The organism is Streptomyces sp. NPDC037271 (genome assembly GCF_055603605.1).
Genome location: NZ_JBVJVN010000026.1, coordinates 34080 through 91750 on the forward strand (window position 1 = coordinate 34080; position 57671 = coordinate 91750).

The 57671-nt window shown below is 70.0% G+C and carries 41 protein-coding genes and 5 pseudogenes (1 of these 46 only partly in view); 33 read left to right on the forward strand and 13 right to left on the reverse strand.

Going from position 1 to position 57671, the window contains the following annotated elements; genetic code table 11:
• The first annotated feature begins 311 nt into the window (after window positions 1-311).
• From ACZ7G3_RS30360 to ACZ7G3_RS30370, 3 genes and pseudogenes are all read left to right on the forward strand, one after another.
• Window positions 312-1292, forward strand: a complete 981-nt coding sequence (locus tag ACZ7G3_RS30360; RefSeq protein WP_470929451.1) for a ferric reductase-like transmembrane domain-containing protein — start codon at window positions 312-314, stop codon at window positions 1290-1292.
• Between the two features lie 477 nt (window positions 1293-1769).
• Window positions 1770-1970 (forward strand): annotated as a pseudogene (locus tag ACZ7G3_RS30365) (ATP-binding cassette domain-containing protein); the annotation flags it as partial.
• 147 nt (window positions 1971-2117) lie between these two features.
• The gene (locus ACZ7G3_RS30370; RefSeq protein WP_470929453.1) at window positions 2118-2960 is read left to right on the forward strand and encodes an aminoglycoside phosphotransferase family protein; all 843 of its coding nucleotides are present in this window, start codon (window positions 2118-2120) and stop codon (window positions 2958-2960) included.
• Between the two features lie 596 nt (window positions 2961-3556).
• Here the strand turns inward: ACZ7G3_RS30370 and ACZ7G3_RS30375 are convergent.
• Window positions 3557-4282: a dienelactone hydrolase family protein gene (locus ACZ7G3_RS30375; RefSeq protein WP_470929356.1), complete on the reverse strand. Its 726-nt coding sequence runs from the start codon at window positions 4280-4282 to the stop codon at window positions 3557-3559.
• Window positions 4283-4947: 665 nt separating this feature from the next.
• Between ACZ7G3_RS30375 and ACZ7G3_RS30380 the strand changes: the two genes are divergently transcribed.
• The 12 genes from ACZ7G3_RS30380 to ACZ7G3_RS30435 all read left to right on the forward strand — a co-directional run bounded on the left by ACZ7G3_RS30380 (window position 4948) and on the right by ACZ7G3_RS30435 (window position 26761).
• Window positions 4948-5547 (forward strand): ATP-dependent Clp protease proteolytic subunit, encoded by a 600-nt coding sequence (locus ACZ7G3_RS30380; RefSeq protein ID WP_470929455.1) that lies wholly within the window; start codon window positions 4948-4950, stop codon window positions 5545-5547.
• Between the two features lie 62 nt (window positions 5548-5609).
• The gene (locus ACZ7G3_RS30385; RefSeq protein WP_470929358.1) at window positions 5610-6266 is read left to right on the forward strand and encodes an ATP-dependent Clp protease proteolytic subunit; all 657 of its coding nucleotides are present in this window, start codon (window positions 5610-5612) and stop codon (window positions 6264-6266) included.
• A 705-nt stretch (window positions 6267-6971) separates the two neighbouring features.
• Window positions 6972-8165: a cytochrome P450 family protein gene (locus tag ACZ7G3_RS30390; protein ID WP_470929457.1), complete on the forward strand. Its 1194-nt coding sequence runs from the start codon at window positions 6972-6974 to the stop codon at window positions 8163-8165.
• Between the two features lie 164 nt (window positions 8166-8329).
• Window positions 8330-9382, forward strand: a complete 1053-nt coding sequence (locus ACZ7G3_RS30395; RefSeq protein ID WP_470929360.1) for a methyltransferase — start codon at window positions 8330-8332, stop codon at window positions 9380-9382.
• A gap of 459 nt (window positions 9383-9841) precedes the next feature.
• Window positions 9842-10588 carry an SDR family NAD(P)-dependent oxidoreductase gene (locus tag ACZ7G3_RS30400; RefSeq protein WP_426600059.1) on the forward strand — a complete coding sequence of 249 codons (747 nt, stop codon included), beginning with the start codon at window positions 9842-9844 and terminating at the stop codon, window positions 10586-10588.
• Between the two features lie 83 nt (window positions 10589-10671).
• Entirely contained in the window at window positions 10672-11772 is a 1101-nt protein-coding gene (locus tag ACZ7G3_RS30405; protein WP_470929362.1) for an SIS domain-containing protein, read from the forward strand.
• A gap of 100 nt (window positions 11773-11872) precedes the next feature.
• Window positions 11873-19084, forward strand: a complete 7212-nt coding sequence (locus ACZ7G3_RS30410; RefSeq protein WP_470929364.1) for an amino acid adenylation domain-containing protein — start codon at window positions 11873-11875, stop codon at window positions 19082-19084.
• On the forward strand, window positions 19081-20256 hold the full coding sequence (locus ACZ7G3_RS30415) for an FAD-dependent monooxygenase (RefSeq protein ID WP_470929366.1): 1176 nt from the start codon (window positions 19081-19083) through the stop codon (window positions 20254-20256). The genes ACZ7G3_RS30410 and ACZ7G3_RS30415 overlap by 4 nt, the downstream gene beginning before the upstream one ends.
• Before the next feature lie 428 nt (window positions 20257-20684).
• A complete protein-coding gene (locus ACZ7G3_RS30420; RefSeq protein WP_470929368.1) occupies window positions 20685-21845 on the forward strand; it encodes an acyl-CoA dehydrogenase family protein in 1161 nt (386 codons plus the stop codon).
• Between the two features lie 635 nt (window positions 21846-22480).
• Window positions 22481-24694 (forward strand): MMPL family transporter, encoded by a 2214-nt coding sequence (locus tag ACZ7G3_RS30425; RefSeq protein ID WP_470929370.1) that lies wholly within the window; start codon window positions 22481-22483, stop codon window positions 24692-24694.
• A 94-nt stretch (window positions 24695-24788) separates the two neighbouring features.
• Window positions 24789-26039 carry a sensor histidine kinase gene (locus ACZ7G3_RS30430; RefSeq protein WP_470929372.1) on the forward strand — a complete coding sequence of 417 codons (1251 nt, stop codon included), beginning with the start codon at window positions 24789-24791 and terminating at the stop codon, window positions 26037-26039.
• Window positions 26036-26761, forward strand: a complete 726-nt coding sequence (locus ACZ7G3_RS30435; RefSeq protein ID WP_470929374.1) for a response regulator transcription factor — start codon at window positions 26036-26038, stop codon at window positions 26759-26761. The genes ACZ7G3_RS30430 and ACZ7G3_RS30435 overlap by 4 nt, the downstream gene beginning before the upstream one ends.
• Window positions 26762-26800: 39 nt before the next feature.
• On the opposite strand, the pseudogene ACZ7G3_RS30440 reads toward ACZ7G3_RS30435, so the two are convergent.
• Together ACZ7G3_RS30440 and ACZ7G3_RS30445 are read right to left on the reverse strand one after the other, a co-directional pair.
• Window positions 26801-27424 (reverse strand): annotated as a pseudogene (locus ACZ7G3_RS30440) (IS5 family transposase); the annotation flags it as partial.
• Window positions 27425-27530: 106 nt separating this feature from the next.
• The gene (locus ACZ7G3_RS30445) at window positions 27531-27974 is read right to left on the reverse strand and encodes an Rrf2 family transcriptional regulator (RefSeq protein WP_470929376.1); all 444 of its coding nucleotides are present in this window, start codon (window positions 27972-27974) and stop codon (window positions 27531-27533) included.
• A gap of 160 nt (window positions 27975-28134) precedes the next feature.
• On the opposite strand from ACZ7G3_RS30445, the gene ACZ7G3_RS30450 reads away from it, so the two are divergent.
• The 9 genes and pseudogenes from ACZ7G3_RS30450 (at window position 28135) to ACZ7G3_RS30490 (ending at window position 38720) form a co-directional block, all read left to right on the forward strand.
• Window positions 28135-28605 (forward strand): nuclear transport factor 2 family protein, encoded by a 471-nt coding sequence (locus tag ACZ7G3_RS30450; RefSeq protein ID WP_470929378.1) that lies wholly within the window; start codon window positions 28135-28137, stop codon window positions 28603-28605.
• A gap of 271 nt (window positions 28606-28876) precedes the next feature.
• Window positions 28877-29203, forward strand: coding sequence for an integration host factor, actinobacterial type (gene mihF, locus ACZ7G3_RS30455; RefSeq protein ID WP_470929380.1), 327 nt, complete (start codon window positions 28877-28879; stop codon window positions 29201-29203).
• Between the two features lie 433 nt (window positions 29204-29636).
• The gene (locus tag ACZ7G3_RS30460; RefSeq protein WP_469650253.1) at window positions 29637-31094 is read left to right on the forward strand and encodes an aldehyde dehydrogenase family protein; all 1458 of its coding nucleotides are present in this window, start codon (window positions 29637-29639) and stop codon (window positions 31092-31094) included.
• A gap of 525 nt (window positions 31095-31619) precedes the next feature.
• The gene (locus tag ACZ7G3_RS30465; RefSeq protein WP_470929382.1) at window positions 31620-31979 is read left to right on the forward strand and encodes a putative antibiotic biosynthesis monooxygenase; all 360 of its coding nucleotides are present in this window, start codon (window positions 31620-31622) and stop codon (window positions 31977-31979) included.
• A pseudogene (locus ACZ7G3_RS30470) lies at window positions 31976-33213 on the forward strand (low temperature requirement protein A). The gene ACZ7G3_RS30465 and the pseudogene ACZ7G3_RS30470 overlap by 4 nt, the downstream one beginning before the upstream one ends.
• Window positions 33214-33772: 559 nt before the next feature.
• Entirely contained in the window at window positions 33773-36532 is a 2760-nt protein-coding gene (locus ACZ7G3_RS30475) for an ATP-binding protein (protein WP_470929384.1), read from the forward strand.
• Window positions 36533-36693: 161 nt separating this feature from the next.
• Window positions 36694-37518, forward strand: coding sequence for an alpha/beta fold hydrolase (locus ACZ7G3_RS30480; protein WP_470929386.1), 825 nt, complete (start codon window positions 36694-36696; stop codon window positions 37516-37518).
• Between the two features lie 55 nt (window positions 37519-37573).
• Entirely contained in the window at window positions 37574-37897 is a 324-nt protein-coding gene (locus ACZ7G3_RS30485; RefSeq protein ID WP_470929388.1) for a putative quinol monooxygenase, read from the forward strand.
• 130 nt (window positions 37898-38027) lie between these two features.
• Complete coding sequence (locus tag ACZ7G3_RS30490) at window positions 38028-38720, forward strand: SDR family NAD(P)-dependent oxidoreductase (RefSeq protein ID WP_470929390.1); 693 nt, start codon at window positions 38028-38030, stop codon at window positions 38718-38720.
• Window positions 38721-38831: 111 nt separating this feature from the next.
• On the opposite strand, the pseudogene ACZ7G3_RS30495 reads toward ACZ7G3_RS30490, so the two are convergent.
• A pseudogene (locus ACZ7G3_RS30495) lies at window positions 38832-38936 on the reverse strand (DUF6328 family protein); the annotation flags it as partial.
• A gap of 70 nt (window positions 38937-39006) precedes the next feature.
• Window positions 39007-39297, reverse strand: a pseudogene (locus ACZ7G3_RS30500) (DUF1330 domain-containing protein); the annotation flags it as partial.
• Window positions 39298-39607: 310 nt separating this feature from the next.
• Here ACZ7G3_RS30500 and ACZ7G3_RS30505 point away from each other — a divergent pair.
• Genes ACZ7G3_RS30505 through ACZ7G3_RS30520 form a run of 4 tightly spaced genes read left to right on the forward strand, consistent with a single transcriptional unit; the run spans window position 39608 to window position 43979 of the window.
• Window positions 39608-39751 (forward strand): hypothetical protein, encoded by a 144-nt coding sequence (locus tag ACZ7G3_RS30505; RefSeq protein ID WP_470929392.1) that lies wholly within the window; start codon window positions 39608-39610, stop codon window positions 39749-39751.
• A 36-nt stretch (window positions 39752-39787) separates the two neighbouring features.
• Window positions 39788-42916, forward strand: coding sequence for an FAD-binding and (Fe-S)-binding domain-containing protein (locus ACZ7G3_RS30510; protein WP_470929394.1), 3129 nt, complete (start codon window positions 39788-39790; stop codon window positions 42914-42916).
• Window positions 42844-43146: a cation:proton antiporter domain-containing protein gene (locus tag ACZ7G3_RS30515; protein ID WP_470929396.1), complete on the forward strand. Its 303-nt coding sequence runs from the start codon at window positions 42844-42846 to the stop codon at window positions 43144-43146. Before ACZ7G3_RS30510 ends, ACZ7G3_RS30515 begins: the two co-directional genes overlap by 73 nt.
• Complete coding sequence (locus tag ACZ7G3_RS30520) at window positions 43134-43979, forward strand: cation:proton antiporter domain-containing protein (RefSeq protein WP_470929398.1); 846 nt, start codon at window positions 43134-43136, stop codon at window positions 43977-43979. Before ACZ7G3_RS30515 ends, ACZ7G3_RS30520 begins: the two co-directional genes overlap by 13 nt.
• On the opposite strand, the gene ACZ7G3_RS30525 is transcribed toward ACZ7G3_RS30520, so the two are convergent.
• From ACZ7G3_RS30525 to ACZ7G3_RS30550, 6 genes are all read right to left on the reverse strand, one after another.
• On the reverse strand, window positions 43928-45016 hold the full coding sequence (locus ACZ7G3_RS30525) for an enolase C-terminal domain-like protein (protein ID WP_470929400.1): 1089 nt from the start codon (window positions 45014-45016) through the stop codon (window positions 43928-43930). The two genes, ACZ7G3_RS30520 and ACZ7G3_RS30525, sit on opposite strands and share 52 nt — an antisense overlap.
• Before the next feature lie 44 nt (window positions 45017-45060).
• A complete protein-coding gene (locus tag ACZ7G3_RS30530) occupies window positions 45061-46905 on the reverse strand; it encodes a thiamine pyrophosphate-requiring protein (protein ID WP_426525848.1) in 1845 nt (614 codons plus the stop codon).
• 139 nt (window positions 46906-47044) lie between these two features.
• Entirely contained in the window at window positions 47045-47455 is a 411-nt protein-coding gene (locus tag ACZ7G3_RS30535) for a four-helix bundle copper-binding protein (protein ID WP_470929402.1), read from the reverse strand.
• Window positions 47452-48321, reverse strand: a complete 870-nt coding sequence (locus ACZ7G3_RS30540; protein ID WP_470929404.1) for a Ppx/GppA phosphatase family protein — start codon at window positions 48319-48321, stop codon at window positions 47452-47454. The genes ACZ7G3_RS30535 and ACZ7G3_RS30540 overlap by 4 nt, the downstream gene beginning before the upstream one ends.
• A gap of 177 nt (window positions 48322-48498) precedes the next feature.
• A complete protein-coding gene (locus ACZ7G3_RS30545) occupies window positions 48499-48726 on the reverse strand; it encodes a DUF5133 domain-containing protein (protein ID WP_470929406.1) in 228 nt (75 codons plus the stop codon).
• A gap of 122 nt (window positions 48727-48848) precedes the next feature.
• Window positions 48849-49265, reverse strand: a complete 417-nt coding sequence (locus ACZ7G3_RS30550) for a CBS domain-containing protein (protein ID WP_189232012.1) — start codon at window positions 49263-49265, stop codon at window positions 48849-48851.
• Window positions 49266-49472: 207 nt separating this feature from the next.
• Between ACZ7G3_RS30550 and ACZ7G3_RS30555 the strand changes: the two genes are divergently transcribed.
• Window positions 49473-50279: an SDR family NAD(P)-dependent oxidoreductase gene (locus ACZ7G3_RS30555; protein ID WP_470929408.1), complete on the forward strand. Its 807-nt coding sequence runs from the start codon at window positions 49473-49475 to the stop codon at window positions 50277-50279.
• 225 nt (window positions 50280-50504) lie between these two features.
• Here the strand turns inward: ACZ7G3_RS30555 and ACZ7G3_RS30560 are convergent, their stop codons facing one another.
• Entirely contained in the window at window positions 50505-51776 is a 1272-nt protein-coding gene (locus tag ACZ7G3_RS30560; protein ID WP_470929410.1) for a cytochrome P450, read from the reverse strand.
• Between the two features lie 298 nt (window positions 51777-52074).
• Here ACZ7G3_RS30560 and ACZ7G3_RS30565 point away from each other — a divergent pair, with 298 nt between their 5' ends.
• The gene (locus ACZ7G3_RS30565; RefSeq protein ID WP_470929412.1) at window positions 52075-52467 is read left to right on the forward strand and encodes a hypothetical protein; all 393 of its coding nucleotides are present in this window, start codon (window positions 52075-52077) and stop codon (window positions 52465-52467) included.
• 384 nt (window positions 52468-52851) lie between these two features.
• Here ACZ7G3_RS30565 and ACZ7G3_RS30570 read toward each other — a convergent pair whose 3' ends face one another.
• Window positions 52852-53571 carry a FadR/GntR family transcriptional regulator gene (locus ACZ7G3_RS30570; protein WP_470929414.1) on the reverse strand — a complete coding sequence of 240 codons (720 nt, stop codon included), beginning with the start codon at window positions 53569-53571 and terminating at the stop codon, window positions 52852-52854.
• A 263-nt stretch (window positions 53572-53834) separates the two neighbouring features.
• On the opposite strand from ACZ7G3_RS30570, the gene ACZ7G3_RS30575 reads away from it, so the two are divergent.
• The 3 genes in view from ACZ7G3_RS30575 to ACZ7G3_RS30585 are tightly spaced (each overlapping or abutting the next) and all read left to right on the forward strand, a layout consistent with a single transcriptional unit that may run on beyond the window.
• Entirely contained in the window at window positions 53835-56126 is a 2292-nt protein-coding gene (locus tag ACZ7G3_RS30575; protein WP_470929416.1) for a beta-galactosidase, read from the forward strand.
• Complete coding sequence (locus ACZ7G3_RS30580) at window positions 56119-57447, forward strand: ABC transporter substrate-binding protein (RefSeq protein WP_470929418.1); 1329 nt, start codon at window positions 56119-56121, stop codon at window positions 57445-57447. Before ACZ7G3_RS30575 ends, ACZ7G3_RS30580 begins: the two co-directional genes overlap by 8 nt.
• Window positions 57444-57671: the start of a carbohydrate ABC transporter permease gene (locus tag ACZ7G3_RS30585; RefSeq protein WP_470929420.1), read on the forward strand. The gene runs 738 nt beyond the window's last position; 228 of the gene's 966 nt are visible here — the first part of the coding sequence; its start codon is at window positions 57444-57446; the stop codon falls past the right edge of the window. Before ACZ7G3_RS30580 ends, ACZ7G3_RS30585 begins: the two co-directional genes overlap by 4 nt.

The window sequence follows — 57671 nt, forward strand, 5'->3', positions numbered from 1 at the left end:
CCCCTCCCTCCTTGGGAGAGCCCCCCCACCCCGTCCCAAGTCCGCCCCCCCCCCCCCCCCCCCCCCGGGCCCAGCGGCAGATGCGGCTGTCGGCGGAGCACCCCGCGGCCTGCAGGCCGGTGGCGGTGGTCCGGGACCGGCGAGGACTTCTGGTGGTTCGACAACGGCGCCACCGTCGTCGCGGACGCTGCACGTCCCGTGGCGACTCTGGCCGGATACTGCCTCGGGGGGACACCGCCCCCTCGGTCAGACTTGTTGGCTCACGCCACATGCGCACCGTCCCTGCGGTGCCCCGTGCCGGGGAGGCCCTGATGCTGTCGGACGCCAGGTCGGAAGAGGACGGGGCGCCGATACCGCCCGGACGGCAACGGCGCCCCGGCGACCGTGTCGCGCTGCGCGGCGACATGCGGTCTGCCCTGCCCGACGCCTCCGCGGCGGTGGTGGTGACGGGGCTTGTCTTCGCGTTCCTGTACGCGCGCATCGAGTCGGGTGACTCGGACACCGTCGCGGTCATGCCGTTCATGGATGATGCCGGCACCTACTGGATGTACCTGCTCAGTCAGGCGTTCGGGTGGTCGGGGCTGCTGTGGGCCTGGGGCACGGTCATGCTGGGTCTGCTGCTGTCGGGACCGCGGTCCGCCCGGCTGCCGGTCTCCCGGCCGGTACTGGAGCGCTGGCACCGCACCACGAGTCTGACGACGACGGCCCTGATGGCCGCGCACGCGCTCATGTTCGCGGCGGAACTCGTGCGCTACGAGACGAAGCTGGACTGGGCCGAGCGGCTGTGGGTGGGCTTCGCCGACAGCTTCGTGCCCGGCTGGTACGACTCCGGCACCGGCCGGATCGCCATCCCGCTCGGCCAGGGCGCCCTGTACCTGGCGATACCGCTGGGGCTGCTGTTCTACGTCCGGCACCGCATCGGAGCGAACACGTGGCGACGGCTGCACCGGTTCGTGATCGTCGTGTACGTGCTGAGCGTGTGGCACACCCTGCTGTACGGGACCAACGTCTGGTACGGAGAGTGGCCACGCACCGTTCTGTGGCTGCTGCAACTACCGGTTGCCGTCCTGCTGTTGCTCCGCCTGCTGAGACCCGCCCGGCGGGCCGAACGGCTGGGCTCCGCCGGCGGGGGCGCGGCCCGGCCGGGGTGGTGGCTGCGGGCGGCCGGACGGGTCGCCGCCGGAGCCGTCGTCGTCGGGCTCGTCATCGTGGTGGTGTCCGGCCGGGACGGAGGCCGGGACCGTCCGACCCATCCGCCCGCGACGGCCCCGCACTCCCAGGAAACGGACTGACGGCTCGAACGGGGCGGACGGGGCGGAGTCGCGGCGGAGACGGACACGGCCGAGGCGTTCCGGCTGCAGCGCCGTCTGTCCAACCTCGCCACCGAGGCGTCCGGCGGCAAGGAGATCCGGTTCTCCGGCGCGGGCCATGCGGTCACCGAGGCGCGGACCCGCGCCTGGGACGAAGCGGTACGGGACGGCTGCGGGCGCGTCTGCGGGCGGCGGGCCACAAGGTCGTCGGCTGGGTGCTGTTCACCGCGGGCTTCGTCGGCGGGCCCGGTCCTGCTGCTCGACCGGGCCGCGCGCGGTCAGGGCGGCGTCGGCGACGTGGTGCTGGCCATCACGGTCGCCGTGACCCTGCGGGACTCGATCCAGCTGACCGTGGCCCGGGTGAGCCGCACGACGGGCAGCGCGGGCGTGGTCGACGCCTACCTGTGGCTGCGGGCGTACGCCGCCCGCCAGCGGGAGGCGTACGCCGGCACCCTGCCCGTGCCCGCCGCGCTGCGCCGGGGCATCACCCTGGAGGAGTGCGTTTTCCCGTACCCCGGCACCGGCCGCCCCACGCCGGACGGCCTGGACTGCCGTCTGCCCGCCGGCAGCGTGGTCGCCGTCGTCGGGGAGTACGGCTCCGGCAAGACCTCCCCGGTCAGGCTGTTGTGCAAGCTGTACCAGCCGGACGCCGGCACGGTCCGGGTCGACGGGATCGTCGCGGGAGGCCTCGGTCGGCCGAAAGCGGATCTTCCCGGGGTCCGGGTGCCGGATGATGTCCCCGACGACGTACGGGGTGCTGTCGCCGTCCCCGGAGGTGTGTGCGTAGCCGACGATGAGGAGAACGACATGGAGCCCGCGGAACTGCGTCGCGCGGTCGAGGCGGCCCGGGCGACCGCCACGGAGCTGGGCCTGGGGGTGGACGACGTGGTCGTCGTCCACGACTCGGACCGGGTCGCGCTGCGCCTGCTCCCGTGCGACGTGCTGGCCCGGGTCGCGCCGCCGGACCAACTGGCCGACTCGGCGTTCGAGGTCGAGGTGGCCCGCCGGCTCGGTGCCGTCGACGCCCCGGTGGCCGAGCTGGACCCCCGGGGCGAGCCCCGCGTGTACGTACGGGACGGCTTCGCCGTCTCTCTGTGGACCTACTACGCACCGGTGGCTGCGGACATCACGCCGTCCGCGTACGCGGACGTGCTCAGGCGGCAGCACGCCGCCCTGCGCCGGGTCGAGCTGGAGGCGCCCCACTTCACGGACCGGGCCGCCCGCGCGCTGCGGGAGGTGACCGACCGGGAGCGGTCCCCGGACCTGTCCGACGCCGACCGGGAACTCCTCGCCCGCACCCTGGGCGAGGTGAGCGCCGCCATCGGCGCGGACCGGTCCAACGACCAGTTGCTGCACGGCGAGCCGCACGAGGGCAACCTCCTCGCCACGGAGCGGGGGCCGCTCTTCGTGGACCTCGCCACGTGCTGTCGCGGGCCGGTCGAGTTCGACCTCGCCCACGCTCCCGACGGTGTGGCCGAGCACTACGCGGGGGCCGACCAGGATCTCCTGCACCGGTGCCGCGCCGTGGACTGGGCCATGTTCTCGGCCTGGCGCTGGCGCTGCGCGGACCAGATGCCCGACCGGGACCATTGGAGGGCGGAGGGACTCGCCCTGGTCCACGCCTCGCTCGACCGCTGCGGACTGGGCTGAACGCCCGCGGTAGCCACGACCCACGAAGGGGCTCGCCCCGGGGGTGAGACGGCAGGAACGAACAGGCCGTTCGGGCCGTTCGGGCGCGAGCCGGTGTCTGGTCCGCCGGGACCCCGGCCTCCTCCGGGCCGTCGGCGGCGGTGCGTACCGGGGGATGGGCAGGGCGACGGCTGCCGACACCACGGCCACGGCACAGCCGATGGGCAGACCGGTGCGGAAGCCGTCCCCGAAGCGGTCGTCCACGCGCGCCCGGCCGAGTTCCGCGCCGGCCGCCGCCAACGAGCACCGGGTCACCATGCCGGAGGAGGCAGAGCCGACGTGGTGGGTGCATCCGGTCCTGCTCTACTTCGAGCGCCGGCACCTCAACGACCGGCACCTCACCGGCCGGCACCTCAACGGCCCGTCCCCACAGCTCTGCCGTCGGCGACCGGCGTGCACGAGGACCGTCGGTCGCGCGCACCCGCCACGGACTGTCTGCTACCGCCTGCCGTACCGGATATCGATGTGCCGATCGGCATCCCGACACCCATTTCGGTCGCGCCGTCCGGTCGACCGAGCCCACAGGGGCTTCCCGTTGTGGGAAGGCCCCCTGTGCGTCACTCCGCCAAGGGCAAGCACTCGGTGAGCAGGTCCACGACGTCGCGCCAAGCGCGCTCTGCGTGCCGCGGGTGGTGGGCGACGCCGGGGACCACCGGCTGGTCGACGGGAGGGTGGTGGAAGGCGTGCACGGCGCCGCCGTAGAGCACGAGACGCCAGTCGACACCAGCATCCTGTATTTCGGCGGCGAACGCCTCGCGCTGTGCCGGAGGCATGATCGGGTCCTCCGATCCGACCCCGGCCCACACCGGGCACCGGATGCGTGCCGCCTCGCCCGGCCGGCCGGTGGTGAGTGCGTTGACTGTGCCGATCGCCCGCAGGTCGACGCCGTCGCGGCCGAGTTCCAGCGCGATCGCGCCCCCGGTGCCGTAACCGATGGCGGCGATCAGGTCGGGGTCGGTTCGCGGTTCGGCGCGCAGGATGACGAGGGCCGCGTGGCCGATGTCCCGCATCCTCTGTGGGGCGCAGAGCAGAGGGGTGATGCGCGCGAGCATCTCCTCGGGGTCGGTGAACCAGCATCCGCCGTTGATGTCGAAGGCCAGTGCCACGTAGCCGAGTTCGGCCAGGGCGTCGGCGCGGCGCCGCTGGAAGTCGTTCAGCCCCGGTCCCTCGGGGCCGATCAGGACCGCGGGCCGACGGCCGCTGCCGGCCGGGAGCGCGAGGTGGCTGACCATGGTCAGGCCGTCGGCCGGATAAGTGACCGTGCGCGTCGTAACCGTCGTCATGCGAACAGACCGTAATGACCATGGAGCTGTTCCGGACGGCTGCTGCCACCGAGGGTGAGGGCTCGATACACGTCTGACGTGCAGTCTTCCTTCGCGGATTGCCGCCTGTGGGTCGACCGGACGACTGACGTCGCTCACGTACCGGGGTTGACGCAGAGTCAGAAAGGGCGCGATGAAAAACCGGGGGTCGGCATTCCTCTTGCGTGGTTCCCGTGATCACGAAGTCGCCGTCGGGGAACGGGCAGTGCGTTGTTCGTGGGCGGGCGGTCACGTCCGGACCGTCCGGCCTTTCCGGGCCGGCATTTCGTTCTGGCTTGATCCAGGCGCCGATTATTCCCCTGTATGCCCGTGAATGAGTGGACGGGCTCGCGGACCGGGCCTTCTTTTGTCCGGGAGAGGAGAGGTGTACTCCCCCTGATTTCAGGCCACTTGAGCGCGATGCGCGTTCTCTGCTCTCAGCGAACCGCTCGTCTTGCCCCAACGGTGCAGGCTGAATTACGTGTTAGCTTCACAACGTATGAGGTGGGGGCGAACGCACCTGCCGCTACGCCTGGTGGGCACCGGATTGACGGACGGGAGTCCTGGCCCCGCCAAAGGTGCCGCGCGCGAACAAAGGAGTGGAACAGATGAGCAATCGGCAGTTGCCTCTCGCAGCACAGCAGGCGATGCCCTATGCCCGCGCCAACGGTGACGCCATGAGCGCGGATGCGGTCTACAATCGTCTTCTCGATGACCGGATCATCTTTCTGGGCAAGGAAGTCGACGACGAAATCGCCAACCGCATCACCGCGCAGATGCTGATGCTCGCCTCGGATCCGACCCGTGACATCTACCTGTACATCCACTCGCCGGGCGGCTCGGTCACCGCAGGTATGGCCGTATACGACACGATGCAGTACATCAAGAACGATGTCGTGACCATTGCGATGGGATTCTGTGCCTCCATGGGGCAGTTCCTGCTCACCGCCGGCGCGAAGGGCAAGCGTTTCGCGCTGCCGCACACCAAGATCCTGATGCACCAGCCCTCGGCAGGCCTCGGAGGCTCGGCCTCCGACATCAAGGTCTACATGGACCAACTGATCCGCACCAAGCAGGAGATGGCCGAGCTCATCGGCCACCACTCCGGCCAGGACGCCGAGACGATCACGCGTGACTCCGACCGGGACCGCTGGTTCACCGCCCAAGAGGCCAAGGAGTACGGCCTGATCGACGAGGTCCTGTCGTCGGGCGACAATCACCCCACCACCCTCGGATCGATCGCCTAGTCGCCTTCCCGACCAGCGCGTCCGGCCATCCCCCAGAAGGGGCAAGTCCAGTGAGCACGTCCATGTCCACCCCAGCGGCGGGTCCGTCCGGATCCGGCCGTCTGCGCCCCGAAAGCCGCTACGTGACGCCGCACTTCGTCGAGCGCACCGCGCAGGGCACCAGGGAGTACGATCCTTACGGCAAGCTCTTCGAGGAGCGTGTGATCTTCCTCGGTCACGAGCTCGACGACGTTGTGGCGAACGACATCATGGCCCAGTTGCTGTGCCTTGAGTCCCTGGATCCGCAGCGGGACATCTCCATGTACATCAACTCACCCGGTGGCGACCTCACGTCGCTCACCGCGGTGTACGACACGATGCAGTTCGTGCAGCCCGACATCCAGACGGTCTGCCTGGGGCAGGCCAACTCGGTGGCCGCCGTGGTCCTGGCCGCGGGCACACCCGGCAAGCGCCTGGCGCTACCGGGGGCCCGGGTCGTCCTCAGTCAGCCGCAGAGCCCCGGCAGCCAGGGCCAGGTATCCGACCTGGTGATCCATGGCCGCGAGGTGCAGCGCCAGCGGGAGCTTGTCGAGGGGTTCCTCGCCCGCCACACCGGCCGTGATGTCGCCAAGGTCCACGAGGACATCGAGCGCGACCGCGTGCTCACGGCGGAGCAGGCCCTGGAGTTCGGGATCGTCGACAAGGTGGTGACCCCGCGTTCGGTCGCAGGGGTCCGCTGACTCCGCCCGTTCCTTCTGCGCTGCCGCCGCCGTCCCGGTGTGCGGCCGCGCAGGCGTCCTGAGGCGTAGCTGCGCAGCCGCGGTCCGGCCCCATGGACCGGGACCGGGCGCTTGAACGCTGTGCACCATTCCGAACACCGTGAGCCCGGCGCGAGCGAAGAAGTATCACGCCGGGCTCATTGGCATGTCCGAAATTCGTGAGTGCTCCGGAAACTGGCGTCGGCTTTCCCGTGGGCCGGCGACGCATTTGTATGCGTCTTTGCAATCCGCCGGCCATTCCGTCGCGATGTCCGAGTTGAGCAGGGGTGCCAGAGGTCAGAGTTCCCATCGGACGACTTCAAGCCACTGGGCGGACCCGTGTCCGGCCGGGTCCTGACCATTACGCCACGTTGGCCGGGGGTTAAACCGTTGCGCACCGCATGATTCACGCCACTGGTGCGGATGCGAGAACCTTGAACACCTTGTGCGACCACCGGGGTTGGTGTTGTATCTGCGGCTAGAAAAACTATGTATGTGAACGGCCGTGGCGAGGTGAAGCCTCACGCCCGCTTCGGTGTTGTCAAGTGAGCGGCCGTGTTCGGAGTGGTCGGCGGGGGCCGGCAATCCGGGCCTGAGGGAAGGAATTCCGTCGTGACCGAGGCCGAGAAAGCCGCCGCCGATCCCGCGATACCCGACTTGACCGACCGGCCCGACAGCCCCGGCGGGATCGAGGTGCTCGCCTCGCTCAGCCCCGACTTCACCGCCGACCCGTACGTCGCCTACGCACGGCTGCGCGAGCGCGGTCCGGTGCACCAGGTAGTCACACCCGACAGGGGCCGGGTGTGGCTCGTGGTCGGGTACGAGGCCGCGCGCGAGGCCTTCACCGCCCCGCAGCTCAGCCGGGACTGGCAGCGCGAGTGGCGGCAGGCCGGCTGGAGCCCGCCGTACGCCCTGAACATGCTCGGCAACGCCAACATGCTGATGAGCGACCCGCCCCACCACACCCGGCTGCGGAAGCTGGTGGCCCGGGAGTTCACGGCCCGGCGGGTCGAGGGGATGCGGGACCGCATCCAGGAGATCACCGACGAGCTGCTGGACCGCATGACGGCGGACGGAGCGCGCCGCGCCGACCTCATCGACGCGTTCGCCTCCCCCCTCCCCATGATCGTCATCTCCGAACTGCTCGGCGTCCCCGGCCTGGACCGCGCCGCCTTCCACGCCTGGTCCAACGAGACCCTCGCGCCCACCAGCCCCGAGGCGGAGAAGGAGGCGTACGAGCAGGTCATGCCGTATCTCAAGGGGCTCATCGCCGCCAAGCGCGAGAACCCCGGGGAGGACCTGCTCAGCGCCCTCGTCCACACGGTCGACGAGGGCGGCGACCGGCTCACCGAGGACGAGCTGGTCTCGTTGGCCTTCCTGCTGCTCGTCGCCGGGCACGAGACGACGGTCAACACGATCGGCAACGCGGTGCGTGCGCTCTTCGCGCACCCCGAGCAGCTGGCGGCCGTACGGGCCGATCCGGCGGGGCTGGCGGCGGGGGTGGTGGAGGAGACGCTGCGCTACGACGGGCCGGTGGAGACCACCACGCCGCGCATCGCCCTGGAGGAGACCGAGATCGGCGGTGTACGGGTGCCGCGCGGTGCCATCGTGCTGATCGCCATGGCCGGCGCGGACCGCGATCCGGCGCGCTTCCCCGATCCGGAACGCTTCGACGTACGACGGCGCGAGGCCCGGGGCCATCTCTCCTTCGGACACGGGATCCACTTCTGCCTGGGCGCTCCCCTCGCCCGCCTCGAGGGCGAGGTGGCGCTGCGCACGCTGCTGGAGCGCTGCCCGGACCTGACGGCGGACGGGGAGCCGGGGGAGTGGCTCCCGGGGATGCTGATCCGGGGGGTGCGGGAGCTGCCGGTGCGGTGGTGACACGCCCGCCGCGGGCGGGCTGACGGGCGGGTGAGCGGTTGCGGTACGCCGTATGTCTATTCCGCATTGAGCACCAACCGGAGAAAACAGGACGTTGCGGGACTTGACTACTCCATGGCCGAAAGCGCTTGCTCGCGATCTGAAAGAGACGTGGAGGACACACTGTGAAGGAATCTTCGGAGACGGCCCTGGACGAGCTGTGGGAGCTGGTGTACACCAGCTTCAGGTTTCCGTTCATGCACGCCGCCATGCGTCTTGAACTCTTCACCCTGCTCAAGAACCGGCCGGGCCGCAGTCTTGACGAGATCACCGCCGAGCTCGGACTGCAGGAACGTGCCGGGCACGTGCTGCTCCTCGGGTGCTGTGCGTTCGGCCTCGTACGCAAGGAGGGCGACGGCTACCACAACACCGCGGCCACCGACCTGCTGGCCGGCGATCAGGACGCGTTCATGCCGGTGATCGTCCGTTACACCCACGAGATGCTGTACCAGCCGATGGGCTGGCTCCACGAGTCGCTGGTGAACAACGAGAACGAGGGGCTGCATCGCGAACTGCTCGCCGATTCCCCGGCGACCACGCTCTACGAGCTCCTCGGAGAGGACAAGAACCTGGAGCAGGTCTTCACGGCCATGATGGAGCACCAGAGCCGCTCGGTGGTCGAGGACCTCGTCAACGCCGTGGACTTCTCGTCCTACAAGAAGGTGCTGGACGTCGGCGGAGGCACCGGGACCAACTCCATCGGTTTCGCGCAGCGCTGGCCGCATCTTCAGGCAACCATCCTCGAACTGCCCAACGTGGCGGAGATGGCCGCCGCCCGCATCGCCGAGGCGGGCCTCTCCGAGCGCATCAACGCGGTCGGGACCGACATCTGGAAGGACGAGTTCCCCTCGTCCCACGACTGCGTCGTCTACTCCCGTTTCCTTGAGATCTGGTCGCCCGATCAGGTCCGCGCCCTCTTCGCGAAGACGTACCGCGCTCTGGAGCCGGGCGGTCACATGGTGATCGTCGCGTGTGCCCAGGACGACGACGAGACCGGGCCCGCCCATGCCGCGTTCATGGCGGGGTACGTCCAGACGATCGCGTCACCCGAGGGCCGTATCTACACGGCGCAGGAATTCGAGCAGTGGTACACCGAAGCGGGCTTCGAGCCGATGGACCGCCAGTACCCGGGCCGCTTCGACGTCATCCTGCGTGCCCGCAAGCCCATCGCCCGGTGAGTCCGGTCCGTTCCATGCCGCGCTGCCGATCCGTCAGGCGGACAACTCCGACCCTCTGACACGGGGCCGGCCCGCCCGACAGGGCGCGGCCGGATCACTTCGACGGGGCCCTGCGCCCGGGTGACGCACCCTTCGGGTGCTCAGGTCCGTTCACCCATGCGTTCCCGCATCCTCCATCGGGCGCCGTTCGCCCACGTACAGGCCCGTCCCATCCCCCTTCATGCGGCACGCTCGTGTGCGAGCCGCACGCATCCGTGCGGCTCCGCGCGAGGGCGCGGGGGGGGGGGGGGGCCGCGCCCCCCCCCCCCCCCCCCCCCCCCCCGCTGCCGGCACGCGATCCGGACCGCATCACCGTCACCGCTGTCGTCACCCCACCCGCCTTCCCGTCTCCTCGAAGTCGGGGCGAGGCGGCGTGCCCTGTTCGTGTCCTCGGCGTCGCATCCAAGAAAGGGAGCGCGAGTGAACTCGCCTGACAGGCTTGCCATCGTTACCGGCGGAACCAAGGGAATCGGTCTCGCTTTCAGTCACCGTCTGACCCGGATGGGATTCCGGGTGGTCGCCACGTATCGCAGTGACGAGGAGTCGGCGAATCTTGCTGTGCAAGAGGTGGAGAAGGGGCTGTCCGTCGTACGGTCGGATGTTTCCGATCCGGGCGAGGTCGCCGAACTCGCGGAACTCGTACGGACCGAGCACGGAGTCCCGCAGGTCCTGGTGAACAATGCCGGTCTCAATATCGACCGTCCGGTGCTCGAGATTTCCGACGCCGACTGGCGCCGGGTGGTGGACACCAATCTGTCCGGCCCGTTCTACATGACGCGGGCCTTCGCCCCGGTCATGCTGGAGGCCGGCGGCGGTTCCATCGTCAACATCGGTGCGACCACAGCGATTCGACCCCGGATGAACGGCGCCAACTACTGTTCGAGCAAGGCCGGGATGCTTCATCTCACCAAGTGCCTGGCCATGGAACTCGCGCCGAGTATCCGCGTGAACTGCCTCATTCCGGGAATGATCGACACGGACGAAATGCGTACACGCTACCGCTTGGCCGAGCCGGAGTACATGGAAGCGTTGCTGAGTGAGATACCGCAGCGCCGGATAGGTGCCACCGACGAGATGGCGGACGCGCTGGAGTTCCTGGTGGGCGAGGGAGCCGCGTACGTCACGGGGCAGAAACTGATTGTGGACGGCGGCCAGTTCATGTGGTGAAGCACTCGGTGCCCAACCGGGGCGCGCACGCTCCTCGTGCTGGAATCTACGGCACTCCATTAATTCCCTAGGAAGAGGAATACATGCGATCACGCCTTGAGCGCTACCAGGAGTTCCTGGAGCAGGAGTACCATGCAGGGTTCACCAAGTTCGACGAGTATGACATATCCGGCATCTCCTCCGACCTCCTGAAGAGGCTGAAGGACGGCCACTTCACGCGCATCGTCTTCAGTGGAATGGGCTGCTCGGCCATCGTGTCGGACGTCATAAAGGTGTTCTTCAACTCGATCCGCAGCGACCTCGAAGTGTATGTCTTCAACGACTACGACTTCGAGTACCTTGTTCCGCGCGCGGTGATCGAGGACGAGCGCACGCTCGTCATCCTGAGTTCGTACAGCGGCTACTCCAACGAGCCGGTCCGTGCCTTCCACGCGCTGCGCCCCATGCATGACCGGGTGCTGCTGCTCACCTCGGGCGGCCGGCTGGGCGAGCTGGGCGAGGAGCACGGCGTGTCCATCGCGCGCTGGACGCTGAGCAAGCCGGACCGCGAGTACCCGCTGTTCCATGTGGGCCAGTACTTCTCGATCCTGGTCGACATGTTCCTGCGGCTCGGTCTGCTGGACAAGGACTACGGGCCCGAGGTCCGTTCCCTGGCCGAGGACCTGCGGACCGACTTCACCCCCGAGTTGCGTGCCCTGGCCGCGGACGCCGCCGCGCGCAGCGAGAACGCCAACGTCATCATGCTCGGCTCACCCAAGTGGCACGAGAGCCTGCTGAAGCTGGCCAAGATGCACTTCAACGAGATCGCCATGGTGCCGGCGACGCGCAACTATTTCCACGAGTTCTGCCACAGCGAGGTGGCCACGCTCACCGACCCCGAGCGCAGGCACAGCATCCTCGTCTTCTCCGACCCGGAAGAGGATGAATACACCCGGGCCAAGCGGAGGAATCTGGTGTCGTTGCTGACTGCACCGATCCCGCAGAACGCAAAGGTCACCGTCACCGAGATCGAACTCGACCAGTCGACCTTCATTCGGCAGTACTTCACCGCTCTGGAGTTCGTCCAGTACCTCACTCTCGATCTGGGCAAGGCGCGGGAGACCCAGTCGCGCAACCTCATATCCGAGGCAGCAGGAAACCCCTGGTACCACGGCAGCACCATCGCCTCGGAGAACGGCGGCTGATACGGGTGTACGACGTCGGCCACGGCGAGCGCAGGGCATCGGAGAAGACAGTCGAACAGCTCAGGACTTGAAGGCAAGAGCCGAGGAAAATGGAGCGATCGTGAATCGACGGGAGCGTTACTCCCTCACGGCCTACCAGCAGGATATTTGGGCTGCGAACTCTCTCTTTCCGGACCTCCCGCAGTTCAACTGCTTCATCACCGACCGGTTCACCGGTGACGTGGACGTCGACCTCCTCAAGGCGTGCCTGCGCCGTGCGGTCGACCGCAACGATGCATTCCGGATCCGGATCGACCCGGAGGAGGGAACCCCGCGCCAGTGGGTCGAGGACGAGGCTTACGACATCCCGACGATCGACCTTTCCGACGCCCCATCGCCGCGGGACGCCTGCGAGGCGTGGATCAAGGACGCGTTCGACGTTCCTTTCGAGGTGGAACGCAGCCGGCTGTTCACGCTCGCGGTCCTCGAGGAGGGCGAGGGAGTCTTTCACTCCTACGTCAAGGTGCACCACATCGTCGCGGACGCCTGGGGCCTGAACCTCTTCATGTCCCAAGTCCGCGCCGAATATGACCGCATCCGGAGGACCGGGCGGTTCGAAGAGCCGTCCGTGCCGTCGTACCTGGAATTCACGGAGGACGAGCGCCGCTACCGTGCCTCGGACGACTACGCGGATGACCGGGCCTATTTCCAGAAGCAGTTGCGGGCCGTCTCCCCGGCCCTCTTCAGCCGCTCGGCCCCGGCCGGCTCCCGCAGCAGTGCCCGCCACAGCTTCGTGATCGAACGCGGTGTCATCGAGAGCATCCGTGCACGCGGCCATTCGGTCTTCGCGTTCGTCGCGGGCGCCTTCGCCGTCTACCTGTCGCGGGTGCACGGCAGCGACGAAGTCGTCCTGGGCGTACCGCTGCTGAACCGGCCGACCACTCAGCAGAAGCAGACCGTAGGCCACTTCGCGAACACCCTGCCGCTGCGGGTGACAGCCGGCGAGGAACGTACGATGAGCGAGCTCGTCGCCGAGGTGCAGGCATCGACCCGGGAGCTCAAGCCGCACGAGCGCTTCTCCCTGGGCGACCTGCTGCGCTGCGTACCGCTCCAGGAGAGCGGCCCCAAGCGGCTGTTCGACACCACCATCGCCTATCTGCGCTGGCCCAGTCCGCCGGCCGTCCAGGGCGTGGAGTACGAGACCGTCGTGCAGGCGCGTGCCCACGACGACGACGTGCTGGCCGTGGTCGTCAACGAACTGGACGACGTCGGTGACGTCCTGGTCGACATGGACTACGCCCTGGACGTGTTCGACGCGGACTTCCCCGTGGAGTCGGTGGCCACCCACATCGAGGCGATCCTCAAGGGCACGCTCGCGGGGGCGGACCTGCCGCTGTCGCAGATCCCCATGACCGGCGAGGAGGAGCGGGCCACCCTGATCGCGACGGGCACCGGCCCGGTGCACGCGTTCACCGAGGACGCCACCCTCCACGCGCTCTTCGAGCGGCAGGCGGCACGGACGCCCGACCGGGTGGCCGTCGTCACGGACGACCCCGCCCAGTCGCTGACCTTCGCCCGCCTCGACGGCTGGGCCAACCACATCGCGCACCAGCTGCGTGAGGACGGCGTGCAGACGGGCGACCGGGTCGCCGTGGTGGCCGAGCGCGGCCCGCACCTCGTCGCAGCGGTCCTGGGCGTCCTCAAGGCAGGCGCCGCCTACGTCCCCGTCGACCCGGGCCACCCCGAGGAGCGGGTCCGGTTCGTCCTGGCGGACAGCAAGGTGGCGGCGGTGCTGCTGGGCAGCAGCGTGCCCACCGCCCTGGTGGGCGACGCCGCGCCCGTACGGCGCCTGGCGGCCGCGGCGTCCACCGCGCCCGCCGCACCCGTCCCGCTGGGCGGACCGCAGGACCTCGCGTACGTCATCTACACCTCCGGATCCACCGGGCGGCCCAAGGGCGTGCAGATCGAACACCGATCCGTGGTGAACCGGCTGGAGTGGATGCAGCGCCGCTACCCGGTCGGCGAGGGAGACGTCCTGCTGCAGAAAACGCCGGCGACCTTCGACGTGTCGGTGTGGGAGCTGTTCTGGTGGGCGCTCACCGGGGCCGGCCTGGCGCTGCTGCCGCCCCGCGGGGAGCGCGACCCCGAAGCCATCCTCCGCACCGTACGAGCACACCGGGTGAGCGTGGTCCACTTCGTGCCGTCGATGCTCGGTCCCTTCCTGGACCTGGTCGAGGAGGACCCGGCCCGAGCGGCGGACGCGGCATCCCTGCGCCAGGTGTTCTGCAGCGGTGAGGCGCTGACACCCACTCATGTGCGCCGCTTCAACCGGGTGTTCGCGGCTGCCGGTGCCACGGCCCCCCGGCTGGTCAACCTCTACGGCCCCACCGAGGCCACGGTCGACGTCACGTACTACGACTGCCCCGGTGGAACGGACGGGGAGGTGCGCCGGGTGCCGATCGGGCGGCCGATCGACAACATCCGGTTGTACGTGGTCGGCGCGCACGGGCACCTCCAGCCCGCCGGCGTCGCCGGTGAGCTGTGCATCGCGGGCGTGGCCGTGGCGCGCGGCTATCTGGAACGACCCGAGCTGGACGCCGCGGCGTTCGTGGCAGACCCGTTCACGCCTGGCGGGCGCATGTACCGGACCGGCGACAGGGCGCGGTGGCTGGCGGACGGCACCCTGGAGTACCTGGGGCGGCTGGACGATCAGGTCAAGGTCCGCGGCAACCGTGTGGAGCTGGGCGAGGTGGGCAACCGCCTGGCGGCCTGCCCGGGCGTGCGGGACGCCCTCGTGGTGGACCGGACCGCGCCGGGCCGTGGCGTGCACCTGGTGGGCTACTACGTGGCGGACGAGGAGGTGGAGGCGGCCCGCCTCCGGTCCCGACTCCTGGACTCGCTGCCGGAGTTCATGATCCCGGCGTACTTCGTGCGGATCGACCGGATACCGCTGACCACGAACGGCAAGGCCGACCGGCGGCGGCTGCCCGCTCCCAGGGCGGAGACGGACACCGGCGCGCAGAGGCCGTCCAACGAGACCGAGGCGAAGCTCGCGGCGGCCTGGGCGGCCGTACTGGGAACCGACGCGGTCGGCGTCGACCAGGACTACTACTCCCTGGGCGGGGACTCGATCCAGATGCTCCGCATCCAGGCGGAGGCACGCCGTGCGGGGGTCCACTTCACCCTGGCCGACCTGGTCCGCAACCCCACCGTCGCCGCGCTCGCGGCGGCCGCGACGACCGCACCGCGGGAGGAAGAGGACGCACCGCTCGCACCGTTCGCCCTGGTCCCGAGCGTCGACCGGGCGCGGCTGACCGGCCTGGCGGACGCCTACCCGGCCACCCGGCTGCACCTGGGCCTGCTCTACCACAGCCGGGAGTACGAGAGGTCGTGCGTCTACCACGACGTCTTCCGCTACTCGCTGAAGTCGCCGTGGGACGAGCAGGCGCTGCGCCGCGCCTTCGACGGCCTGGTACGGCGCCATCCGGTGCTGCGCTCCGCCTTCGACCTCGGCGGCTACTCCGAGCCGCTCCAGCTGGTGCACCGGCAGGCCGACGGCGGACTGCAGATCGTGGACCTGCGCAGCCTCGGCGAGCAGGAGGCGCAGGACGAGGTGGACCGGCACGTCCAGGAACGGCGCTACCACGAGTACCGACTGGACCGGCCGCCGCTGTACCTGTTCCGCATGCACGTCCTGCGCGACCGCCTGGAACTGGTGTTGAGCTTCCACCACGCGATCCTCGACGGCTGGAGCGTGGCCACGCTGGTGCGCGAACTGCTCCAGGACTTCCTCCACCACGCCGGACAGCCCGTCGCCGCCGTCCCGTCGCAGGAGCTGCCCTCGCCGGCCCTGTACGTACGCGAGGAGCGCCGGGCCCTCGCCTCGGAGGAGAGCAAGCAGTACTGGCAGCGGCTGCTCGACGGCGCGGAACTGGCCCAGCTCGACGGTCTGCGGCCCTACGAGCCCGCGGGCGACACGGGTCTCGTCGTGCACCAGGTGGAGCTGCCGGACGGCCTGGCCGACCGGGTGGGCCGCCTGGCGCGCACCCACGGCCTGCCGGTCAAGTCCCTGCTGCTCGCAGCGCACTGCCTGACGCTGCGGCTGTTCTCCGACGTGGAGGACATCACCACCGGCCTGGTCACCGGCGGACGGCCGGAGCAGGCCGACGCCGAACGGATCACCGGGCTGTTCCTGGAGACCCTGCCGTTGCGCCTGGACGCCCAGCCGCGTTCCTGGCTGGACTCGGCGCGCGAGGTGTACGCACAGGAGCGGGAGAGCCATCCCCACCGGCGCTACCCGCTCAGCGCCATCCAGGAGGACCGTGGCGGGGACGTCGTCTTCGACACGGCCTTCAACTACGTCGACCCGCACGTGCTCACGTCGCTCTTCGAGGGCACCGGCATGGAGCTGACCGAGTTCAGGACCTGGGAGGAAACGAACTTCAAGCTCCTGGTCAACGCCGTGGTCGACCCGGTGGACGAGCGCCTGTGGCTGCGTATGGACTGCGACGGACGCACCTTCTCGCGCTCCCAGGCCGAGAGCATCGGACAGACGTACGTCACCATCCTCCGGCGGATCACCGAGCAACCCGAAGGGGACGTGGACTTCGCCTTCCTGGGCGGCGGGCGCGTACCCGCCGCGCAGCTCGCGGGGGAGCCGCCCGCGGACGTCATCCGGCTGATCGGCGAGCACGTCTCCCGTACGCCCGACGCGGTGGCCGTCAGCTGCGGTGCGCGCAGCTGGACGTACGCCCAGCTCGACGCGGCCGCGAACCGGATAGCCCACGGCCTCGTCGGCGCCGGAGTGCGTACCGGTTCCACCATCGGCATCGCCATGGACCGTTCGCCCGAGACCCTGGCGACCGTCCTGGGCGTGGGGAAGGCCGGAGCCACCTGCGTTCCGCTCGACGTCAGCTACCCGCGGGCCCGGCTCGCGGTGATGACCGCCCAGGCCGATCCGCTGTGGATCGTCACCAACGAGACGCACGCAGCGCTCTTTGACGACTCCTCCCGGCTGCTGTACGTGGACGGGCTGCTCGAGGCCGAACCGGACCCGGGTGGCGCCGCGGAACTGCCGGAGATCACCGGCGAGACCGTCGCCTACCTGCTTTTCACCTCCGGGTCCAGCGGCGAGCCCAAGGGCGTAGAACTCCCGCACCGGGTGCTCGCCAACTACATGCGCTGGCAGGTGCCCTCCGCCAGCGGCGCGGCGGGCGGCAAGACCCTCCAGTTCGCCCCCCTGAGCTTCGACGTGGCGTTCCAGGAGATCTACTCCACACTGTGCGGCGGCGGCACCCTGCAACTGCTCGCCGAGGACGAGCGGCGGGACATGCCGGCCCTGCTGAGGCTCCTGGACCGCGAGGAGGTGGAGCGCGTCTTCATGCCCTACGTGGCGCTCCAGCAGCTCGCGGAGACGTCCCAGGCGCTGGGCATCCGCCCGCGTGCCCTGCGGGTGATCATCTCCTCCGGTGAGCAGCTGAGGGTCACCGACGAGATCCGCCGGTTCTGTGCCGCGCGGCCGGACACCGTACTGGAGAACCAGTACGGGCCGACCGAGACCCACCTGCTGACCCACCACACCATGACCGGTGACCCGGCCCGCTTCCCCGACCTGCCGCCCGTCGGCGTCCCCGTGGATGGCATCGAGTTGCACCTGCTCGACGGCCTCATGCGGCCGGTCCCGGCGGGCGCCAAGGGAGAGGTCTACGTCGGCGGGGTGTGCCTGGCCCACGGCTACCGCAACCGTCCCGACCTGACCGAGCAGCGGTTCGTACCGCACCCGTCAGGTGAGACGGGTGCCCGCCTCTACCGCACGGGCGACCTCGCCAGACTCATGCCCGACGGCAACCTCGCATGGCTGGGCCGCGCCGACTCCCAGGTGAAGGTGCGTGGCTTCCGGGTCGAGCCGGCCGAGGTCGAACTGGCCATCGCCAAGCTCGCCGAGGAGCAGTCCGCGTCCGGTATCCGCGAGGCGGCGGTGGTGTCGCGGCGCCGGGAGGGCGGCGACGCGTTCCTCGCGGCGTTCCTCGTCGGCGACCCCGAGGCCGTGGACCTGGACGAGGTGCGCAGCCGGTTGCGGGCGGTGCTGCCGGACCACATGATGCCCTCGCACCTGGAGTGGCTGGCGAGCCTGCCCCTGACGCCCAGCGGCAAGCGGGACGACGCGCTGCTGAGTCGCATGCCACTGGCCGCGCCGTCGTCGGACGCCACCGGACCCGCCGACGAGCACGAGAAGGCGCTGGTGGGCATCCTGGCGGAACTGCTGGAACTGCCCGCGGTGGGCGTCCGGGACAACTTCTTCGACATCGGGGGCACCTCACTGACCGCGATGCGGCTGGTGATGACGATCGAGAAGCGCTACGGCGTCAGCGTTCCGCTCTCGGCGTTCGTCGCCGCCCCGACCGTCGCCGGGCTGGCCCAACGCCTGCGGGGCAGCGACGCGGCGGCCCGGTTCGACCCGGTCGTGCCGATCCGCACCGAGGGGGACAAGCCGCCGCTGATCCTCGTCCATCCGCTGGGCGGCCATGTGCTGTGCTACGTACGACTCGCCCGTCACCTACCGCCGGACCAGCCGGTCTACGCGCTTCAGGCGTGGGGGACCGTGCCGGGCACGGAGCCGCTCAGCTCGATCCCGGAGATGGCGGCGGGCTACCTGGAGGCCGTACGGCGCGCGTGCCCCGAAGGGCCCTACGTGATCGGAGGATGGTCCTTCGGAGGCTTCATCGCCTTCGAGATGGCGCGCCGGCTGCGCCGCAGTGACCCGGGCGCCCTGCACGGCACCGTGCTGATCGACCCGATCGCTGTCAAACAGGGGGAGCGGCCCGACATCGCCGACCACTCGCTGCTGGAGTGGTTCTTCTGGGAGCTGCTGTGGATGGAGCGCGGTGGCACCGCACCGGTGGTCTCGCTGCCGGACGGTCTGGAGGAGGAGGCGAAGTTCGACTTCATCGTCGGACACGCCACGCAGGCGGGCGTCCTGCCCGCGGGCAGCTCGCGCACCACCGTGCGGCGCCTGTTCCAGATGTTCAAGGCGCACTGGCGGGCGATCCTCACCTACCAGCCCGAACCGGGCGACGAGGACGTGGTGCTGCTGCGCGCGACCTCGGAGCTGCCGGAGATCCTCCAGCCGATGCACGGAGCAGCACAGAGCCTGCACGCGGACCCCACCAACGGCTGGGGCGACCTGACCACGGGCCGGCTCCAGGTGGTCGACGTCCCCGGTGACCACCTGGTGCTCCTGGAGGAACCGCACGTGAACGTCGTTGCCGAGAAGGTGGCACAGGCGGTGGCCGGCCGACCGGGCCGACGACCGTCGGAGAGGAGTGGGAAATGACGGAGTCCCCCCCGCGCAAGGCCCTCATCGTCGGAGCGGGCATCGGCGGCCTCGCCGCCGCCGCGGCGCTGCGCCGTGTGGGCGTCGAGGTACAGGTCTTCGAGCGGGCTTCCGAGCTGCGGCCGGGTACCACGGCGGTGTCGCTGATGTGCAACGCGGTCCTGGCGCTGCGCAGCATCGACATCGACATCGCCCCGGGCCTGGACAAGCGTGGTGCGGTGTTCGACGAGCTCAAGTTCCTCACCCGGCGGGGCCGTCCGATCAGGGCCCTTCCGTTCCGGGAAGTCTCGGACCGGCTGGGGGCGTCGAACTACGCCGTCCACCGGGCCGATCTCCAGCAGACGCTGCTGGACGCCCTCGGGGACGAGAGCGTCATCCAACTCGACGCCGCGGCAGTGGGTTTCGTCAGCGGCGAGGACGGGGTGGAGGTCACCTTCGAGGACGGCAGAACCGCCTCGGGCGACTTCCTGATCGGGGCGGACGGCTTCAACTCGGCGATTCGCAGGCGGGTGGCGGGCGCCGACGAGCCGCGGCCTGGCAACTACGCGTGCTGGCTGGCCACGGTGCCCTTCACGCACCCGCGGATGAGCAAGGGCTACGCGGCGCACTACTGGGGGCGTGGACAGCGCTTCGGCCTCGCCGACATCGGCCGTGGTCGCGCCTACTGGTGGGCGACGAAGAACGTGCCCCCGGGCGCCTCCGGACACCTGCGGCGCGGCAAGGAAGGGCTCGCGGGCCTCTTCGCGGGCTGGGCCGACGAGGTGCGGGAGGCGATCCGCACCACCCCCGAGGAATCGATCGTCCGCATCACCGCCCAGGACCGCCCGTTCCTCCGGCGGTGGGGCACCGGACGCACGACCCTGCTCGGCGACGCGGCCCACCCGATGCTCGTGAGTCTGGGCCAAGGGGCGGCGCTGGCCATCGAGGACGCCGTCGTCCTCGCCCAGCACCTGCGCGCCACAGCGGACCCGGTCGCGGCGCTGCGCGGCTACGAGGACGAGCGCGGGCCGCGGACGGAGGGGCTGGTCGCCGCGGCCCGTGCGCTGAGCGAGACCGAGCAGCTGGAGGGCCTCTTTCCCGCCCTGGCGCGCGACCTCTACTTCCGGTTCGTACCGCTGTCCAAGCTCACCAGTCAGAACGAAGCGGTCCTCACCTGGCCCCCACTGGGCTGACCGCACCCCATGACCGCTGACGGCCGGCCCGCGGGTGGCAACACGTGCCCACCCGCGGCCGCACCGGTATCCCCGCTCTTCATGGGTGCACCTCGTGGATCCGTCCCATCCGCCGTTCACCCTCGACCCGTCCACCGCCGACGCCCGAGCGGAAGTCGAGCGGCTGCTTGAGGCCGGACCAGTACCGCACCCGCACCCGCACCCGCGGCCGGCACTCCGAGCCCGTGACGGCGCCACGGCGGGGCTGCGCAGCACGCTGCAACGCCACAGGGACCTGCTGCGCACCGGTCTCGAACAGGCCGGACTACGCACCTACCGAGGCGAAGGCGGGTACGGCGGACGTGGTGCGCGTAGCCGCCTCGCGACCGGCCGGGACGTGGCAGGCCTGATCCGCGTACGAATCCCCTCACCTAAGGACCGACGAAACCATGGACCATCGCCTCACCCCCGAGCACGAGCAACTACGCCGTACGGTCGCCGAGTTCGCCCAGGACGTGGTGGCCCCGAAGATCGGGGATCTGTACGAGTGCCATGAGTTCCCGTACGAGATCGTGCGGGAGATGGGGCGGATGGGGCTGTTCGGGCTGCCGTTCCCACAGGAGTACGGAGGGATGGGTGGGGACTACCTGGCCCTGGGGATCGCGTTGGAGGAGCTGGCGCGGGTGGACTCCTCGGTGGCGATCACGCTGGAGGCGGGTGTCTCGCTGGGTGCGATGCCGGTGTTCCGGTTCGGGACGGAGGAGCAGAAGCGGCAGTGGCTGCCGCAGTTGTGCGCGGGGGAGATGCTGGGGGCGTTCGGGCTGACGGAGCCGGAGTGCGGTTCGGATGCGGGCGGGACGCGGACGACGGCGGTGCGGGACGAGGCGACGGGCGAGTGGGTGATCAACGGGTCGAAGTGCTTCATCACCAACTCCGGTACGGACATCACGGGTCTGGTGACGGTGACGGCGGTGACGGGTCGCAAGCCGGACGGGCGGCCGCTGATCTCGTCGATCATCGTGCCGTCGGGGACGCCGGGCTTCACGGTGGCGGCGCCGTACTCGAAGGTGGGCTGGAACGCGTCGGACACGCGTGGGCTGTCGTTCTCGGACGTGCGGGTGCCGGGTGGGAACCTGCTGGGTGAGGAGGGGCGTGGGTACGCGCAGTTCCTGCGGATTCTGGACGAGGGGCGGGTGGCGATCGCGGCGCTGGCGACGGGATTGGCGCAGGGGTGTGTGGACGAGTCGGTGAAGTACGCGGGTGAGCGTCGCGCGTTCGGGCGCCCGATCGGTGACTACCAGGCGATCCAGTTCAAGATCGCGGACATGGGGATGCGGGCCCACATGGCGCGGGTGGGCTGGCGGGACGCGGCGTCGCGGTTGGTGCGGGGGGAGTCGTTCAAGAAGGAGGCGGCGGTGGCGAAGCTGTACTCCTCGACGGTGGCGGTGGACAACGCGCGCGAGGCGACGCAGATCCATGGTGGGTACGGGTTCATGAACGAGTACCCGGTGGCGCGGATGTGGCGGGACTCCAAGATCCTGGAGATCGGCGAGGGCACGAGCGAGGTACAGCGCATGCTGATCGCGAGGGAACTGGGCCTCCCGGCCTGAGTTCTCGCGGGCCGCGCAGCGCAAGGCCGTCCGCAACACTTGCGTCTCGGCGACGTACTGAGCGAGACGGGGAGACCGACGAGGCGGCGACTCCTGGCCTCGTGGATCGGGGAACTGTTGGAGGCCCACCCTCGTTCCGAGTCCTGACGTCCATGCCGCGTATCGGCGTCAGGACCGGAGGCAGGACGATCGACGATGTCGGTGACGGACCGCTTTCCCTTCCGCTGCCACCTCGCCGCCTACTTCGGCCTCGCGAAGAACCTCACACGGCGAACTCCCGTATCGCCGTGTCCCGGAACACCGCCCGGCCGTCGATGGTGAACAGCACGAGCCGGTCGTCGATGAGGTACGGGAATGCCTCCGAGGACGGGGGGAAGACGGCACCGGCGGATGGAGACGCGCGACCCTTACCGTGCGGACGCTGTAGCGGGATGACCGCCGGTGCCGTTCCCGGGGGTTGAGGAACTCAACCCCGCGACCTGAGGCCGACCCGCTCTCGTCCCCGGGTGGGATCCGAGGAGGGCGTAGTACTGCGGATTCAGTACCGCGCAGTGTCGGCAGCCGGACGACGACAGGACACCCCCCTCTTCAGGAGTCTGGAGGCACCTTCGAGACCCGGATGTGGAGACCCTCCCGTGGCTGCTTTTCTGTATCGAATGGGCCGCTTGGCCTTCAGGCGACGCTGGACCGTCGCCCTTGTCTGGGCCGCCGTGCTGGCCGCCGTGGGACTCGCCGGCATGACCGCGCCGGAGGCGGAGGAGGAACCCTTCTCCATGCCGGGGATCGAATCGCAGAAAGCCTTCGACCTGATGGAGGAGCGGTTCCCCGGCGCCGCCGCCGACGGCGCGACCGCCCGCGTCGTCTTCGTCTCCCCGAACGGCGAAAAGGTCACCGCCACCGAGAACAAGAAGGCCGTCGAGGCCGCGATAGCCGAACTCGGGGACGGCACGCAGGTCGCGAGCACCGTCGACCCGTACGAGTCCGGCGCGGTCAGCGAGGACGGCTCCACCGCGTACACGACCGTGACCTACAAGGTCGACGCCTCCGGACTCACCGACGCCAGCCGCAGCCACCTGGACGAGTCGCTCGAGCACGCCCGTGACTCCGGGCTCACCGTCGAGGCAGGCGGCGACGCCATGGAGGACACGGGCGGACCCAGCGGCACCGCCGAGGCGATCGGCATCGCCGTCGCAGCGGTCGTCCTGCTGATCACCTTCGGCTCACTGGCCGCCGCCGGACTCCCGCTGCTCACCGCGCTCATCGGCGTCGGCATCAGCCTGTTCGCCATCACGGCCCTGGCCGGTCCGCTGGGCCTGACCGACACCACCAGCACCCTGGCGATCATGTTGGGCCTGGCCGTCGGCATCGACTACGCCCTGTTCATCGTCTCCCGCTACCGCGAGGAGCGCGACAAGGGGCGGGCGCCCCAGGAGGCCGTCGCCCTCGCCACCGGCACCGCGGGCTCCGCAGTGGTCTTCGCCGGGCTCACCGTCGTCATCGCGCTCGCCGGTCTCTCCGTCGTCGGCATCCCGATGCTGACCGAGATGGGCCTGGGCGCGGCGGGCGCGGTCGTCGTCGGCGTCCTCATCGCGCTGACCCTGGTCCCGGCCTTCCTCGGCTTCTGGCCCAACGCCGTACTGACCCGCAAGGACCGCAAGGCCCGCCGGACGGGCGGTACGCCGCAGGGGACGCGCAAGGTCAACGGCGGCACCCGCTGGGCGAGCTTCGTGCTGCGCCGCCCGCTGCCCGTGCTGCTCGCCGCCGTCGCGGGCCTCGGCGCCCTGGCGCTGCCGATGACCGACCTCCAGCTCGGCATGCCCGGCGACGAGGCCAAGTCCACGGAGACCACCCAGCGGCGGGCCTACGATGCGCTCGCCGAGGGCTTCGGGCCCGGCTTCAACGGACCGCTGACCGTGGTCGTGGACGCCGAGGACGCCGACGACCCGAAGGCCGCGGCCGAGACCGTCTCCGAGCGAATCGGCGGCACCGAGGGCGTGGTGTCGGTGTCCCCGGCCCAGTTCAACGAATCCGGTGACACGGCCGTCTTCTCCGTCGTCCCCACCACCGCGCCGACCGACCAGGAGACCAAGGACCTGGTCAACACCGTCCGCGGCGACCGGCCCGGCATCGAGTCCGAGGCCGGGGCGACCTTCGAGGTCACCGGCACCACCGCGATGAACATCGACATCTCCGAGAAGGTGCAGTCCGCGCTGGTGCCGTACCTGCTCGTGGTGGTCGGGCTCGCCGTGATCCTGCTGCTGGTGGTCTTCCGCTCGATCCTGGTCCCGTTGAAGGCGGCCGCCGGCTTCCTGCTCTCGGTGCTCGCCTCGCTCGGCGCGGTGGTCGTGGTCTTCCAGCAGGGCCACGGCGCCGACCTGCTGGGCGTGGAGACGACCGGCCCCATCATGAGCCTGATGCCGATCTTCCTGGTGGGCATCGTCTTCGGCCTCGCCATGGACTACGAGGTCTTCCTGGTCTCGCGGATGCGCGAGGCGTACGTCCACGGCGAGCGGCCCGCCCAGGCCGTGACCTCCGGGTTCCAGCACAGCGCCCGGGTCGTCGTGGCCGCCGCGCTGATCATGATCGCGGTGTTCTCCGGGTTCATCGGGGAGAGCGACGCCATGATCAAGATGATCGGCTTCGGCCTCGCCTCGGCCGTCCTGCTCGACGCCTTCGTGGTCCGGATGGCGATCGTCCCGGCCGTCCTCGCCCTGCTCGGCGAGCGGGCCTGGTGGCTGCCGAAGTGGCTGGACCGGATCCTGCCCCGGGTCGATGTGGAGGGCGAGGCGCTGACCCGCCCGACCGAGCCCGAGGCGGAACCGGCCGAGAAGGACCTCGCCCGCGCCTGACCGGGTGCGCAGGAGCCGCCCGAGGTCGTCCCGCGACCCGGGCGGCTTCGCATCGTCCACCATGGATGCCAGCCCCTCACCGAGAGAGCCGACCATGAGCAGCAGCCTGGAGCGCTACACCGAGCGCGTGGAGCAGTACGCGTCGCGCTTCCCGCGTTTCCCGCGCTTCCCCCGCTTCCCGGACGTGATGGTGGTGCTGGCCCTCATCGGCTGCGCCTCCTTCGGCACCCAGCTCAGCCTCCCCGGCGTCAACCGCCCGGACATCGGGAAGTCGCTGGAGGTCATGCTCGGCCTGTCCTGCTTCGTCCTGCTGAAGTACCGCACCCACACCCGCACGGTCGTGGTCGTGGTCGCCGGGGTCACCATCGCCGCGATCGCGCGCGGCTACCTGCTCACCCCGATGCTGCTGGCCCCGCTGCTCGCCGCGATGTACTGGCTGGCCGTCCTGTGCGACCGCCGGACCGTCCGCCTGTACGCGCTCGTCGTCACGGTGGCCCTGCTGACCGTGCACCTGTTCTCCGACGGCATGCGCGACCTCTCCCCGGTCCTGACCGTGATCGGCCCGGTGTTCTGGATGGCCCTGCCGCTCGTCGGCGGCAGCCTGGCCCGGCTGCGCGGCGACTACCTGGAAGCGGTCAAGGCCCGCGCCGAGCACGCCGAACGCACCCGGGAGGAGGAGGCCCGGCTGCGGGTCACCGAGGAGCGCATGCGCATCGCCCGCGAACTGCACGACGTCGTAGCCCACCACCTGGCCCTCGCCAACGCCCAGGCCGGCACCGCCGCCCACCTCTCGCGCAGCAACCCCGAGCAGAGCCGGAAGATCCTCGACGACCTCACCGGCACCACCTCCGCGGCGCTGCGCGAGCTCAAGGCCACCCTGGGCCTGCTGCGCCAGGACGACCGGCCCGAGGGCGAGGGCCTGGAACCGGCGCCGGGGCTCGCCCGCCTTCCCGAGCTGATCGACACCTACCGTTCGGCGGGCCTGGAAGTCGTCGTCCACCAGGAGGGCGTGCGCCGCCCGCTGACGCCGGGCGTGGACCTGACCGCGTACCGGATCGTGCAGGAAGCCCTCACCAACGTCGCCAAGCACGCCCCCGAACGCGCCGCCCACGTCAGCTTCACCTACGCCGACTCCCGGCTGCTCATCACCGTCAGCAACGACGGCCCGGCCACCGCCACCGCCGTCAACGGGACGTCCGGCGGCTTCGGGCTGCGGGGCATGCGGGAGCGCGCCCAGTCCATCGGTGGCGACCTGAGCGCGGGCCCACGCCCCGAGGGTGGCTTCGAGGTCACCACCGCGCTGCCGCTGCAACCGTCCGCCGCCGTCGAAGGAGAGTCTCCATGACCGTGAAGGTGCTGCTCGCGGACGACCAGGCCCTGCTGCGGGCCACGTTCCGCATTCTGATCGACTCATGTCCGGACATGGAGGTCGTCGGGGAGGCGTCCGACGGGGCGGAGGCGCTGGAGCTGGCCCGTACCCACCACCCGGACGTGGTGCTCATGGACATCCGCATGCCCGGGACGGACGGCCTGTCCGGCACCGCGGCGATCTGCGCCGACCCGGAGCTGGCGACCACCCGCGTGCTGATCCTGACCACCTTCGAGACCGAGGACTACGTCGCCCAGGCGCTGAGAGCCGGAGCCAGCGGCTTCCTCGGCAAGGACGTCACCGCGGACGCCCTGCTGGCCGGCATCCGCACGGTGGCCTCCGGGGAGGCGCTGCTCTCCCCCGGCGCCACCCGCACCCTGATCACCCGCTTCCTCACCTCCCCGGCCCCCGGCACCCACCTGGTGCCCCCGGAACGGCTCGCCGACCTCACCGGACGGGAACGGCAGGTGATGGTGCTGGCGGCCGAGGGCAAGTCCAACGCGGAGATCGCCGAGCTGCTGGTGGTCAGCCCACTGACGGCACGGACGCACATCCACCGCGCGATGACGAAGCTCAACGCCCGCGACCGGGCACAGCTCGTCGTCATCGCGTACCAGACGGGCCTGGTCCAGGCGGGAGGGGCGAACGGGGCCCCCGCCGCGGGACAGGAATTCCAACGGAACGAAAACCGGTGCTAAAAGAGCGTTTTGTCCCGGCAGGGTTGTTTGGTTCACGGTTCAGGTGTCGCGCCAGTTCGGGGTGGATTCTCGGGTGAGGCGTCGGCTTATGAGGTCGATCATGGCGACGTGGATCATGGCTTCGGAGCGGTGGGGGCGGGTTTCGTAGTCGCGGGCGAGACGGCGGTGGTGCATGAGCCAGCCGAAGGTCCGCTCGACCACCCAGCGTCGCGGGATCACCTTGAAGCCTTCAACTGCGGGGTCCCGTTGGACGACTTCCACGTCGATGCCGAGGCGGGCGCCGTGCTCGATGGCTTCGGTGCGGTAGCCGGTGTCGGCCCATGCCTTGGTCACGCGAGGGTGGGCGACGGCGATGTGGGACATCAGGTGCATGCCGCCGACGTTGTCGGAAACGCTTGCCGCGGTGACCCAGACGGCCAGGAGCAGGCCGGGGGTGTCTACCCCGATATGGCGCTTGCGGCCTGCGATTCCCTTGCCGGCGTCGATGCCCTGGCCGGCCGCCGGCACATTGCTGGAGGTCTTCACGCTCTGGGCGTCCAGCACACAGGCACTCGGCTCGCCGTCGCGGCCTTCGGCCTGGCGGACCAGGCGCCGCAGGAGATCGTTGAGCTGGTCGAAGACGCCTTCTTTCTGCCATGCGGCGAAGTAGCCGTAGACGGTTTGGCGGGTTCTACTGGGAGTTCGTGCGGCGGCACACGCTCACGTCACTCCGCCCCGGTGGGCGGAACCCACGCCGAACCCTACGGTTCGCACGGGGTCGCCCAGCTGATCAGAGAGGCTGGCGAGGTGCCGCGAGTACGTCCCTGAGTACCTTCTCGAGCGTGACGCGGGCCAGTTCGTGTCTCAGGGTCTCCTCGATGTCCTGGTAGATGCCCCGCATTGCCGGCTGGATGCCGTGACCCACCACGCATCCCTGGTCCGGGGTGGTGCGGTGCATCGCGAACAGCGGGCCGGGTTCCACTGCCTCGTACACGTCGAGCAGGGTCATCGACCCCAGCTCGCGCGCCAGCGACCAGCCCGCGCCCGCGCCCCGCCGGGACTCCACGAGGCCGGCCCTGCGCAGCTCGCCGAGCAGCCGTCTGATCACCACGGGGTTGGTGTTCGCGCTGGCTGCGATCTGCTCGGAGGTGGCGACCTCGTGGCCCTGGCGCTGGTAGAGACCGATCCAGGCCAGCGCATGGGCGGCGATGGTCAGCCTGCTGTTGGCGCTCATGATCCCTCCTCCGGTCGCAACGCTCCATGTTACGACAGTGCAGTCGCAACAGTGAAGGTTGCGACAATCTGACGTAACGATTACCGTTACGACAGCCGGGAAGGGTCGAGCAAAGACGAGCGCGGACGTGAGCGTGTTGCGAACTCAAAGGAGAACAGGAATGGAAAGTAACGAAAAGACCATTCGCGAGGCTTACCGGCTCGCGGAAGGGAACGTTCTCGACGGTGACGGTTTCCTGGCCTTGTTCACCGAAGACGGGTCGTTCAACGACATGTCGACCTCGCAGAGTTTCCGCGGAGAGCAGATTCCTCAGGTGATCGCGGGCCTCGCCCGCTCGTTCCCCGATGTACACCGTGAGCTGCTCGAGGTACATGCGTTCGGTGATGTCGTCGCCGTCGAGTTGCGAATCCAGGGCACGCATCTCGGAGGGTTTCCGACTCCGGTCGGCGAGATCCCACCGACCGGGAACCGGATCGACGTGCCGGCGGCGGACCTCTGGTACCTCCGTGACGGAAAGATCGAAAGATTCAATTGCTACAACTCGATGAGCGTGTGGCTTGATCAAATCGGGGTCCACCCCGACTTCAAGTCCGCAGTCGAAGCCACCGAGACAGCAGCCGCGACGGCGTAACTCTGCCGGTCAGCGCCGAGTATGCGACAAGACACTCCCTTCTTCGGGCCGCATACCCGGCGCTGCTTCTTGAACAAAGTTGTCGTTCGCACCCAGCCGCCGACACGACCCGGCAGGCCGACTCGTCGAGTAGCAGCAGCCCTGGCCGGCAGGTAGGGCAACGACCCACATCGAGTGACGTTCTCCGGGCCCGCCTCCACGAGACACACGGCTGCGACGAGACCCCACCCCAAAGATCGTCGAGGTACGCGGGGCCGGACTGCCCTTCCCCATGCCGCCGAGCCCTGCGCATCCGACACTGACCGCCGAGGCCCGCGCCGAAGCGCTGAAGAAGGCCGCCGCTGTCCGCGAGGAGCGCGGCGAGATCCTCGCCCGGCTCAAGGACGGCGAGGTCTCACTGAAGGAGGTGCTGGAGCGCGAGGACACCGTGGTCGGCAAGGTTTACGTCCGCCGCCTGCTGGAGTCGATGCCCGGCATCGGCAAGGTCCGCGCCGCACAGCTCCTGGACGAACTCGAAATCTCCGAGAGCCGCCGCGTCCAGGGCCTGGGCGCCCGGCAGAAGGAACGCCTGCTCGAACTCTTCACGCCAGCGGCCTGACCACCGCGAACACCAAGCTCCCGGCCGGGGCCCTCTGCTGTCCTTCTACCGCTCCCGCAGCTCGTACGGGTCGATCTCCGCGTACCGGCCGTCCGCCTCAGACAGGTCGAAGCCTTCCTCCCACGCTGAGGTCTCCAGCCAGTTCACCGGCCCGCCAGCCCGGAACTGCGGATGCTCCCAGCGAGGCTCGCCCCCACAGAACGCGTGCGCTTGGGGCTGTGCCCCTTTGACGCGTATCTGGGTCACACCCGAAGCGGACTCAACGTCCACTGAGAGCCACCGGTCGGGTCTCAGCACTGCCCCGGTACTGACGTAAGCGAGCCGTCGGCCGGATGTCAGTCAGCTGACGGAGGCTGTCGGCACGGCGGCCGAGCCATTCTCGTGGAGACATCGAATCCGCCCGGTACCCGGGCGAGACCACGAGGAGCGGACCATGAACACCATCGCGCAGCACTGGATCAACGGACAGTGGACCGGCTCCGGCTCGGTTCTGGAATCGATCAACCCGGCCGACGGCACCGTCGTCGGCTCGTTCTACGACGGTGGCGAGGCAGAGGCCTCGGCCGCCGTGGACGCAGCCGCCGCCGCGTTCGAGACCACCGAATGGGCGCGCACTCCCTCGCTCCGGGCGACCGCGCTCAGCCGGCTGGCCGACGCCCTCGAGGCCCGGGTACCCGAGGTCGCGGCCATGTTGTCCAGAGAGAACGGCAAGCTGCTGGGTGAGACCACGTGGGAGGTCAGCGGGGCAGTCGGGTGGCTGCGGTACGCGGCGGCCTCTGTGCGCACCCAGACCGCCGGGCGCGCCGCCGAGACGGCACCCGGCCAGTACACCCACTCGGTGCCCGAGCCGCTCGGTATCGCCGGGATCATTTCTCCCTGGAACTCCCCCATCATGCTGACCGTGCGGGCACTGGGCCCGGCGCTGGCCGCCGGCTGCACCGTCGTGGTCAAACTTCCGGCTCAGACGGCACTGACCAATGAGCTTTTCGCGCAGGTCCTGGCCTCGGTCCCGGAGATCCCGGCGGGCGTGGTCAGCGTGTTCACCGAGTCCGGCAACACCGGGGCCCCGTTCCTGGTCTCCTCGGACAAGGTCGACGTGATCAACTACACCGGCAGTACGCCGGTCGGGCGCCGTATCGCGGCCGCGGCCTCCACCACACTCAAGCGGCTCGGTCTGGAACTGGGCGGCAAGGCGCCCATGGTGATCTTTCCCGACGCCGATCTGGACATGGTGATCCCCACCGTGGTGCAGTCGCTGGTGCTGATGAACGGGCAGTTCTGCTGCACCGGCTCCCGTGTACTGGTTCACCGGGACATCGCCGACCAGGTGCGCACTCGGCTCACCGCCGCGCTCGCGCAGGTGCGGCTCGGGTCGGGCGACGACGAGAAGGCCCAGCTCGGCCCGGTGATCGACCGGGCGTCCGCCCAGCGGGTGGACGCCATCGTCGAGGAAGCCACCTCGTACGGCACGGTACTTCTGCGCGGCGGTGTGGTCACCGACGGCCCGCTGGCCGCCGGCGCGTTCTACCGGCCGAGCCTGATCGAGGTGGACCGCACCGACGTCCGGATCGTGCAGGAAGAGGTCTTCGGTCCGGTCCAGACGTTCGAGATCTTCGATGACGAGGACGACGCCGTGACCAAGGCGAACGCCACCATCTACGGCCTGGCCGCCTCGGTGTTCAGCTCGGACTCGATGAAGGCCCGCCGGATCGCCCGGCGCATCCGCACCGGCACGGTATGGATCAACACCTGGGGAGCCATCAGCGAGGACTTCGAGGAGGGCGGCGTCAAGGGAAGCGGTTACGGCTACCTGTGCGGCCCGCGAGCGATCGAGGAGTTCCAGGCCCTCAAGGTGTACGTGGAGCAGGACCACACCCAGTCCGCTCACTGATCAGATCATCACCTGGCCCGGCGCCCACCTGGGCGCCGGGCAGCCCTCCTGCACAGGAAGGGTGCACCATGGCCTCGATTCTGATCACCGGAGCGACGAACGCTCTTGGTCTCGCTCTGGCTGAGGAGTTTGCGGAAGCCGTGCACCAGTTGCTTCTGCACGGTCGTAACCCGCAGCGACCGGTGCCGGTCGCGCAACGTTTCGGCCGGGCAATACATCGCCGACCTGTCCGCTCTGGCCGAGACCCAGCGACCCGCGGCCGAAGTGGCGGCACGGCACGGTCGCCTCGACGTGCTGGTCAACAACGCGGGTGCGGCTTCCCCTGGAACGGCACCATCCGAAGCATGCCAGCGGACGGATACCAGCAGCGGCCGACGGTGAGCCATCTGAGCCCTGTGCTGCCCACTCGGCAACTGCTGCCGCTGTTGCGCGCGGGCAGCCCATCACGCAGCGCCGACATCGCCTCGGTCGCGCAGGAACCGATGGAATCAAAACGATACGCAGCATGTCGATTTGGAGTGGTCCATGAACGAGAGAACTGTTTCCCATGCCTACGGTGCCGACGATCCTGGACTGCCAAGCCCACCGGCAGTGACGGACATCCGGCACACGCTCCGTAAGCAGAGCCGTAACGCGTTCGCGAACGCCGAACCCCGGCTCGGCCCCACCGTTCCGGCCGCCGTCCGGCGTTGGAAGCTGTGGCTCCTCACCGTGTGCGGTATCTACCCCACCATCGTCCTGCTGGGCCTGGCCACGAACCCTGTTCTGGAGGATCTGTACCTGCCGGTGCGACTCGCTGTACTCGTCCCGGCGGCGGCAGCAGCGATGGTCTGGCAGATCAATCCCCGACTGCAGCGGCATTTCGGAGCTTGGCTCACCAGATGACAAGCAGCCCGGCTCCGCCGCCGGTGTGCTCCGCGGCGCCCGCACACCACAGACCACTGCGCAGGCTCACGGCGCGAGGCCGCGACGAGACCCGCCGCGGCGTCTCCTCACTGGAGCTCTTCTTCGACCTGTGCTTCATCGTGGCCATAGCCCAGGCAGGCGCCCAGTTGGTGCACGCCATGGTCGAGGGACACACGGGCGAGGGGATCCTCAACTACTTGATGATCTTGCCATCTGGTGGGCGTGGATGAACTTCACGTGGTTCTCCTCGGCTTACGACAACGACGACGTGCTGTACCGGATCGTCACGCTGATCCAGATAGCCGGCGTGCTCGTCCTGACGGCAGGCGTCTCCCAGGTGTTCGAGGAACACGCGTACCTGGTCGTCGTCCTGGGTTATGTGATCATGCGGCTCGCCATGACGGCGCAGTGGCTGCGCGTGGCGCGGTCGAGCCAGGGCCCCGAGCGGACGATGGCGCTGCGGTACGCCATCGGGCTGTGCCAGATCGGCTGGCTGGGGCTACTGGCCCTGCCGGAGCCCGGCCGCCCGTGGGTCTTCCTGGTGATGGCGCCACTGGAGATGGCCGTACCGCTGTATGCGGAGCGGGCCCACCCCACGCCGTGGCACCCCCACCACATCGCCGAACGGTACGGGCTGCTCACGCTCATCGTGCTCGGCGAGACCATCGCGGCGGCCACCGTCGCCGTGAAGTCGGGGATCGACGAGCACGAGGCCCTGGGTGAGTTGCTGCCCATCGCCGTCGGCGGACTGCTGATCATCTTCGCCGCCTGGTGGGTGTACTTCGCGGTCCCCATCCACGGGCACCTCCGGTCCAACCGGCAGTCCTTCCTCTGGGGCTACGGCCATTACCTGATCTTCGTCTCGGGTGCCGCGATCGGGGCCGGCCTGGAGGTGGCGGTGGAGCAGGCGGTGGGCAGGACGCACCTTTCGGCGCTGTCGGCGTCGGCGGCGGTGACGCTGCCGACAGCGCTGTTCCTGCTCATGGTCTGGGCGCTGCACTCGCGCTTCTACAAGGTGGGGATCGCCCAGCAGTCGGTGCTGCCGACCACGGCGCTGCTGGTGGTCGTTTGTACGTTCCTGGGTCACTGGGCGGTGCTCGCGGCGGGACTGGTGGCGGCGCTGGCGGTGGCAGCCGGGGTGACGCTGACGGCGCTCGGGGCGAGCCCGGAGCGCGGGAGGGGCGAGGAAGGCGCCGCGGTGCCAGTTACGTGAGGGAACCTCGCCGCCGCAGGAACCTGGCCGGCACGGCGTACGACGGCGCCCGTGCCGTGCGCCCGGTGCACCTGCTCGACGACGGCGACACGTTGTTCACGCCGAGGACGGGGACGCACCGGCTCGGCACCGCGAACCCGCCGACCCTGGACGACGTCCTCACGGGGGGCGCGGACGCGGTGACCCACGCGACCGTACGCGCTGTGGGCACCGCCGAGTGGGTCGCGTACTCATCGACGGAGCCGAGACCACCAAGGTCCTCAACGCCGTTCAGGCCGCCAACGTCGACGCCACCCACATCACCGTCATCAGCCGACTCGAAGGGCTTCCCGGGAAGGCTGACTGTCCTTGGTGCTGTCGTTGCGGTGGGGCTGCGGCGCCCGACGGGTGTTCTGCATGATCTTCGTTTGGGAGCTGCGGGTGTCGGCGAAGCAGATGGCTTCAGGCTCCGTTTGCCGGTGGGTGCGATACTTCCTGGTCAGGCGCGTGGCTAGTGTTTCGACTGCTTCGCGAGGCAGGACGAGGGACGCGGCGGATGTGGGCGAAGTCAAGTACAGGCATGGGTGTCGGCCCGACCGGGCTGGTCGGCCGGGAGGGCGAGCTCGCCGAGCTTGCGGCGTTCCTGGACATGGCTGGGATGGACGGAGCCGTCCTGCTGCTCACCGGTGATCCGGGTGTGGGGAAGACTGCGCTCCTGGACGCGACCGCCGAGCTGGCGGTGGCGAAGGGAGTGCGGGTCGTCCGCGGGAGCGGCGTCGAGTACGAGAGGGACATCAGCTTCGCGGGGCTCCATCAGCTCGTCGGTTCGCTGCCGGACGAGCTCGGTCGTCTGCCGCGTTCCATGCGGGAGGCCCTCGAGGTCGCCCTCGGTCTCGGCGCCGGTCCCGCGTCGAGCCGGATCGCCGTCCTGAACGCGGCACTGGCCCTGTTCGACGAGGCCGCGAAGGAGCGGCCGTTGCTCCTCGTGGTCGATGACCTCCATGTCGTCGACCAGGCGAGCCAGGCTGCGGTGGGTTTCGTCGCCAGAAGACTGGGGGGCCGCCGCATCGGGCTGCTCGGAGCGCAGCGGCCGGAATCCGGCGAATCCTTCCCCTCCACCGGTCTGCCGGAGCTCGAGATCGCGCCGCTGGACGACGCGGACGCCCTGCGACTGCTGTCCCGTCGCTTCGCCCACCTCCCCCGCCGGGTTCTTTCGACCGTGGCGCACGAGGCGCAGGGCAACCCCCTGGCTCTGCTCGAGTTCGCCGGGTCCACCGGGACGTCCGGCGACCAACACGGCCAAGGGGCGGGGTGGGCGAGCGGCCCGGGGCGCGACGTGCGTGCTCTGTACGGCGCCCGCGTCGGACGACTGCCGCAGAGAACGCGCGAGGTACTGCTGCTCGCGGCTCTCGAGGGCTCCGGTGACATCGGCATTCTCGAGGCGGCCGGCGGGCCGGGCAGCCTTGAGGAACTCGCTCCCGCAGAGCGTGACCACCTGGTCATGGTCGCGGAGAACGGCCGTACGGTGCGCTTCAGGCACCCGCTGGTCGGGTCCGCGGTGGTCGACGGTTCCACCGGCGAGCAGCGGCGCAGCGCCCACCGTCGGCTGGCCGACGCGCTGGGCGACCAGCCCGAGCGACGCGGTGATCACCTCGCGAGAGCTACGACGGCGCCCGACGAGGTGGTCGCCGCCGTCGTGGAGTCGGCGGCCCGCAGCAGCCTGCGACGCGGTGACTCCGACGGCGCGATCGCGAGGCTGCGGCGCGCGGCCGAACTGAGTCCCGACCGAGGGGTCCGCAGGCGCCGCCTGTCGCAGGCCGCCTACGTCGCCGCCTGGGTCGCGGGTCATCTGGAGGTCAGCCACGAGATCATGCGTGAGGTCGAGGGCGATCCGGCGGCCCGGTCGCTCTCGGCGGCCGCGGCGGCCGGCTTCCTCGTGCTCGTCACGGAAGGCGACGCCGATACGGCGCACGCGCTCCTGTTGGAGGCGGTCGGGCAGGCCTCCGTGATGCCCGGACCGCCGCGTGAGGAGCTGGAGACCGCGCTCTTCACTCTCACCCTCGCCAGCCAGTACTCGGGCCGACCCGAGCACTGGCAGCCTCTGGTCGACGTGCTCGACCGGTTCCCCGAGGCATCGCCCGCCGCCGCGGCGTCGCTGGGGCGCGTCCACCACGACCTCGGCTCCGTCACCGACGGCATGCTGCGCCGCCTGGACGAGGAGATCGCGCGGCTGAGGGACCAGAGTGACGCCGACGTGGTCATCCGCACCGCCCTGACCGCCTCGTACCTCGACCGGCTTCCGGGCTGTCGCGAGGCCGTGTCCCGGGTCATACGCGACGGCGGCGCGGTGGGATCGAGCATGCCGGCCCTGATGTTCGTCGCCCTGGACGACCTCTACACCGGCCGGTGGCAGCCGTCGGCCGACGCCGCGGACGAGCTCATCGCACTGTCCGAGGAGACGGGGTACCACCTGTTCGCCCAGGTGGGGCACTACGTCGCCGCGATGGCCGCGGCCCAGCGCGGCGACCTCGACGCGTGCCGCCGCCACTGCGAAGCCGTCTGGGGGTGGTCGGGGCCCAGGGGACTGCGGCGGCTGGAGAACTGCGCCCACCAAGCGGCGGCCCGGGCGGCCCTCGGCGCCGCCGACTTCGAGACGGCGTTCCGGCACGCCACAGCGATCTGCGCCCCGGGTGTGCTGCCGCCGTTCAACCCGGAGGCCGTGTGGTCCGCGCCGGACCTCGTCGAGGCCGCCATGCGCACCGGGCGGCAAGCGGAGGCACGACGGCACGCGGACGCGCTGCGCGACGCCGGTGTCGGTCATCTCTCGTCGCGGTTCGCGCTGAGCTCGGCCACGGTCACGGCGATGACATCACCTGCCGAGGACATGGCCCGGTGCTTCGAGGAGGCACTCGCACTGCCGGGCGTCGAGCAGTGGCCCTTCGAGGTCGGCCATGTCCATCTGGCGTACGGCGAAGCGCTTCGCCGTCAGGGGCTCAACCGTGAGGCCCGGGTGCAGCTGGCCGCTGCCCGTGGCCGATTCGAGGAGCTCGGGGCCCGTTCGTGGGAGGCCCGGGCCGCTGCGGAGCTTCGCGCCACCGGCATGACGCGGACCGGGCGGGGCAAGGCCGGTGAGGCCCTCACCCCGCAGGAGCTGGAGGTTGCCAGGCTAGCGGCGACGGGGCTGTCCAACCCGCAGATCGCGTCGCGTCTGTTCCTTTCGCCACGGACCGTTTCCTCGCATCTCTACCATGTGTTCCCGAAGCTGGGGATCACGTCAAGGGGCGAGCTCCGCGACGCTCTGGAGGCGCTGCCTCCCGAGCCTTCGGCCACCCCGCTGTGAGAGCTACCGATCGGGTCCCCAGCACTGCCCCGGTACTGACGTAAGCAAGCCGTCGGCCGGATGTCAGTCAGCTGACGGAGGCTGCCGGCACGGTGGCCGAGCCATTCTCGTGGAGACAGCGAAACCGCCCGGCACCCGGGCGAGACCACGAGGAGCAGACCATGCCGTTCGTCACTGCCAGCGACGGAACCGAAATCTCCTACAAGGACTGGGGCACGGGCCGGCCGGTCATGTTCCACCACGGCTGGCCGCTGAGCTCGGACGACTGGGACGCCCAGCTGCTGTTCCTCGTCCGGCACGGCTACCGTGTCATCGCCCACGACCGCCGCGGGCACGGGCGCTCCGCCCAGGTCGGCCACGGGCACGACATGGACCACTACGCGGCGGACGCCGCCGCCGTGGTGACGCACCTCGGCCTGCGCGACGTCGTCCACGTCGGCCACTCCACCGGTGGTGGAGAGGTCGCCCGGTACGCCGCCAGGCACGGTGCCGGGCGGGTCGCCAAGGCCGTCCTCATCGGAGCGGTCCCGCCGCTCATGGTCCAGACCGAATCGAACCCGGGAGGGCTGCCGGTCGAGGTCTTCGACGGCTTCCGCGAGGCCGTGGCCACCAACCGCTCCCAGTTCTACCTCGACCTCGCCTCCGGGCCGTTCTACGGATTCAACCGCCCGGGCGCGGACATCTCCCAGGGCGTCATCCAGAACTGGTGGCGCCAGGGAATGACCGGCAGCGCGCAGGCGCACTACGAGGGGATCAAGGCGTTCTCGGAGACCGACTTCACCGACGACCTCCGGGCGATCGACGTGCCCACCCTCATCATGCACGGCGACGACGACCAGATCGTCCCGATCGCCAACTCCGCGGAGATGGCGGTCACGTTGGTCAAGAACGCGCGCCTGAAGGTCTACCCGGGGCTGTCGCACGGCATGTGCACCGTGAATGCCGACACCGTCAACGCCGACCTCCTCGACTTCATCGAGAGCTGACACCGGCCCGGTACCGACACACAGCCCGTCAGCACGGAACAGAACAGGAATCACCATGACCGCAACACTCGCCGGCTACGTGACCGTCGTCTGGGACGCGAAGGCGAAGGCGGGCAGGGAGGACGACCTCAAGGCGTTCATCACCGCCGCCGTCACCCCCTCGCGCAACGACCCCGGCAACATCGACTACGAGGCCCACGAAGTCGAGGGCCGACCCGGCGAGTTCGTCATCTACGAACGCTGGGAGACACGCGCTCACCTCGACGCACACCTCGCCGCGCCCCGGATGCGGGAACTCGTCCCGCAGATGCTCGAACTGATCGACGGATCCATCGAGGACGGCATCCGCCTGCTGCGTCCGTTCCGTCCCGCCCACTAGAGCAGGGCGCCCGCCGACGTCGGCGTCGACGCCGACGGAGCACACCGCCGCGGAACCAATCCCTTGGGTGCTCCCGGTGACCGCTTTCCGGGAGCACCCGCTCCGACGACACGCACAGGAGAGACACGACGTGACCACCACATTGATCACCGGCGGCAACAGGGGCCTCGGCCACGAGATCGCGCGCCGACTCGTCCAGGCGGGCCAGACGGTCTGGATCGGAGCCCGGGACGCCGGGAACGGACGCAAGGCCGCCGGCCGGCTCGGCGCCGGCTTCGTCCAGCTGGACGTGACCGACGACGCGTCGGTCGACGCGGCGGTCGAGACGCTGCGCGCACGGGTCGGCCACCTGGACATTCTCGTCAACAACGCCGGCATCCTCGGCGAAGTGACCGCACCCGAGGACCTGACGGCCGACCAGATCCGCCACGTCTACGAAACCAACGTCTTCGGCCTGGTGCGCGTCACGCACGCGTTCCTGCCCCTGCTGCGGAAAGCGACCGCCCCGTCCGTCGTCAACGTCACCAGCGGACTGGGGTCGTTCACGCTGACCCACGACCCGGAGCGGGTCGAGTCGCAGTATCCGCTCGCCGCCTACGGCTCGTCGAAGAGCGCGGTCACCATGCTGACCACGCAGTACGCCAGGACGATCCCCGACGTCCGCTTCAACGCGGTGGACCCCGGCCAGACCGCGACCGAGTTCACCGGCCACATCGGGCACAGCGTCGAGGAGGGCGCGGAGGCAGCGGTGCGTATCGCCACCCTGGGGCCCGACACGCCCACCGGCACGGTCACCGACCGCGCCGGCGCACTCCCCTGGTGACGGCGGCAGGCCCGACCCGCTGGCCTTCAGGCCGCGCACCTGGGGCGGACCGTGTTGCCCGTTGCTCCGGCATCCGGTCACGACGCCCTGCCCGCCTCGCGCCCCGGGCGCCTACGCGTCGTCGGTGGGGGAGCGCCGGGCGGCGCGGCGGCGCAGGCGCAGCGGCAGCACGTACCAGCAGAGGCCGAACCACAGCATGACCCCGCCGACGAGCACCGGCCTCGGACAGCGCGCGAGTCCGTAGCGCGGTGATCTGCTGGTAATCGGGGTCGGTGACCATGCTGCTGAACGTCTCCCGGCTGGGATAACGGACCAGAAGCACCGCGTCCCAGGTCTGGCCTTCCCCGGCCACGAGGGGCGTATCACCGTCGCCTGCGTAGAGCAGTTCCCCTCCGTATCTACTCAGGAAGACGGCCGCTCGGCGTGAGTATTCCTCGTAGGACCGCCGCCGTCCGGCGTGAACCGCAGAAGGTTCAGCACCACGAACGGCCCATCCGGGCTGTGCGTAGCGAAGGCGTTGAGAACCGCCTTGTCGGGATCGACAGTCACGGGCTGCTCCTGTCGGTCGTCGTGGGATGCTTCCCGCCCGCCCGGGACGGGTGGTACGAGGCTAAGCGATGACAGGCCCCTTGCATACCGCCCGGTCGGTACCCTCGTCTTTCGTCGTGAACTCGCCTGCCATTCCTCGGCTGTCAGGACGACGTCCAGCTCCCCCGTCACCGGCTTCGACGAGTCGAATCGGTACGGCTGTACGTCAGCAGGTCTCGCCGTCATCGGCGGGGCGCCGCAGTTTCAAGAACCCCTGACAGGACACCCAAAAACGGTCATAAGGAGCACGCCTGTCGCGTCGCCCGGTGACGGTGATACGAAATCGACAGAGGAGACACATGAAGGCTGTCGCGTGGCACGCGCTGGGGGACATACGCCTCGATGACGTGCCGGAACCGAAGATCAAAGACCCGTACGACGCGATCGTGCGGATCACGACGTCCGCCATCTGCGGCACCGACCTGCCGGCGTCAGCCGGTTGATACCGACGCACCCCTCGTCACCAGTGGAGGTTGTTCATGGACCCGGTTGATCTGCCTCTTCCCGTCGTCCTGCGTCCGCAGGAGCAACCCGATGCGGGTGTCCTGGAGCGGGACCTGCGGTCCCGCGTCGACGGGGAGGTGCGTTTCGACGCGGGCACGCGGGCGACGTACTCGACCGACGCCTCCAACTACCGGCAGGTACCCATCGGCGTGGTCGTCCCCCGGACGGTCGAGGCGGCCCGGGAGGCGGTGGCGGTATGCCGTGAACACGACGCGCCGCTGCTGTCGCGGGGTGGCGGCACGAGCCTTGCCGGCGAGTGCTGCAACACCGCCGTGGTCCTGGACTGGACCAAGTACTGCAACCGGCTGGTCTCCGTCGATGTGCGCAGCCGACGCTGCGTCGTCGAGCCGGGCATCGTGCTGGACGACCTGAACCGACAGCTGGCCGACTACGGACTGATGTACGGCCCCAAGCCGGCCACCCATCCCAACTGCACGATCGGCGGGATGATCGGCAACAACTCGTGCGGGTCGACGGCCCAGGCGTACGGCAAGGTCGTCGACAACCTGTACCGCCTCGAAGTCCTCACTTACGACGGCGTACGCATGTGGGTGGGCCGGACGGACGACGGCGAACTGCGACGGCTCGCAGCGTCCGGCGGGCGCACTGCCGAGCTGTACCGCGGCATGACAGCCCTGCGCGACCGGTACGCCGGCCTCGTCCGCGAGCGCTACCCGGACATTCCGCGCCGGGTCTCCGGCTACAACCTGGACTCGCTCCTGCCCGAGCACGGTTTCGACGTCGCCGGGTTGCTCACCGGCTCCGAGTCCACTCTCGTCACCGTCCTGCACGCGGAACTCGAGCTCGTTCCGGTACCGAAGCACAGCGCGCTGGTCGTGCTCGGTTACGAGGACATCTGCCAGGCCGCCGACCACGTACCGGCAGTCCTCCGGCACGAGCCGGCGGCGCTGGAGGGCGTGGACCACCAGTTGATCCACTTCCAGCAGGAGAAGCACCTCAACCCCGACGCTCTGAAGGAACTGCCCGACGGACGGGCCTACTTGATGGTGCAGCTCAACGGCGACACCCGCGAGGAGGTGGAGAAGCGGGCCGAAGCGCTCATCGACGCCAAGCCCGACGACGTCGACCACACCTGGTACGACGACCCGCGGCACATCGAGCAGCTGTGGAAGGTGCGCGAGTCCGGGCTCGGTGCGACCGCGCACGTCCCCGGCATGCCGGACACCTGGGAGGGCTGGGAGGACTCGGCCGTGCCCGTGCACCGCCTCGGTGACTACCTGCGTGATCTCAAACGCCTCTACGAGGAGTTCGACTACGGGCACCCCTCGGTCTACGGCCACTTCGGTCATGGCTGCGTCCACACCCGCATCCCCTTCGACCTGGAATCGGAGCAGGGGATCGCCCGGATGCGGGCGTTCGTGGAACGCGCCGCCGATCTCGTCGTCTCCTACGGTGGATCGCTGTCCGGCGAGCACGGGGACGGCCAGTCCCGGGGCGAACTGCTGACGAAGATGTTCGGGCCGGAGCTGATCGAGGGCTTCGAGCGGCTCAAGGGCCTGTTCGACCCGGAGAACCGCATGAACCCGGGCAAGATCGTCGTTCCCTACCGCCTCGACCAGAACCTGCGGCTGGGAGCCGGCTACCTGCCCTGGGAACCGGAAACCGTCTTCTCCTTCCCGCACGACGACGGCAAGTTCAGCCGGGCCGCTGCCCGCTGCGTCGGAGTGGGCAAGTGCCGTTCCTCGGAAGGTGGGGTGATGTGCCCCAGCTACCGGGCCACCCGCGAGGAGGCGCACTCCACCCGTGGCCGTGCCCGCCTGCTGTTCGAGATGGTCAACAACGACGACGACTCCCCGGTGACGGACGGCTGGCGCTCCGACGAGGTGCACGACGCACTCGATCTCTGCCTGGCCTGCAAGGGATGCAAGACGGACTGCCCGGTCAACGTCGACATGGCCACCTACAAGGCCGAGTTCCTGCACCACCACTACAAGGGCCGGTTGCGGCCGCTCGCCCACTACTCGATGGGCTGGCTACCCGCCGTCGCACGAGTCGTCTCGCTCGCCCCCCGCACCGTCAACGCCCTGGCATCCGTGCCCTGGCTGGCACGTGCGGCGAAGGCGCTGGGCGGAGTGGCGCCGGAGCGGGATGTGCCGGTCTTCGCCGAACAGCGCTTCACCGACTGGTGGCGTGAGCGGGGTGGGCCGCGTGGTGACGGACAGCGGGGGGAGGTCGTGGTCTGGCCCGACACCTTCACCGACCACTTCCACCCCGCCGTCGGCCGCGCCGCCGTCGAGGTACTGGAAGCGGCCGGCTTCCGGGTCAAGGTGCCCGAACACGCGGTCTGCTGCGGGCTGACCTGGATCTCCACGGGACAGTTGGGCGTTGCCCAACGCGTTCTGGGACACACCCTCGATGTGCTCCGCGAGGATCTGCGCCGGGGCACCCCCGTCGTCGGTCTGGAACCCAGCTGTACCGCCGTCTTTCGCGCCGACGCCGTGGAACTGCTGCCGAAGGACCCGGACGTGGAGCGGCTGCGCGCTCAGACCAGGACGCTCGCCGAACTCCTGGTGGAGCGTGCCGACGACTGGCGGCCGCCCCGGGTCGACGCCCGGGCGGTCGTCCAGCGTCACTGCCACCAGTACGCCGTCATGGGCTTCGACGCCGACCGCGAGATCCTCGAGCGGGCCGGGGTCGACGCCGACGTCCTCGACGCCGGATGCTGCGGACTGGCCGGCAACTTCGGGTTCGAGAAGGGCCATTACGACGTGTCCATGGCCTGCGCCGAGGCCGGGTTGCTGCCCGCCGTACGACAGGCCGACGACTCCACCCTGGTGCTCGCCGACGGCTTCAGCTGCCGTACTCAGGTCGACCAGGCCGGCACCGGACGCACCCCGCTGCACCTCGCGGAGATCCTCGCGGCCGGCCTGCGTGGGAACCAGCCCGTGGCGGACCGGCCCGTGCCTCCAGGCCGACGCGCACTGCTGCCGCTGGCCGGGGCGGGCGCCGTCCTGCTCGCGGCCGCCGTCGGCGCCCGACGTGTCCGGGTGTCCCGTACCAGTTGCCGGCCGTGCTCTTCGTCCAGGAGATGGTCGTCGGCGCGGTGCTCGGCGCCGCCGGCGGATGGGCGCTCAAGTGGCTGATGCGCAGGGTAGCGCTCCCGGCCGAGGGCCTCTACCCGCTGCGCACGCTCGCGGGGGCGTTCGCGGTCTACGGACTGGCGACGGTGGCCCACGGCTCCGGGTTCCTGGCCGTCTTCGTCGCCGGAATCCTGCTCGGCGACGTCCGGGCTCCCTACAAGAGGGAGACCGAACGCTTCCACACCGCGCTGGGCAGTCTGGGGAGGTCGTCGCCTTCGCCGTGCTGGGGCTGACCGTACCGCTGTGGACGTTCACCGCCGAAGGCGCGTGGCAGGACGGACTGATCCTGGCGGTGCTGCTCGCCCTGGTCGTGCGTCCGGTCGTCATGGCCGTTCTGCTGTGGCGCATGTGGATGAGCCTGGGGGAGAGGGCGTTCCTCGCCTTCACCGGGCTCAAGGGCGCCGTGCCGGTGCTGCTCGGCAGCTACATCGTCAGCTCACAGATCGCGGACGCCGATCGCCTGTACGACATCGTCTTCGTCGTGGTCGTCTTCTCCGTCGTGGTCCAGGGATCGCTGGTGCCCACCGTGGCGCGGTGGTGCCGGGTGCCGATGCGGTCGGTGGAACTGGAGCCGTGGGCTTTGGGAGTGCGCTTGCGTGACCGCCCCGAGGGGGTGGTCCGCCACGTGGTCGCGGAGGGCTCCCCGGCAGACGGCACCACCATCGAGGAACTCGACCTCGGCGAGGACACCTGGATCAGCCTCGTCGTCCGCGAGGGGCGCCTGCTTGCCGTGAGCGGCTCCACACGGTTGCGCAGGGACGACGAGATCCTGCTGCTGACGGGAGACGACGACGAGACATGTTCGGCAGGACGGATCCGGTACCGGCCCGGCCCGCCGAGGAGGCCGTTGAAGACGGCACCCGTCGTGCCATGCGGGCGCGCACAGCCAGGCGATCCCGCCGCGCGGATCGATGAGCGCCCCGCGTTCCCCGTCGGCGATCAGGGCGTAGTCACGCAGTGCCCAAGGGACGTCCGCCCGGGGCGTCACCGCATCACCGGTCGTGGCGTGCCGGGTCATGCGGTGCGGAAGCGGTCGGCGGCCGTGCGGTTCAGCGCGAGTCCGTGACCCGGTTCACCGGTGGCGCCGGGGGTGACGGTGCCGCCTCGCGGGTCGAGCGTGCCGTGGAACAGCGTGTTCTCGACGCGGACATGGTCGTGGAACCACTCCAGGTGACGGGTGTTGGGCACGGCTGCGGCGACGTGGGCGTGCAGGTGCGGGGCGCAGTGACCCGAGATGTGCAGCCCGAGCCCTTCGGCCACGGCGGCGGCGCGCAGCCAGACGGTGATGCCGCCGCAGCGGGTGACGTCGGCCTGGAGGCAGTCGACGGCGCCCGAGGCCGCCATTCGGGCGAGGTACGGGAGGTCGTAGCCGTATTCACCCGCGGCGACGTCGGCGGTGACGGCGTCGCGTATCTCGCGCAGGCCGGTCAGGTCGTCGGAGGAGACGGGCTCCTCCAGCCAGGTGACACCGAGGTCGGCCATGGCCGCTGCCATACGTACGGCCTGCTTGCGCGTGTAGCCGCCGTTCGCGTCGACGTACAGTTCGGCGGTCTTGCCCACGGTACGGCGTGCCAGCGCGGTGCGGTGCAGGTCGCGGGCCGCCTGGCGGCCCCAGGACTCGGCGACCTTGATCTTCACCCGGTCGATGCCCTGATCGGTCCAGCCGCGCAGTTGCTCGACGAGCTGGTCGTCGTCGTACGTGGTGAGGCCGCCGCTGCCGTATACCGCGACCTCGTTGCGGGCAGCGCCCAGCAGACGCAGGAGCGGCAGGCCCAGGAGGCGGGCCTTGAGGTCCCACAGCGCCGTGTCGACGGCGGAGACGGCGCCGGCGGCGATGCCGGGCCTGCCGGCGTTGCGCAGGGCACGGCTCATCCGGTCGTTGGCGGCGGGGGCGTCGAAGGCGTCGTGCCCGACGACGAGGTCAGCCAGTTCGTGCTCGATGACGGGTGCGGTGGCGGGCGATCCGTAGGTGAAGCCCAGGCCCGTGACGTCCTCCGCGACGGCCTCGACCAGCACCAGGGTGGTGGCCTCCCAGGTCACAGTCGCGTCACCGCCCGGCAGATCCGTGGGGATCCGGTAGACGGAGACGGCCAGGTCCTCCACGGCCGGACTGCCGCGGAGAACCTGACCTGATGAGGCCGCCTGGGTCACTTGTTCTCTTCGGTGCTGTCGTGCGGTCCGGCGCCGGGGCGGTCGTCGCGGTGGCGACTGCCGGGCAGCATCTCCTGCACCTTCGCCTTGAATCCCTGCTTCACCATGGAGCCGCGGTCGCTGTCACCCTTGAGGATCGCTGCGGCTGCGGCCTCGATCTGGTCCAGCTCGGCGTGCGGCGGGATCGGCGGGACGGCCGGGTCGGTGCGGAAGTCGATGACGAAGGGCCGGTCCGCGGCGAGGGCCTGGTCCCAGGCGGACTCGACGTGCTTGGGCTTCTCCACCCGGACCCCGTCCAGACCGAACGACCGTGCGATGTCCGCGTACGGCAGGTCGGGAATGTGCTGGGACTCCTCGAACTGCGGGGCGCCGGACATGGCGCGCATCTCCCAGGTGACCTGGTTGAGGTCGCCGTTGTTCAGCACCGCCACAATCAGCCGCGGATCCGACCACTCACGGTAGTACTTCGCGGCGGTGACCATCTCCATCATGCCGTTCATCTGCATCGCGCCGTCACCGACCAGGGCGATGGCGGGCCGGTCGGGGTGGGCGAACTTGGCGCCGATGGCGTAGGGCACGCCGGGGCCCATGGTGGCCAGGGTGCCGGACAGGGAGCCGCGCATCCGGCCGCGCAGCCGCAGGTGACGGGCGTACCAGTTGGCGGCCGAGCCGGAGTCGGCGCTCAGGATCGCGTCGTCGGGCAGCTTGCCGTCCAGGGCGTGGACGACGTACTCGGGGTTGACCGGGTCGGCGCTGACGGCGGCGCGGCGCTGCATGACCTCCCACCAGCGGGCGACGTTCTTCTCGATCTTCTCCCGCCAGGAGCGGTCCTCCTTGCGGTGCAGGCGGGGCAGCAGCCGCTGGAGGGTCTCGCGGGCGTCGCCGACGAGGTTGACCTCGTTCGGGTAGCGCAGGCCGATCATGTGCGGGTCGATGTCGATCTGCACGGCCCGGGCCTGGTCCAGCTCCGGCATGAACTGCGTGTACGGGAAGCTGGAGCCGATCATCAGCAGGGTGTCGCACTCCTGCATCAGCTCGTAGGAGGGACGGGTGCCCAGCAGGCCGATGGAGCCGGTGACGTAGGGCAGGTCGTCGGGCAGGGCGTCCTTGCCGAGCAGTGCCTTGGCCACGCCGGCACCGAGCACGTCGGCCAGCCGCTCGACCTCGGCGCGGGCGCCACGGGCGCCCTGCCCGATCAGGACGGCGACCTTCTCGCCTGAGTTGAGCACGTCGGCGGCCCGCTGGAGGTCCTCGTCGGCGGGGACCGGCGCGTACCGTCCCATTCCGAGGCTGGAGGGCACCATCTTGAAGGAGTGCGTGGGCGGGCTGTAGTCCAGCTCTTGCACGTCGCCGGGAAGGATGATCGCCGTGACGGTGCGCTTGGCGTACGCGGTACGGAAGGCCCGGTCGATCAGGTTCGGCAACTGCTCGGGGACCGTGGCCGTCTCGCAGAAGTCCGAGGCGACGTCCTTGTACAGGCTGGCCAGGTCCACTTCCTGCTGGTAGGAGCCGCCCATCGCACTGCGGTTCGTCTGCCCGACCAGGGCCACGACGGGGACATGATCGAGCTTGGCGTCATAGAGCCCGTTCAGCAGGTGGATCGCGCCCGGTCCGGACGTCGCCGCGCACACGCCGACCTTGCCGGAGAACTTCGCGTAACCGACGGCCTGAAAGGCAGCCATCTCCTCGTGCCGGGCCTGGACGAACTTGGGTTTGTTGTCCGCGCGTCCCCAAGCGGCCAGCAGCCCGTTGATGCCGTCCCCCGCGTAGGCGAAGACATGGTCGACGTCCCAGTCGCGCAACCGCTGGAGAATGTAGTCGGACACCTTCGTGCTGGCCATGCAAACTCCGTTTCCGATCTCGATGGTGAACGGCGGTCCCCGGCGTCTGGACGCCCGCGGGCACGACACAGCCCATGGGTAACCGTCTGGCTACGCGGGAAACGTCGCCCTCGTGGGGCCCGCCTCGGCCGCGCGGGCGTCAGCCGAGGGAGGCGAGCAGGTCGTTGCACGCTTCCTCGCAGCGGCGGCACGCCTCGGCGCAGACGCGGCAGTGCTCGTGCTGCTCGGCGTGGCTCGCGCACTCGTCACCGCAGGCTTTGCAGACGGTGGCGCAAGCCGTGAGGACGGCCCGGGTGACGTTGGCGTCGTAACCGGTGTGGCGGGAGAGGACGGCGGCCGTGGCGGCGCAGATGTCGGCGCAGTCGGCGTCGGTCCTGATGCACTTGGTCAGTTCGGCGACCATGTCCTCCGACAGGCAGGCGTCCGCGCAGGCCGTGCACGCCTGAGCGCAGGCGACGCACTCCTCGATGCAGCGGGCGAGCTTGTCCCGGTCCACACCGCCCAGGTCGGCGGGGTGAGCGGCGAGCATGTCCCGGACAGCAGCGTTCATGGGAGTCTCCAGTGAGTGCGGTGGCAGTGGAAGCCCGAATGGGCCCGACCCTTGACGCGTAACACCGAACGGTGGTGGGGAAACCCGCTCGGACGCGAAGGCGCCCATGGCGGCGGGCCCCAGTTCGGCCAGGCGCCGCAGGCCGGCCTTGAGATCGTGGCGGTCCAACTGACGTGGGACGAAGACCCCTGACGGCCGGGGGCCGCCCCGCAAAGCCAGCCGAGCTGGTGGAAGGTGCGTGAGGTCGCCACGGCGGTGCGCGGCCCCTCCCACTGCATCCGGGCGGTGACGTCGCGCAGTTCGTGGCGGACGCGACGCCGTACCCTGCGGAGCTGTTCGGGCGTGGGGGTGGCGTCGTGATCCAGGTACTCCCGTGTCAGGTGGACGACACCGAGCGGCAGGGAGACGGCGAAGTCAGGAGTACGGCCCCGGCCGGAGGCTATTTCGAGAGAGCCGCCGCCGATGTCGAGCAGAACCATGGGCCCGGCTTGCAGGCCGATCCAGTCGCGCGCGGCCAGGAACGTCAGCTCGGCTTCCAAGTCGCCGGGAAGAATGTGCACGTCCAGGCCGGTGCGCGCGCGTACCTCGGCCAGGACGTGCTGCTGGTTGGCGGCGTCCCGGACGGCGGCGGTCGCCACGGCGAGCGGTTCGCCCACTCCCCAGTGGGCGGCCTCCCGGCGCCTCCCGGTGATCGTCTCCGCGAGCTGTTCCGCGGCGCCCGAGGCGAGCCGGCCGTCGCCGGTGCACTTCTCCGCGAGCCGCAGTCGCCGCTTGCTGCTGTGCACCGGCAGCGGAACGTCACCGTGTCCGTCGGCGACGACCAGCCGCACTGTGTTCGATCCGATCTCCACCACCCCGAGTCGCATGGGTGGTGAGTAACCGGCGACGGTCCTGTACGCCTGTGCATCAGTGCTTCGAGAGGCTTTTGCAGCCGTGAAGGGCGAGCGCATCGGTGACCGGGTGACCCGCCGTCGTCGATCACGTCGGCGTGAGGCCGCCGGACGAGGAGCGGCCCGTCGACGGCTCGCGGCCGGATCAGGCTCTCAGCCTGTGAGAGGCGTCTTGTCCGCCCACCGGGCCCCAGACATCTGGTGGCGTGCCGCGATGAGGGCGGAGGCGATGTCACGCGTACCGGTGGACACGCACAGGGTGTAGCTGACGTCGTCCAGGCGCTGCCGGGCTTCCTCACCGCTGCTTTCGGCGTGCAGCGTGCGCAGCGCCTCGTACTGCTCGACCAGGTTCTTCAACACGGCCGGGTGGGCCATCAGCATCGGGGGTCTCCCTTGGTCGCCGCCACGCGCTCGGGTCGCACACGGACCTGGGTGCCCCGAGCCCCGGCCCCCAGTCCCACGTCCTGTGGAACAAGGGGCCGGGGCTCGGGACAGGGGCGACGTCAGTCGGTGGACAGCGCCTGCAGCAGATCACCGACCTGGGGGTCGGGCAGGGAGCGGGCGACATCGGCCTGGGCGACCATGCCGACCAGGTCGTGTCCGTCGATCACCGGCAGGCGGCGCACCTTGTGCGCGGACATGGTGCGCAGGATCTCCTGCACGTCGTCGTCGGCACCGATGGTGACGGCCTCGCCCTGGGCCAGTTCCCCGGCCGGACAGGTGGCCGGGTCCTTGCCGGCACCCAGGACCTTCACCACGATGTCCCGGTCGGTCAGGACACCCTTCAGCTTGTTGTCGGTGCCGCAGATCGGCAGGGCGCCGACCCCGAGGTCCTTCATTTTGCGGGCCGCGTCCAGCACCGTCTCCTCGGCACCGACGCATTCGGCTCCGCCGGTCATGATGTCTCGCGCCTTGGTCATGGACTCCCCTTCTTCGGCGTGCCGCCTCCCGCACGGGTGCCGAGGGGCGGCGGTTGAACTGACGCGACATGTGTTCCCGAGTGCCAGGGCTGGTAACGGGCTCTTTCCTGCTCTTCCGCTCACCGCGTGCGTGCGCAGCCTGCGAGTGACGGTTATTGCGACCGTCCCCCAAGGCGTGGCACGGGGCGCGGCGGTTACCCGTCCGCCATGACTGACACACGGCCACTCGCCCTGATCACCGGCGCGTCCAGCGGAATTGGCCGCGAACTGGCCCGGCAGTTCGCGCACCACGGCTACGACCTGGTGGTGAACGCCGAGGACGAGGCGCTGGAGTCTGCCGCCCAGTACCTGCGGGAGTCGGGAGCGGAGGTCCGCGCGGTGCGCGCCGATCTCCGGACCGGCGAGGGACGCTTCCTCCTTCTCGACGCGCTCGACGGACTGACCGTCGACGTCGCCGTCCTCAACGCCGGGGTGGGCCGGGGCGGAGCCTTCGTGGACACCGATCTCGCCGACGATCAGGAGGTCATCGACCTCGATGTCACCGCGACCGTGAGACTGGCCAAGCCGCTCCTGCGGGCCATGGTGGCGCGAGGAGCGGGCCGGCTCGCCTTCACCTCGTCCGTCGCCTCGACGATGCCCGGTTCCTTCCAGTCCGTTTACAACGCCTCCAAGTCGTTCGTGCAGTCCTTCGCCCAGGCCCTGACGGAGGAGGCGAAGGACACCGGCGTGACCGTGACCGCCTTCATGCCGGGACCGACGGACACGGCCTTCTTCGACCGGGCCGGCATGGCGGACGACACCCGGATCGGCACCATGAAGAAGGACGATCCGGCACAGGTGGCCGAGCAGGCATTCGAAGCGATCATGGCGGGTGGGACGAAGGCCGTGACCGGGTCCTTGAAGACCAAGGCACAAGGGCTGGCGGGAAAGGTGCTGCCCGACGGGGTCAAGGCGGCGGCCCACCGGCGACTGGCGGAACCGGGAACTGGCAAGGCCCCCGAACAGCCCTCCTGAGGGGCGGACGGGCGTCGCCGCGCCCGCCCGAGGTATCTGCTCCGTCGGCGCCGAGTCCCCGGTCCCCGTTGCCTGAGGGGAGAGCACCGGCCTCTGACGGGCGGGTAGGGCGACGTCGGCGGTACGCAGCGCTCGGACCGGCGTACCGCAGGCCGGTCCGAGGAAGAACCGCTGGCGGGAGGCTCGCCCGCTCAAAGGTCCGCAGCTCACACGGGGGTCCGCAGCTCACACGGGCGTCGGCGTGCGCTCACTCGTCGTCCGCACGTCCTCTACGGCGAAGCCGCTGCGCACTCGCGCCGGGATGCGTCGCAGAGAGATCCTCAGGTCCTGATCGGGGACGGCGTAGTCGAGGCGGGCAAGACGAAGTGCGAGAGCCTCGAGCAGCCCGATGGTCAGCCCTTCCCCGGGGCAGCGGTGACCGGTGCGTGGCTCGCCGCCGCCCTGCGGGACCAGTTCGTCACGCTCGACCGCGTGCTCGAGGAACCGCTCGGGGCGGAAGACGAACGGGTCGCCCCACAGCTCCTCGTCGTGGTTCTGTCCGAAGACGTCGAGCAGCACCATCCCGCCGGCCGGCAGCGAGACTCCCCGCCAGGCCAGATCGCGGACGGCCAGGCCGCCGAGGAACGGGGCGAACGGGTAGAAACGGCGCACCTCGTGCACGAACGCGGTGGCGTAGGCGGCGCCACCGCCGCGCAGCCGCTCACGCAGGCCGGGTTGCAGATGCAGCGCGTGCGCCGTGTAGGCGACGAACCAGCAGACCGCGACGGTGGGGCGCAGGACGTTCAGCAGCTCGACCGCGGCCGTGCGCGGGTGGAGCAGATCGCCGTCGGCCTCGCGGTGCTCGCACACGGCGGCGAGCACCGATCCGTCAGGGGCGGCTGCCTCGCCGGCGCGCACGTCCTCGATGAGCTGGGTGAAGCGCTGCTCCTGGCGGCTTCGGGCACGTCGCGCTCGCCACTGTCGTGGCCCGGCGGTGGCGAAGCCGTCGACCATGGCGACCAGGTCGCGGGCAAGGTCCTTCGTCTCTTCGGTGCCCTCGCCGAGCGGAACACCCGCCCAGCGGCACACGCCGCGGGTGAGCACCACGCTCGCCGCGTCGAACAGCACGGTCTGCTCGGCCTCGCCCCACTGCCGGACCGCGTCGTCCCACACGGCCGTCACGTGCTCGACGAGACCGGCGATCCGGTCGGGGCGCAGCAACGGCAGGAAGAACTCCTTGCGGGCGCGGTGCGCATCGCCGTCGAGCGTGTGGACGGCGTCATGACCGAACAAGGTGCTCAGCACAGGCCCCGGCAGGGCGCCGCCGCGGCGTACGTTCCCTTCGTCGTAGAAGAACCGCACCGCTTCCGGTCCGCGCACGACGAGCGCCGGCTTGCCCAGCACCCGAGTGCGAGCCACGCCATCGGGGCGTTCCCGCAGCACGCTGGGCAACCAGGAGTAGCCCTGGACGAGAGCCGGCAGGGAACGGTCGATCAAGGGTGCGGTCGGCATCTGCATGGCCACCGGGTGCCCGCGCCCTCAGCCGGGACACGTGGTGGTTGATACAAGAAGGCGAACAGTGAGGCGCCGGAGGCGTGGGCTGGCCGATCCCCCTGGGTGGACCGAAGCGCGCGCTGTGCGTGCGCGCCGGTGACACCGTCACCGCTGATCGGTATGCCGACGCCCTCGCGCTGGGAGCGGGCGTGGATGCATCGGCGGGCCGGATCGCGGACCCTCCCTCTATGGACTGGGCTTTCACCGGATCACTGCGGCCGGGCACCGGGACAAGGCGCTGGAGTACGGCAAGGACATCTGGATGCGGTACACCCTGCCGACCCAGCATTTCCTGTACTTCGGTATCCAGGTGAAGCGCGGGAAACTGGACGCCACCGGCAAGTCCAGGGCGGGCAATGCCAACATCGCTGAGATCCACAATCAGGCCCTGATGATGCTGGCGCACGAAATCTTCGACCCCGAGACCAACCGGCGCGTCCTCGTCGACCATGCGTTCATCGTGGTCGGCGGGGAGACCACCAAGGCTGCACGCAACTGGCTGGGCAACGCGTTGGACGCGGCGAAGCGGAGCCAGATCATGTTCATGGATCGCGACGACATTTTGAACCAGCTCGTGGTGACCAACCTGCCGCTTCCCGTGGGTGCACTGCCGGGTGCGATGTCAACTGATGACACCGCGGAAGCGCCATTCTGATGCTCGTTCGGGGGCCGCGGCCTCAGGCGGACGAGCAGACGTCGCCCACTTTGTCAGCTTCGGGGAAGTATGGGACGTGCCGCCGCGACCGCGCGGCCTGCCTCCGCATCCTTCGATGCCGCATCCCGTCACCACCTCGGCGTCGACGACTCACTCGCCAGGGAGCTCGTCACCCCCCAGCCGGGAGCGGATGGCCCCGCTCGTACGGCGACTGCGCGAGGAAGACCGTGCGCTCAGCGTCTACCTGTGCTGTTCGGGGTGAATCTCGGTGCCGCTGAGGAATGCCGTGGCGGACGATGGCCGAGCCGGATGCGACGGCCGCCGCTGTTGTCACAGTTGTAGGGCCACTTGATGCAGCAGCGGCTTTGGGAGAAGTGAGCGCTGTCAGCGGGGAGCGGCTGACCGGTCCCCGGTGACTTGGTCGAGGTCGTGCGTCGCCTGGGCCAGCAGATCGAGCATGGCCAGCTCCGCTCGCGCCGCGTCCTGGTCGCGGACGGCGTCGAATACGGCCTTGTGGCTGGGCAGGGGGTCGGATGCCTCGCTGTGGGAGTGCACCATGCGGTCGCGTGCGCGCAGCCCCGGCTCCAGGAGCAGGTCCATGCGGGCCAGTATCTCGTTGCCGGTGGCGTTGAGCAGGGCGCGGTGGAACGCGGCGTCCGCTTCCGCGGCGCCTTCGGGGGAGTGGGCGTGCGCCTCGGCCATGGCGTCGAGGGCACTCTGCATCGCCTGCAGGTCGTCATCGGTGCGATGCAGCGCGGCCCGGTGCGCCGCAGCGGGCTCCACGATCGAGCGCACGTCGGCCAGGTCCCGCATCAGGCGCTGCCCCCCGCCGGTCTCCACCTGCCAGCGGATGAGGTCCGCGTCGAGAAGGTTCCAATGCTCGCGCGCGCGGACGAAGGTGCCGCGTTTCTGGCGGGCGTCGATCAGTCCCTTGCCGGCGAGGACCTTCAGGGACTCGCGCATGACGGTCAGGCTGACGTCCAGTTCCTCACCGAGCGCGCGAACGTCGAGCGTGGCGCCTTCGGGCAGGTCACCGCCGACGATGCGGGTGCCCAGGGCGTGCACGATCTGCCCGTGTACGCCTCGGCCGGTGTAGGACGCCATGCGGTGTTCTCCTCGCGATGGGAAGCGGTTGTCGTGCTGGATGTGCATGTTGCCGCGCTGGACGTGTTCATCCTACCTCTGAACGTTAATTATGAATACATCTTGACAGGGGTGCGGGCCCCACCCACGATGAACCCACTTCACACGAGCCGCTCTTGTAGGAGCCGATTGTCATGTTGTCCCTGCATGCCCCCGGAACGCCCCCGGTCTTGACCGGCCATCTGCCGATGGGCAGCTCCGACACCGCGTCGCAGTCATTGACCGTGGACAGCCAGAGCCTGATCCGGGACGGGCGGCCCTGGATTCCCGTCATGGGCGAGTTCCACTTCAGCCGCTGCCCGGCGGCCGAGTGGCGCGAGGAGCTCCTCAAGATGAAGGCGGGCGGCATCGACCTGGTCGCCACCTACCTGTTCTGGAACCAGCACGAGAACGAGCGCGGCACTCTGCGCTTCGACGGCGACCTTGACCTGCGCCGCTTCGTGGAGCTGTGCGCCGAGCTCGACCTGGCTCTCGTGGTGCGGCTTGGCCCGTGGTCCCACGGCGAGTGCCGCAACGGCGGCCACCCGGACTGGCTGCTGAACGAGGTCGACTGCACTCCGCGCAGCGACGACCCGGCCTATCTCGCGCTGGTCGAGCCGTACTACCGGCGCATCGCCGAGGAGCTGCGGGGCCTCTTCCACGACGACGGCGGCCCGATCGTCGCCCTGCAGGTGGAGAACGAGCTCTATGACAACCCCGGCCACCTGGCCACGCTGCGGCGCATGGCCGAGAAGTTCGGCATGCGCGCCCCGCTGTGGACCGCGACCGCCTGGGGCGCGGCCGACATCCCGCAGGACACCCTGCTGCCGCTGTACGGCGGTTACGCGGAGGAGTTCTGGGTGGACGCCGAGATGGGGCCGGCGCGGGAGATGCGCCGCCACTTCTTCTTCACGCCGATCCGTGACGACCACGCCATCGGCGCCGACCTGCGCATCGCCGACTCCACCGGCACCGGGCCCGACACCAGCCGCTACCCGTACGCCACCTGCGAGTTGGGCGGCGGCATGGCCATCGCGTACCACCGACGGCCGCTCGTACGGGCCGCGGACACCACAGCACTGGCGCTGACGAAGCTGGGCAGTGGGTCCGTGTGGCAGGGCTACTACATGTACCACGGCGGCTCGCAGCGGGTGGACCTCAAGGAGCCCAACCAGGAGAGCCACGCCACCGGCTATCCCAACGACATGCCGACGGTCACCTACGACTTCCAGGCACCGCTGGGTGAGTACGGCCAGGCGCGGCCCGTGTTCCACGGCCTGCGACTGCAGCACCTGCTCCTGGAGAGCTACGGCGCCGACCTGGCGCGGATGCCGCTCGCGCTGCCAGATGCCGAACCCACCTCGCTGGACGACGCCACCACCCTGCGCTGGTCGGTCCGCTCGGCCGGCGACCAGGGCTTCCTGTTCGTCAACAACCACGACCCGTACGCCGCGCTCCCCGACCACGAGAACGTTCAGTTCAGCGTCCAGCTCGAGGGCGGCCGGACTGTCACCCTGCCCGCGCAGCCCGTTCCCGTACCCGCCGGTGCGCACTTCGTCTGGCCGATCGGCCTGGACCTGGGCAGTGGTCTGCGCCTGGAGTGGGCGAGTGCGCAGCCGGCCACCCGGATCGCGCTGGAGGACGGCACACCCCTGACCGTGCTGGCCGCCGTCGACGGCATCCCCGCCACCCTCGCCCTGCCCCTGGACGCGGACATCGAGGGCCCGGCCCAAGTGGAACGCACCGGTGAGCACACCGTGGCCACGCTCACCGAGCCCGGCACCGGCGCCCTGCTCACCGTGACCGGCCCGTCCGGCACCGCCAAGGTCCTCGTGCTCTCCCACGAACAGGCCCTGCAGCTGGGCAAGGTCGACGTCTACGGCCGTGAACGGCTCTCCCTCAGTGCGGATGTGGTGGTCGCCGATGGCGGTGCACTGCACATGCACCTCTCCTCCGCGTCCCCGTCCATCGCCCTGCTGCCCGCACCGGACGCCCTGCACGCAGAAGGCATCGGGCAGCCCACGGCCGACGGAGCCTTCAACCGCTGGCAGCTGACTGCGGCACCGCACCTGCCGCAGCCGACCCTGGAGTGTGTCCGGGAGCGGGCCGTGGCTGCCCCGGCCCGCACAGGCGGCGGACACCAGCGGGCTTCCGCGCCGCTGGAAGCCGACTTCGACAAGGCCGCCGTTTACCAGATCACCGTTCCCGCCGAGGCTCTGAACAGCGAGGGCGAAACCCTCCTGCGCGTGCGCTATACCGGCGACGCGGCCCGCGCCTACATCGACGGCAAGCTCATCGCCGACGACTTCTGGTTCGGGCCCAACTGGGAGATCGGACTGCGCCGCCACGCCGAGGCCGCCGCACGCCACGGCATCGAGATCCGCGTGCTGCCCCTGGATCCGGCCTCCGTCATCTACGTGGACGCCACCGCCCGTGAGGGACTTGACGCCGCACGAGACCGCGCCGCCGTCGAAGCGGTCGAGCTGGTGGCCGTACCCCGTATATCGCTGCGCGAGGCGGGAGGCGGACGTGACTGACATCAGCCGCAGAAGCCTGCTGAGGGCGGCGGGCGGCGCCGGGCTGGGACTGCTCGCCGCCCCCGCGCTGGCCGCGTGCGGCAGCTCGGCCGCCGCGCCCGTGCGCTCCGGGAACGTGACCGTCAGCCTGTGGACGCACGACCCCGGCTACGTGAAGACCTTCCAGAGCGCAGCCAAGGACACGAAGCTGATGCGCGGTTCGCGCTTCGCCTACTCCGTGAAGCCCACCGCCGCAGCCGGCAGCGACGTCGTGACCCGCATGATGGCCCAGGCAGTCGCCGACGGCGACACCCCCGACCTCGCCGGGCTGATCACCGACCAGTTCCCCCGGGTGATGAACGCCCGCATCGCCGAGAACCTCTTCGTCGATCTGCGCGACACCGTCCGCCCGTTCGGCGACGACCTGCTCAAGCTGGCCCCGTACTCGGTCGACAAGGTCCCTTACGCCCTCGACTCCGACAACTCGATCACGGTCCTCTATTACCGGCAGGACGTGTTCGACAAGTACAAGGTGCCCGAGACGGTCGAGACCTGGGAGGAGCTCCTCGAGCACGGCGAGCGCCTCGCCAAGGACCACAAGACCAGCATCGGCATGGTGTCCACCGGTGACAACGGCGCGATCGTCAACGGGTTCAACCAGTTTCTGCTGCAGCGCGGCGGCGGCTTCTTCAACGCCTCCGGTGAGCTGACCCTGGACTCGCCCGAGGCGCTGGAAGTCCTGGAGTTCATGACCCAGGGGGTCCGCTCGGGCGCCTTGCTCGCCCTGCCCGACCCGTACGGAGCCGCCTGCGCGGCGGCCCTGAAGACCGGGCGGCTCGCGGCCACCGCCATGCCCAACTGGTACAACGCCTACGGACTGCAGGCCAACGTGCCCGACCAGAAGGGACGTTGGCGGATGCGCACCCTGCCCCGCTTCGAGGGCGGCGGGCATGTTGGCTCCACCCTGGGCGGCACCGGCATCGCCGTGCTGAAGGACAAGCCCCACACCCAGGCGGCACTGGAACTGCTCAAGCGCGTCTACCTCACCCGCGAGGGCCAGATCCTGCGCTACAACAACGGCGGCTTCCTGCCCACCCTCCAACCCCTCTACCGGGACCCCGAGTTCACCCAGATCGAAGACGAGTACCTCGGCGGCCAGCGGGTCTTCGACGTCTACGGCAAGGCGGCCGCCGACCTGCCCGTCTTCTACCAGGCCGCGGGCATGCAGATCCTCATCGACGTCCTGGGCGGCCCCCTTCTGGACGCGCTCAAGGGCCGCACCTCGCCGGCCGCCGCCCTCAAGGCCGGACTGAAGGCATACCGACAGCAGGTGAAGCGATGACTGCTCCCACCCCGACCCGCTCCGCGCCCGCCGTCCCGGCCGCGGCGAAGGGCGCCTCCACGGACGGCGCCACGTCCCGCACCTGGTGGATGCGCCGCCAGCGCACCTGGGCCCCGTACGTCTTCATCTCGCCGTTCTACCTGCTGTTCGGCCTGTTTATGCTGGTGCCGATCCTGGTCGGCCTCTACCTCAGCTGTACCGAATGGGCCGGCCTGGGCACCCCG

Excerpts from the sequence above, each read along its gene's own strand:
- ACZ7G3_RS30360 (WP_470929451.1), top strand. The coding sequence starts at position 312 with ATGCTGTCGGACGCCAGGTCGGAAGAGGACGGGGCGCCGATACCGCCC.
- ACZ7G3_RS30370 (WP_470929453.1), top strand. The coding sequence starts at position 2,118 with ATGGAGCCCGCGGAACTGCGTCGCGCGGTCGAGGCGGCCCGGGCGACC.
- ACZ7G3_RS30375 (WP_470929356.1), bottom strand. The coding sequence starts at position 4,282 with ATGACGACGGTTACGACGCGCACGGTCACTTATCCGGCCGACGGCCTG.
- ACZ7G3_RS30380 (WP_470929455.1), top strand. The coding sequence starts at position 4,948 with ATGCCCTATGCCCGCGCCAACGGTGACGCCATGAGCGCGGATGCGGTC.
- ACZ7G3_RS30385 (WP_470929358.1), top strand. The coding sequence starts at position 5,610 with ATGTCCACCCCAGCGGCGGGTCCGTCCGGATCCGGCCGTCTGCGCCCC.
- ACZ7G3_RS30405 (WP_470929362.1), top strand. The coding sequence starts at position 10,672 with ATGCGATCACGCCTTGAGCGCTACCAGGAGTTCCTGGAGCAGGAGTAC.
- ACZ7G3_RS30415 (WP_470929366.1), top strand. The coding sequence starts at position 19,081 with ATGACGGAGTCCCCCCCGCGCAAGGCCCTCATCGTCGGAGCGGGCATC.
- ACZ7G3_RS30420 (WP_470929368.1), top strand. The coding sequence starts at position 20,685 with ATGGACCATCGCCTCACCCCCGAGCACGAGCAACTACGCCGTACGGTC.
- ACZ7G3_RS30430 (WP_470929372.1), top strand. The coding sequence starts at position 24,789 with ATGAGCAGCAGCCTGGAGCGCTACACCGAGCGCGTGGAGCAGTACGCG.
- ACZ7G3_RS30435 (WP_470929374.1), top strand. The coding sequence starts at position 26,036 with ATGACCGTGAAGGTGCTGCTCGCGGACGACCAGGCCCTGCTGCGGGCC.
- ACZ7G3_RS30445 (WP_470929376.1), bottom strand. The coding sequence starts at position 27,974 with ATGAGCGCCAACAGCAGGCTGACCATCGCCGCCCATGCGCTGGCCTGG.
- ACZ7G3_RS30450 (WP_470929378.1), top strand. The coding sequence starts at position 28,135 with ATGGAAAGTAACGAAAAGACCATTCGCGAGGCTTACCGGCTCGCGGAA.
- mihF (WP_470929380.1), top strand. The coding sequence starts at position 28,877 with ATGCCGCCGAGCCCTGCGCATCCGACACTGACCGCCGAGGCCCGCGCC.
- ACZ7G3_RS30460 (WP_469650253.1), top strand. The coding sequence starts at position 29,637 with ATGAACACCATCGCGCAGCACTGGATCAACGGACAGTGGACCGGCTCC.
- ACZ7G3_RS30465 (WP_470929382.1), top strand. The coding sequence starts at position 31,620 with ATGAACGAGAGAACTGTTTCCCATGCCTACGGTGCCGACGATCCTGGA.
- ACZ7G3_RS30475 (WP_470929384.1), top strand. The coding sequence starts at position 33,773 with ATGGGTGTCGGCCCGACCGGGCTGGTCGGCCGGGAGGGCGAGCTCGCC.
- ACZ7G3_RS30480 (WP_470929386.1), top strand. The coding sequence starts at position 36,694 with ATGCCGTTCGTCACTGCCAGCGACGGAACCGAAATCTCCTACAAGGAC.
- ACZ7G3_RS30485 (WP_470929388.1), top strand. The coding sequence starts at position 37,574 with ATGACCGCAACACTCGCCGGCTACGTGACCGTCGTCTGGGACGCGAAG.
- ACZ7G3_RS30505 (WP_470929392.1), top strand. The coding sequence starts at position 39,608 with ATGAAGGCTGTCGCGTGGCACGCGCTGGGGGACATACGCCTCGATGAC.
- ACZ7G3_RS30510 (WP_470929394.1), top strand. The coding sequence starts at position 39,788 with ATGGACCCGGTTGATCTGCCTCTTCCCGTCGTCCTGCGTCCGCAGGAG.
- ACZ7G3_RS30530 (WP_426525848.1), bottom strand. The coding sequence starts at position 46,905 with ATGGCCAGCACGAAGGTGTCCGACTACATTCTCCAGCGGTTGCGCGAC.
- ACZ7G3_RS30535 (WP_470929402.1), bottom strand. The coding sequence starts at position 47,455 with ATGAACGCTGCTGTCCGGGACATGCTCGCCGCTCACCCCGCCGACCTG.
- ACZ7G3_RS30540 (WP_470929404.1), bottom strand. The coding sequence starts at position 48,321 with ATGCGACTCGGGGTGGTGGAGATCGGATCGAACACAGTGCGGCTGGTC.
- ACZ7G3_RS30545 (WP_470929406.1), bottom strand. The coding sequence starts at position 48,726 with ATGCTGATGGCCCACCCGGCCGTGTTGAAGAACCTGGTCGAGCAGTAC.
- ACZ7G3_RS30550 (WP_189232012.1), bottom strand. The coding sequence starts at position 49,265 with ATGACCAAGGCGCGAGACATCATGACCGGCGGAGCCGAATGCGTCGGT.
- ACZ7G3_RS30555 (WP_470929408.1), top strand. The coding sequence starts at position 49,473 with ATGACTGACACACGGCCACTCGCCCTGATCACCGGCGCGTCCAGCGGA.
- ACZ7G3_RS30560 (WP_470929410.1), bottom strand. The coding sequence starts at position 51,776 with ATGCAGATGCCGACCGCACCCTTGATCGACCGTTCCCTGCCGGCTCTC.
- ACZ7G3_RS30565 (WP_470929412.1), top strand. The coding sequence starts at position 52,075 with ATGCGGTACACCCTGCCGACCCAGCATTTCCTGTACTTCGGTATCCAG.
- ACZ7G3_RS30570 (WP_470929414.1), bottom strand. The coding sequence starts at position 53,571 with ATGGCGTCCTACACCGGCCGAGGCGTACACGGGCAGATCGTGCACGCC.